The sequence below is a fragment of the Psychrobacillus sp. FSL K6-2836 genome, from assembly GCF_038003085.1.
GTDB lineage: Bacteria > Bacillota > Bacilli > Bacillales_A > Planococcaceae > Psychrobacillus.
The window spans coordinates 1-57,671 of record NZ_JBBOOM010000001.1 but is presented as its reverse complement, the minus strand read 5'-3'; the positions used below and the strand labels follow the sequence as shown (position 1 = coordinate 57,671).

60 protein-coding genes, 1 tRNA gene and 1 pseudogene (1 of these 62 running past the window's edge) are annotated in these 57,671 nt (G+C 34.9%); 31 read left to right on the top strand and 31 right to left on the bottom strand.

What is annotated here, in order from left to right; all coding sequences use genetic code 11:
• The 3 genes in view from MKY37_RS00310 to trpA are tightly spaced (each overlapping or abutting the next) and all read left to right on the top strand, a layout consistent with a single transcriptional unit that may run on beyond the window.
• Positions 1-262: the 3' portion of a phosphoribosylanthranilate isomerase gene (locus MKY37_RS00310; RefSeq protein WP_340772539.1), read on the top strand. The gene continues 356 nt to the left of window position 1, outside the view; only the last 262 of its 618 coding nucleotides appear in the window; the start codon falls outside the window, past its left edge; the stop codon is at positions 260-262.
• Positions 262-1,467 (top strand): tryptophan synthase subunit beta, encoded by a 1,206-nt coding sequence (trpB, locus tag MKY37_RS00305; RefSeq protein WP_340772537.1) that lies wholly within the window; start codon positions 262-264, stop codon positions 1,465-1,467. Before MKY37_RS00310 ends, trpB begins: the two co-directional genes overlap by 1 nt.
• Positions 1,460-2,245 (top strand): tryptophan synthase subunit alpha, encoded by a 786-nt coding sequence (gene trpA / locus MKY37_RS00300; protein WP_340772533.1) that lies wholly within the window; start codon positions 1,460-1,462, stop codon positions 2,243-2,245. The genes trpB and trpA overlap by 8 nt, the downstream gene beginning before the upstream one ends.
• 612 nt (positions 2,246-2,857) lie before the next feature.
• On the opposite strand, the gene MKY37_RS00295 is transcribed toward trpA, so the two are convergent.
• Positions 2,858-4,258, bottom strand: coding sequence for an MATE family efflux transporter (locus MKY37_RS00295; protein ID WP_340772532.1), 1,401 nt, complete (start codon positions 4,256-4,258; stop codon positions 2,858-2,860).
• Positions 4,259-4,274: 16 nt separating this feature from the next.
• A complete protein-coding gene (locus tag MKY37_RS00290; RefSeq protein WP_340779798.1) occupies positions 4,275-4,760 on the bottom strand; it encodes a GNAT family N-acetyltransferase in 486 nt (161 codons plus the stop codon).
• A gap of 101 nt (positions 4,761-4,861) precedes the next feature.
• Here MKY37_RS00290 and MKY37_RS00285 point away from each other — a divergent pair, with 101 nt between their 5' ends.
• Entirely contained in the window at positions 4,862-5,689 is an 828-nt protein-coding gene (locus MKY37_RS00285) for a MerR family transcriptional regulator (RefSeq protein WP_340772530.1), read from the top strand.
• Between the two features lie 319 nt (positions 5,690-6,008).
• Here MKY37_RS00285 and MKY37_RS00280 read toward each other — a convergent pair whose 3' ends face one another.
• Positions 6,009-7,430 carry a DHA2 family efflux MFS transporter permease subunit gene (locus tag MKY37_RS00280; RefSeq protein WP_340772528.1) on the bottom strand — a complete coding sequence of 474 codons (1,422 nt, stop codon included), beginning with the start codon at positions 7,428-7,430 and terminating at the stop codon, positions 6,009-6,011.
• Between the two features lie 66 nt (positions 7,431-7,496).
• The gene (locus MKY37_RS00275) at positions 7,497-8,066 is read right to left on the bottom strand and encodes a TetR/AcrR family transcriptional regulator (RefSeq protein ID WP_340772526.1); all 570 of its coding nucleotides are present in this window, start codon (positions 8,064-8,066) and stop codon (positions 7,497-7,499) included.
• A 177-nt stretch (positions 8,067-8,243) separates the two neighbouring features.
• Here MKY37_RS00275 and MKY37_RS00270 point away from each other — a divergent pair, with 177 nt between their 5' ends.
• Positions 8,244-9,116 carry a GNAT family N-acetyltransferase gene (locus MKY37_RS00270; RefSeq protein ID WP_340772524.1) on the top strand — a complete coding sequence of 291 codons (873 nt, stop codon included), beginning with the start codon at positions 8,244-8,246 and terminating at the stop codon, positions 9,114-9,116.
• A 7-nt stretch (positions 9,117-9,123) separates the two neighbouring features.
• Here the strand turns inward: MKY37_RS00270 and MKY37_RS00265 are convergent, their stop codons facing one another.
• Positions 9,124-9,342, bottom strand: a complete 219-nt coding sequence (locus tag MKY37_RS00265) for a hypothetical protein (RefSeq protein WP_340772522.1) — start codon at positions 9,340-9,342, stop codon at positions 9,124-9,126.
• Positions 9,343-9,414: 72 nt separating this feature from the next.
• Between MKY37_RS00265 and MKY37_RS00260 the strand changes: the two genes are divergently transcribed.
• The 14 genes from MKY37_RS00260 to MKY37_RS00195 all read left to right on the top strand — a co-directional run bounded on the left by MKY37_RS00260 (position 9,415) and on the right by MKY37_RS00195 (position 23,898).
• Entirely contained in the window at positions 9,415-9,900 is a 486-nt protein-coding gene (locus MKY37_RS00260; protein WP_340772520.1) for a tetratricopeptide repeat protein, read from the top strand.
• A 144-nt stretch (positions 9,901-10,044) separates the two neighbouring features.
• Positions 10,045-10,413 (top strand): cytochrome-c oxidase, encoded by a 369-nt coding sequence (locus MKY37_RS00255; RefSeq protein ID WP_340772518.1) that lies wholly within the window; start codon positions 10,045-10,047, stop codon positions 10,411-10,413.
• A 414-nt stretch (positions 10,414-10,827) separates the two neighbouring features.
• Complete coding sequence (locus MKY37_RS00250; RefSeq protein WP_340772516.1) at positions 10,828-11,622, top strand: DUF4097 family beta strand repeat-containing protein; 795 nt, start codon at positions 10,828-10,830, stop codon at positions 11,620-11,622.
• A 121-nt stretch (positions 11,623-11,743) separates the two neighbouring features.
• Positions 11,744-12,574 carry a YitT family protein gene (locus MKY37_RS00245; RefSeq protein WP_340772514.1) on the top strand — a complete coding sequence of 277 codons (831 nt, stop codon included), beginning with the start codon at positions 11,744-11,746 and terminating at the stop codon, positions 12,572-12,574.
• A gap of 148 nt (positions 12,575-12,722) precedes the next feature.
• The gene (locus tag MKY37_RS00240; protein WP_340772512.1) at positions 12,723-14,327 is read left to right on the top strand and encodes a spore germination protein; all 1,605 of its coding nucleotides are present in this window, start codon (positions 12,723-12,725) and stop codon (positions 14,325-14,327) included.
• 22 nt (positions 14,328-14,349) lie between these two features.
• Positions 14,350-15,537, top strand: coding sequence for a Ger(x)C family spore germination protein (locus MKY37_RS00235; protein WP_340772510.1), 1,188 nt, complete (start codon positions 14,350-14,352; stop codon positions 15,535-15,537).
• A gap of 6 nt (positions 15,538-15,543) precedes the next feature.
• Positions 15,544-15,777 carry a hypothetical protein gene (locus MKY37_RS00230; protein ID WP_340772508.1) on the top strand — a complete coding sequence of 78 codons (234 nt, stop codon included), beginning with the start codon at positions 15,544-15,546 and terminating at the stop codon, positions 15,775-15,777.
• A gap of 29 nt (positions 15,778-15,806) precedes the next feature.
• A complete protein-coding gene (locus tag MKY37_RS00225) occupies positions 15,807-16,919 on the top strand; it encodes a GerAB/ArcD/ProY family transporter (protein WP_340772505.1) in 1,113 nt (370 codons plus the stop codon).
• 121 nt (positions 16,920-17,040) lie between these two features.
• Positions 17,041-17,433 (top strand): GerAB/ArcD/ProY family transporter, encoded by a 393-nt coding sequence (locus tag MKY37_RS00220; RefSeq protein WP_340772500.1) that lies wholly within the window; start codon positions 17,041-17,043, stop codon positions 17,431-17,433.
• Between the two features lie 64 nt (positions 17,434-17,497).
• On the top strand, positions 17,498-18,886 hold the full coding sequence (locus MKY37_RS00215) for a sigma-54 interaction domain-containing protein (RefSeq protein ID WP_340772498.1): 1,389 nt from the start codon (positions 17,498-17,500) through the stop codon (positions 18,884-18,886).
• 174 nt (positions 18,887-19,060) lie between these two features.
• The gene (brnQ, locus tag MKY37_RS00210) at positions 19,061-20,383 is read left to right on the top strand and encodes a branched-chain amino acid transport system II carrier protein (RefSeq protein WP_340772497.1); all 1,323 of its coding nucleotides are present in this window, start codon (positions 19,061-19,063) and stop codon (positions 20,381-20,383) included.
• A 32-nt stretch (positions 20,384-20,415) separates the two neighbouring features.
• Positions 20,416-22,020, top strand: coding sequence for an amidohydrolase (locus MKY37_RS00205; RefSeq protein ID WP_340772496.1), 1,605 nt, complete (start codon positions 20,416-20,418; stop codon positions 22,018-22,020).
• Between the two features lie 555 nt (positions 22,021-22,575).
• Positions 22,576-23,532 carry a tyrosine-type recombinase/integrase gene (locus MKY37_RS00200; RefSeq protein WP_340772493.1) on the top strand — a complete coding sequence of 319 codons (957 nt, stop codon included), beginning with the start codon at positions 22,576-22,578 and terminating at the stop codon, positions 23,530-23,532.
• Between the two features lie 180 nt (positions 23,533-23,712).
• Positions 23,713-23,898, top strand: a complete 186-nt coding sequence (locus MKY37_RS00195) for a hypothetical protein (protein ID WP_340772491.1) — start codon at positions 23,713-23,715, stop codon at positions 23,896-23,898.
• A gap of 15 nt (positions 23,899-23,913) precedes the next feature.
• On the opposite strand, the gene MKY37_RS00190 is transcribed toward MKY37_RS00195, so the two are convergent.
• The 3 genes from MKY37_RS00190 to MKY37_RS00180 form a co-directional block, all read right to left on the bottom strand.
• A complete protein-coding gene (locus tag MKY37_RS00190) occupies positions 23,914-24,105 on the bottom strand; it encodes a hypothetical protein (RefSeq protein WP_340772490.1) in 192 nt (63 codons plus the stop codon).
• Between the two features lie 54 nt (positions 24,106-24,159).
• A complete protein-coding gene (locus tag MKY37_RS00185) occupies positions 24,160-25,104 on the bottom strand; it encodes a hypothetical protein (RefSeq protein ID WP_340772488.1) in 945 nt (314 codons plus the stop codon).
• A gap of 536 nt (positions 25,105-25,640) precedes the next feature.
• A complete protein-coding gene (locus MKY37_RS00180) occupies positions 25,641-27,386 on the bottom strand; it encodes a glycoside hydrolase family 13 protein (protein ID WP_340772486.1) in 1,746 nt (581 codons plus the stop codon).
• A 341-nt stretch (positions 27,387-27,727) separates the two neighbouring features.
• On the opposite strand from MKY37_RS00180, the gene MKY37_RS00175 reads away from it, so the two are divergent.
• Entirely contained in the window at positions 27,728-29,032 is a 1,305-nt protein-coding gene (locus MKY37_RS00175) for an extracellular solute-binding protein (protein WP_340772484.1), read from the top strand.
• A gap of 377 nt (positions 29,033-29,409) precedes the next feature.
• On the opposite strand, the gene MKY37_RS00170 is transcribed toward MKY37_RS00175, so the two are convergent.
• Positions 29,410-29,643, bottom strand: a complete 234-nt coding sequence (locus MKY37_RS00170; protein WP_340772483.1) for a hypothetical protein — start codon at positions 29,641-29,643, stop codon at positions 29,410-29,412.
• A 67-nt stretch (positions 29,644-29,710) separates the two neighbouring features.
• Here MKY37_RS00170 and MKY37_RS00165 point away from each other — a divergent pair, with 67 nt between their 5' ends.
• The 6 genes from MKY37_RS00165 to MKY37_RS00140 all read left to right on the top strand — a co-directional run bounded on the left by MKY37_RS00165 (position 29,711) and on the right by MKY37_RS00140 (position 36,852).
• The gene (locus tag MKY37_RS00165) at positions 29,711-30,991 is read left to right on the top strand and encodes a carbohydrate ABC transporter permease (RefSeq protein ID WP_340772481.1); all 1,281 of its coding nucleotides are present in this window, start codon (positions 29,711-29,713) and stop codon (positions 30,989-30,991) included.
• The gene (locus MKY37_RS00160) at positions 30,991-31,833 is read left to right on the top strand and encodes a sugar ABC transporter permease (protein WP_340772479.1); all 843 of its coding nucleotides are present in this window, start codon (positions 30,991-30,993) and stop codon (positions 31,831-31,833) included. The genes MKY37_RS00165 and MKY37_RS00160 overlap by 1 nt, the downstream gene beginning before the upstream one ends.
• 34 nt (positions 31,834-31,867) lie before the next feature.
• Entirely contained in the window at positions 31,868-33,403 is a 1,536-nt protein-coding gene (locus MKY37_RS00155; protein ID WP_340772477.1) for an alpha-amylase family glycosyl hydrolase, read from the top strand.
• Positions 33,404-33,482: 79 nt separating this feature from the next.
• Positions 33,483-35,147 carry a glycoside hydrolase family 13 protein gene (locus tag MKY37_RS00150; RefSeq protein WP_340772475.1) on the top strand — a complete coding sequence of 555 codons (1,665 nt, stop codon included), beginning with the start codon at positions 33,483-33,485 and terminating at the stop codon, positions 35,145-35,147.
• A 43-nt stretch (positions 35,148-35,190) separates the two neighbouring features.
• Entirely contained in the window at positions 35,191-36,222 is a 1,032-nt protein-coding gene (locus MKY37_RS00145; protein ID WP_340772474.1) for a LacI family DNA-binding transcriptional regulator, read from the top strand.
• Between the two features lie 87 nt (positions 36,223-36,309).
• A complete protein-coding gene (locus MKY37_RS00140) occupies positions 36,310-36,852 on the top strand; it encodes a GNAT family N-acetyltransferase (protein ID WP_340772472.1) in 543 nt (180 codons plus the stop codon).
• 45 nt (positions 36,853-36,897) lie between these two features.
• On the opposite strand, the gene MKY37_RS00135 is transcribed toward MKY37_RS00140, so the two are convergent.
• From MKY37_RS00135 to MKY37_RS00110, 6 genes are all read right to left on the bottom strand, one after another.
• Entirely contained in the window at positions 36,898-37,716 is an 819-nt protein-coding gene (locus tag MKY37_RS00135; RefSeq protein WP_340772470.1) for a GNAT family N-acetyltransferase, read from the bottom strand.
• A 107-nt stretch (positions 37,717-37,823) separates the two neighbouring features.
• Positions 37,824-38,075, bottom strand: coding sequence for a (4Fe-4S)-binding protein (locus MKY37_RS00130; RefSeq protein WP_340772469.1), 252 nt, complete (start codon positions 38,073-38,075; stop codon positions 37,824-37,826).
• Positions 38,076-38,093: 18 nt separating this feature from the next.
• Positions 38,094-39,764 carry a ribonuclease J gene (locus tag MKY37_RS00125; protein ID WP_340772468.1) on the bottom strand — a complete coding sequence of 557 codons (1,671 nt, stop codon included), beginning with the start codon at positions 39,762-39,764 and terminating at the stop codon, positions 38,094-38,096.
• Positions 39,765-39,948: 184 nt separating this feature from the next.
• Positions 39,949-40,020, bottom strand: a tRNA-Asn gene (locus MKY37_RS00120).
• Between the two features lie 84 nt (positions 40,021-40,104).
• The gene (locus MKY37_RS00115) at positions 40,105-40,524 is read right to left on the bottom strand and encodes a universal stress protein (RefSeq protein WP_340772467.1); all 420 of its coding nucleotides are present in this window, start codon (positions 40,522-40,524) and stop codon (positions 40,105-40,107) included.
• Between the two features lie 12 nt (positions 40,525-40,536).
• Positions 40,537-41,964 (bottom strand): SulP family inorganic anion transporter, encoded by a 1,428-nt coding sequence (locus MKY37_RS00110; RefSeq protein WP_340772465.1) that lies wholly within the window; start codon positions 41,962-41,964, stop codon positions 40,537-40,539.
• A 123-nt stretch (positions 41,965-42,087) separates the two neighbouring features.
• On the opposite strand from MKY37_RS00110, the gene MKY37_RS00105 reads away from it, so the two are divergent.
• Together MKY37_RS00105 and MKY37_RS00100 are read left to right on the top strand one after the other, a co-directional pair.
• A complete protein-coding gene (locus tag MKY37_RS00105) occupies positions 42,088-42,630 on the top strand; it encodes a helix-turn-helix domain-containing protein (protein ID WP_340772464.1) in 543 nt (180 codons plus the stop codon).
• An 89-nt stretch (positions 42,631-42,719) separates the two neighbouring features.
• Positions 42,720-43,097 carry an rRNA methyltransferase gene (locus MKY37_RS00100; RefSeq protein ID WP_340779797.1) on the top strand — a complete coding sequence of 126 codons (378 nt, stop codon included), beginning with the start codon at positions 42,720-42,722 and terminating at the stop codon, positions 43,095-43,097.
• Between the two features lie 479 nt (positions 43,098-43,576).
• Here the strand turns inward: MKY37_RS00100 and MKY37_RS00095 are convergent, their stop codons facing one another.
• From MKY37_RS00095 to MKY37_RS00030, 14 genes and pseudogenes are all read right to left on the bottom strand, one after another.
• Positions 43,577-43,981 (bottom strand): DUF4181 domain-containing protein, encoded by a 405-nt coding sequence (locus MKY37_RS00095; RefSeq protein ID WP_340772463.1) that lies wholly within the window; start codon positions 43,979-43,981, stop codon positions 43,577-43,579.
• Between the two features lie 266 nt (positions 43,982-44,247).
• On the bottom strand, positions 44,248-44,478 hold the full coding sequence (locus MKY37_RS00090) for an ATP-dependent Lon protease (RefSeq protein WP_340772462.1): 231 nt from the start codon (positions 44,476-44,478) through the stop codon (positions 44,248-44,250).
• A 226-nt stretch (positions 44,479-44,704) separates the two neighbouring features.
• Positions 44,705-45,370 (bottom strand): Type 1 glutamine amidotransferase-like domain-containing protein, encoded by a 666-nt coding sequence (locus MKY37_RS00085; RefSeq protein WP_340772460.1) that lies wholly within the window; start codon positions 45,368-45,370, stop codon positions 44,705-44,707.
• Between the two features lie 18 nt (positions 45,371-45,388).
• A complete protein-coding gene (locus MKY37_RS00080; RefSeq protein ID WP_340772458.1) occupies positions 45,389-45,730 on the bottom strand; it encodes a hypothetical protein in 342 nt (113 codons plus the stop codon).
• A gap of 340 nt (positions 45,731-46,070) precedes the next feature.
• Positions 46,071-46,448 carry a peptidylprolyl isomerase gene (locus tag MKY37_RS00075; RefSeq protein WP_340772456.1) on the bottom strand — a complete coding sequence of 126 codons (378 nt, stop codon included), beginning with the start codon at positions 46,446-46,448 and terminating at the stop codon, positions 46,071-46,073.
• A 390-nt stretch (positions 46,449-46,838) separates the two neighbouring features.
• Positions 46,839-47,087, bottom strand: coding sequence for a hypothetical protein (locus MKY37_RS00070; protein ID WP_340772454.1), 249 nt, complete (start codon positions 47,085-47,087; stop codon positions 46,839-46,841).
• A gap of 147 nt (positions 47,088-47,234) precedes the next feature.
• The gene (locus tag MKY37_RS00065) at positions 47,235-47,681 is read right to left on the bottom strand and encodes an RND transporter (protein WP_340772452.1); all 447 of its coding nucleotides are present in this window, start codon (positions 47,679-47,681) and stop codon (positions 47,235-47,237) included.
• A 229-nt stretch (positions 47,682-47,910) separates the two neighbouring features.
• Positions 47,911-48,390, bottom strand: coding sequence for a hypothetical protein (locus tag MKY37_RS00060; RefSeq protein ID WP_340772450.1), 480 nt, complete (start codon positions 48,388-48,390; stop codon positions 47,911-47,913).
• A gap of 182 nt (positions 48,391-48,572) precedes the next feature.
• Complete coding sequence (locus MKY37_RS00055; RefSeq protein WP_340772447.1) at positions 48,573-48,845, bottom strand: hypothetical protein; 273 nt, start codon at positions 48,843-48,845, stop codon at positions 48,573-48,575.
• 251 nt (positions 48,846-49,096) lie between these two features.
• A pseudogene (locus MKY37_RS00050) lies at positions 49,097-49,573 on the bottom strand (HAD family hydrolase); the annotation flags it as partial.
• A gap of 15 nt (positions 49,574-49,588) precedes the next feature.
• Positions 49,589-49,783, bottom strand: coding sequence for a hypothetical protein (locus tag MKY37_RS00045; RefSeq protein WP_340772445.1), 195 nt, complete (start codon positions 49,781-49,783; stop codon positions 49,589-49,591).
• Positions 49,784-50,029: 246 nt separating this feature from the next.
• The gene (locus tag MKY37_RS00040; RefSeq protein WP_340772443.1) at positions 50,030-50,479 is read right to left on the bottom strand and encodes a GNAT family N-acetyltransferase; all 450 of its coding nucleotides are present in this window, start codon (positions 50,477-50,479) and stop codon (positions 50,030-50,032) included.
• Between the two features lie 164 nt (positions 50,480-50,643).
• Entirely contained in the window at positions 50,644-51,432 is a 789-nt protein-coding gene (locus MKY37_RS00035; protein WP_340779794.1) for a lipid II flippase Amj family protein, read from the bottom strand.
• A gap of 482 nt (positions 51,433-51,914) precedes the next feature.
• Entirely contained in the window at positions 51,915-52,838 is a 924-nt protein-coding gene (locus MKY37_RS00030) for an alpha/beta hydrolase (RefSeq protein ID WP_340772441.1), read from the bottom strand.
• Between the two features lie 662 nt (positions 52,839-53,500).
• On the opposite strand from MKY37_RS00030, the gene MKY37_RS00025 reads away from it, so the two are divergent.
• From MKY37_RS00025 to MKY37_RS00015, 3 genes are all read left to right on the top strand, one after another.
• Positions 53,501-54,547, top strand: a complete 1,047-nt coding sequence (locus tag MKY37_RS00025) for an NADH:flavin oxidoreductase/NADH oxidase (protein ID WP_340772439.1) — start codon at positions 53,501-53,503, stop codon at positions 54,545-54,547.
• 47 nt (positions 54,548-54,594) lie between these two features.
• Positions 54,595-55,008: a MarR family winged helix-turn-helix transcriptional regulator gene (locus MKY37_RS00020; protein WP_340772437.1), complete on the top strand. Its 414-nt coding sequence runs from the start codon at positions 54,595-54,597 to the stop codon at positions 55,006-55,008.
• Positions 55,009-55,372: 364 nt separating this feature from the next.
• Positions 55,373-56,029 carry a CatB-related O-acetyltransferase gene (locus MKY37_RS00015; protein ID WP_340772435.1) on the top strand — a complete coding sequence of 219 codons (657 nt, stop codon included), beginning with the start codon at positions 55,373-55,375 and terminating at the stop codon, positions 56,027-56,029.
• Between the two features lie 247 nt (positions 56,030-56,276).
• Here MKY37_RS00015 and MKY37_RS00010 read toward each other — a convergent pair whose 3' ends face one another.
• Both MKY37_RS00010 and MKY37_RS00005 read right to left on the bottom strand, forming a co-directional pair.
• On the bottom strand, positions 56,277-56,684 hold the full coding sequence (locus MKY37_RS00010; RefSeq protein WP_340772434.1) for a DUF6843 domain-containing protein: 408 nt from the start codon (positions 56,682-56,684) through the stop codon (positions 56,277-56,279).
• 245 nt (positions 56,685-56,929) lie between these two features.
• The coding region (locus tag MKY37_RS00005; RefSeq protein WP_340772432.1) for an undecaprenyl-diphosphate phosphatase at positions 56,930-57,671 on the bottom strand (742 nt) is incomplete at its 5' end.

Here is a 57,671-nt window from a genome sequence, read left to right as displayed (position 1 = left end):
TTATTTGTTTGATGCTCCAGGTACAGATTATCAAGGCGGTAGTGGAAAAGTATTTGACTGGCAGCTGATGGAAGTTAATAATATTCCGATTGAAAAAATTATTCTAGCAGGTGGTTTGACCCCAAATAATGTAAAAGATGCTATTGAGCGAGTAAATCCTTATATGGTAGATGTATCGAGTGGAGTAGAACGAAATGGAATAAAAGATAAAGAATTGATTCAATCGTTTATTCGAGCTGCAAAAGATGGGAGTGTGGAATAATGATTAACATAAAAGAGGAACAACGAGCAGGCAGATATGGAAGATTTGGTGGTCAGTATGTCCCGGAGACGTTAATGACTGCTTTAATAGAGTTAGAGAATGCATATGAGCAAGCAATTGTAGATCCAACCTTCCTTGATGAAGTAAATTACTATTTAAAAGATTATGTTGGACGTGAAACACCATTATATTTTGCTGAAAGACTAACGAAAGAGCTTGGTGGAGCACAGATATATTTAAAGCGAGAAGATCTAAATCATACTGGTGCTCACAAGATTAATAATACAATTGGTCAAGCGCTGCTTGCTAAGCGTATGGGGAAAAAGAAAATCGTAGCGGAAACAGGGGCTGGACAGCATGGTGTTGCAACCGCAACTGTTTGTGCACTCTTTGACTTAGAGTGTGTTGTTTTCATGGGAAAAGAGGATGTGCGTAGACAGGAACTAAACGTGTTTCGTATGGAATTACTTGGTACAAAAGTTGTTTCCGTGGATCAGGGAGCAGGTACACTTAAAGATGCAGTAAATGAGGCACTTAGATATTGGGTTTCCAATGTAGAGGATACGCATTACATACTAGGTTCTGCGCTTGGTCCACATCCTTTCCCTAAAATTGTTCGCGATTTCCAACGGGTAATTGGAGTTGAAACAAGGCGCCAAATTGTAGAAAAGGCAGGGAAGTTACCAGATGCTGTAGTAGCTTGTGTTGGTGGAGGTAGCAATGCAATCGGTATGTTCCATCCATTTGTGGAGGACAAGAATGTTGCTTTATACGGTGTAGAGGCAGGGGGAAGTGGTATTTCTACTGGTCTTCACGCAGCAGCTGTTACTGGAGGAAAAGAAGGAGTTCTGCACGGTGCTTATATGTACATTTTGCAGGATGATAATGGTTTCATACAGGAAGCACATTCAATTTCAGCTGGTCTTGATTATCCTGGAGTAGGTCCCGAACATTCCTATTTACATGATATAGGTAGAGTTAAATATACTTCCGTAACAGACTTAGAAGCTTTAGAGGGTTTACAGCTATTATCAAAAAAAGAAGGGATAATACCGGCTCTTGAAAGTGCTCACGCTATTTATTTTGCTACAGAGCTGGCAAAAGAAATGTCTCAGGAGGAGATTTTAGTAATTTGTTTATCTGGCCGTGGGGATAAGGATGTCCAAACTGTTCGAGATGCGTTAGGGGTGAATGACAATGGCTAAAACAAAACTATTAAATGCTATTCAATCTGTAAATGCGGAAGGGGATAAAGTATTTGTCGCGTATATAATGGCTGGAGACGGAGGACTAGAGACATTAAAGTCTAAAATATTATTTCTTCAAACAGCAGGAGTTACTGCGATTGAACTAGGTATACCATTTTCTGATCCTGTCGCAGATGGACCTACCATTCAAAAAGCGGGTGAAAGAGCGCTTGCAAGCGGGATAACACTTCGATCGATTCTTCAGGAATTAGAAACTTTTTATAAAGAGGTAAAGGTCCCACTTGTACTAATGACGTATTATAATCCGCTACTCAGCTATGGATTAGAACAGTTTGCACAAGCATGTGAAAAATTAGGGATAGCGGGTTTAATCGTTCCAGACTTACCGATGGAAGAAAGTGAATTATTAAAGAGTTTGCTTGTAGAAACAGATGTCGCACTTGTCCCACTTGTTTCTCTAACTAGCCCACCGGAACGTATGGAAAAGATAGTTGCTGCTGGAGAAGGTTTCATCTATGCGGTAACAGTAAATGGAATTACGGGAGTAAGGGATAAATTTGATGACCAATTGGAGACTCATTTGAGACAATTGAAAGATATTAGTCCGGTTCCAGTCGTCGCTGGGTTTGGAATCTCAACTCCCGAACAAGTGCGATTGGTAAGTTCCTTAGCAGACGGTGTAATTGTAGGAAGCGCGATAGTCGAGGCGTTTCATCGAAATGAATTGGATAAAATACACGAGCTAATTGTGGTCTCTAAGAAGGTGCTTAACTAAGTTGGATTTATTGTTTTTTGTGTAGTTGTTTTTCCAACTATAAAAAAACGGGCAAAAACGACCGGTCCTTGAAGGTCAAACCAGTTTCTATTATTTTCGAAGGGCTTTGGACAGACTTTTATCTATATTACTAACCGGCTAATTTTTGAAAGGATGAGGCTGGGACAGAACCTCAAAACAGCATTTTTCTCTGTGAGAAAAATGCTGTTTTTTTTGCTGTGCACAAAATTGATTTCCATTCCAGGGACGCTTTCCACGGGCGTGGCCTGAGCCTGTAGTCTCAGGCGTCACGCTATTCCCGTAGGAGTCGCCCCTCCATTTCAATCAATTTTATTAAATATCCATTATTTAGTAAAGGTTTCTCCTTATCCAATAAAATTTCTACTTCTGTCCCAGCCTCATCCTTTTTTTCAGTAATCTTATTGCGTATACCAGTCCTCCGCACTACTATAACTTTTCGAAACAGATTAGTACTTTTTCGGATAACTAAAGAAATGATACTTTCCTATTAATAAAGTAAGCGCCAGAAGATACAATTTCTGGCGCTACTTTTTTTAGTGATCACTTACTATTTCCCGTATCTCCACTAACAAATAGGGAATTCTATTTTCTCTATCCTTCTTTTTTGATAGAATGGATGATCCCTATATTAACTTTGCCTACTTGCATGACTTTTGCAGATCTATCTTTGAACGGGGTTAATGCTTTTAAAGTATATCTTGCAATTACTAAGCCAATTGCTGTAATTCCTTCTGCAAGTGGGAAGGCAAGCCAAATGTAATCAGTGCCCATGTAAGTTGGTAATAACCATAAAAGTGGTAAGAATAGCACTATACTTCTGGTAATGATTATAATTGAAGAAAGTTTAATCTTCTTAATCGCTTGGTAATACTCGGCATATACTAAATTAAAACCTAAAAATAAATAGCCGATGAAAAACATAGAAATACCTTTCTCCGTGTAATTAAACACTTCTTCGGAGGTAACTCCGAATAACGAAACAATTACATCTCCGAACAACCAGCCCACTAGTAATATTAGAGCTCCGAATAAAATCCCCGTAATCACGCCTAATCTCAAAAATTGCTGTAAACGGTCATATAACTTCGCTCCATAGTGAAAGCTTACAATAGGTTGGAGGGCCGCACCAATGCCGATAAATAGCATGATAAAAACAGCATGTAAATAATTCACAACAGCATACGAAGTAACACCAACGGCTCCAACAAAATGCATAAACGTCACATTATAAGCAATAATTGTCATAGCAGCAGAACCTTCTACTATAAAACTTGGCAAGCCGATCTTCAATATTTCAGAAACCGTCTCCAGCTCAAATCTTAACTTAGTAAATTTCAACACACTCGTTTTTCGAGTAAAATGGAGCAATAATACGAGTAGTCCAATAGCGGTTGAAAGAACGGTTGCATAGGCAGCGCCTTCAACACCAAGTTCCATTACAAAAATAAACAAATAATTAAATACAATGTTTAGAAGTGAAGTAGTTCCAAGTCCAAGCATAGCAAGTTTTGGATTTCCATCATTGCGTATAAAAATACTTAATATATTTTCTACTACATAAATGACACCAAACACTAGGATAATATGAAGATAGTCTTGTACATAAGGAAAAATTTCATCACTTGCACCAAACAAATAAGCAATTTCTTTTTGCTTCCATAAACTTAGAATGACAAGTACCGCAACAATGATAACGGCTAGGAAAAGAGATTGTGTAAAGATTGAACGAGCTTTTTTACTATCATTTTCTCCAAGTGAAATGGAATATAGCGTTGCTCCCCCCATCCCGATCCAGAGGGAAATGGAAAGTAAAATAGAGAAAATAGGTACCGCTATATTTATACCAGCAAGTGCTTCAGGACCGATTCCATTACTAACAAAAATACCGTCGACTAAAATATTGACTGCCATTAGTAGCATTCCGAGTAAGGAAGGGATTAAATACATTATAAATAATTTTTTGGTTGGCGTGTTTCTTAATGTTTCATTCATGTTATTCACCTGTTGTTTATAGAGTAGAGTTATCTAGCTGTCCGTTTAAGTTTGTTATATTTTTCATCATAATTCTTTCATTTTTTAGATCGAATTCACCATTGAAACGAAATTCAAATTTTTGGTATAAGTGAATCGCTGCTCTATTTTCTTCAAAGACACTCAAATATATTTGTGTACATGAAAATTCAATAACTAGTTTCTGTATTAAAGCTTCCAGCATGATAGTTCCATAACCAAAACCTTGGTATCTGGAATCGATTAAAAAACGATCCAACCATACTCGGCCATTCTCCATTTCCTCAGGGAAAAACCCATACATGGCAAAGCCGATTAAACAATCGTCAGAATAAAGGCCAACTGGTTTATATATACTACATTCTTCTGCTTCTTCTAAACATTGTTCAGTTGTTTCTATAAAAGACGCTTGTAACTCCCTAACACTTAACTTTAATATATCTTGAACATTTTCTTGCGTTACGTCACGAATGGATATATTCATGACTATCAAATCCTTTCTTTTTAGTGCAAACATACACGCTAAATGGTATAGTTACATCCTAAAGTATCCGGTAACCATATAGTCAAGGGGGGAATAAGTAGATGAGCGAGAATTTACGTAAATATTTTACGACAGGCGAATTCGCAAAGTTATGTAATGTGAAAAAACAGACCTTATTTCACTATGATGAGATTGGACTTCTTTCACCAGAAATAAAAAATGAAAAAGGTTATCGTTATTACTCCTACCATCAATTTGACGTTTTTAATGTTATTGAACTTCTAAAAGAGGTAGACATGCCTTTAAAAGAAATTAAACTGTTTTTGAACAATAAGACGCCTGCTGAATTAATTGAGCTTTTAAAAGGGAAGTCATTGGAAATTCAAAAAAAGATAAATAATTTGAACCAAATACAAAAAATAATCGACACAAAGATAGCTCTAACGGAAAATGCACTAACCTTAGATTTTAAGCAAATTAGACTAGAGGAACAGGAAGAGGAGTTATTATTTTTAAGTGACTCTATTTTAGATTGTTCAGATCGGTCTTTTTTAAAATCTGTCTCCAATTTCATTGATTTTTTATACAAAAATGAACTCGATATTGGGTATCCAATTGGTGCGATTGTAAATAAGGAAAAGTTGATGGAAGAGGATTATGATAATTATTCTTATTTGTATACGAAAACAGAGGCAGACATGGAGAATGTTTCATTTTACACGAAACCAAAAGGATTATATGTTGTAGCTTACCATGTAGGGAATGATAAAAATATTTCGAAAACTTATAGAAGAATCATGAATTTTATGGATACACTTCATATAAAGCTTGGGAGCTATTCATACGAGGAATATATACTAGATGAAATCTCTGTAAGCGGTAATGATAACTATGTCACCCAAATCATGATAGAGGTGGAGATGATTTAAAGTGAGCAGTGATGGATTATATATTCATATATTTCATGCACCAAAACTGAAAGAAACTGACAATGTAGTTGTTTCTAGCGTGGTGGGAATTCTATGAATAATGCAGCATAGGATGCGGGGGTTGAAAACTACAAACTGGAGGATATGAGCAAAAATATCATGAAAAATTGAAGCATATCTGATAAAGAAATGGAACTCTTATTAGCATGTATTTGTGACAATAAAATTTGCCATGCGGATGAATAATATAAGAAAGCCTAAAACTAACCCCCATTTCTGAGCAAATAACTCATAGAAATGGGGGTTGTAATTTAGCTACTTATGCTTTTTTAATAAATAATGACATGACCAATCCTATGATTGCTAAGACTAAGCCAAATATAAAGGCATCTTGAACACCAGCAGTTAATGAAGCACTAACTGTTTCTGGATCCAATACATTTGTTGCATTCTTCAAATAAGCGTTCTGAGATGTTGACATAATTGTAATTGCAACAGCTGTTCCGATTGCACCTGATACTTGTTGTAATGTATTCATCAAGGCAGTTCCATCTGGATATAGATTTCTTGGAAGTTGGTTAAGTCCATTTGTCTGTGCTGGCATCATAACCATTGATACTCCAATAAATAGAACAGAGTGCATAATAATAACCATCAAAATAGAAGTATCCACAGTGATATTGGAAAGCATCCATAGCATGATAATCATGATGATGAATCCAGGTGAAACAAGGCCTCTTGGTCCATATTTGTCAAATATACGACCAGTCAATGGAGACATAAAACCATTTAAAACTCCACCTGGTAATAGTACAAGTCCTGCTGTAAATGCTGCTAAAGCAAGTCCTGTTTGCAAGTATAATGGCAAAAGAATCATTGAAGACAAGATCACCATAAAGGTGATAAATACACTTAATAATCCTAACGTAAACATTGGGAATTTTAGAACTCTTAAGTCAATCATTGGTGTTTCCATTTTAAATTGTCTCATAGAGAACAAAGCTAGTGCGAATAGACCGACAATGATTGTGGTAATAACTATGAAACTACCCCAACCCTTTTCTCCTGCACTACTAAAGCCATAGACAATTCCGCCAAAACCGATAGTTGATAAAATGATTGATAGGATATCTATTTTTGGTTTCGTTACAGTCGTTACATTTTGCACGAATTTTATACCAAACAACAAAGCAATTAGAAGGAAAGGTAAACAAATCCAAAAAATCCAATGCCAAGTAAGTTGCTCAAGAACTAAACCAGAAATCGTTGGACCAATCGCTGGTGCAAACATTATTACCAATCCCATAATTCCCATTGTGGCCCCTCTTTTATGAACGGGGAAAATGAGTAAAATAGTATTGAACATTAAAGGTAATAATAACCCTGTTCCTATCGCTTGTATAACCCGCGAAAGTAGCAGTATAGTAAAACTCGGTGCAAGTGCTGCTATAAGCGTTCCTACAATTGAAAATAGTAATGAAGCGATAAATAATTGTCTTGTAGTGAACCACTGCATGATGACCCCTGAGACGGGTACTAGTATCCCTAATGTTAATAGGTAACCAGTTGTTAGCCATTGAACTGAGGATGGACTAATATCAAATATTCCTATTAAATCTCCAAGTGCCATATTCAATGCGGTCTCACTAAATAATCCGACAAACCCAGCTATTAAAAAGGAGATTAAGATAGGGGTTGTTTTAAATACTGGTTTTTCTTGCTGTGAAGCTTTTTCAATCATGAACAAATTCCTCCAATTACTAACTACATAGACCTTACATATAATACATATTCTGATGAATTAAAATTAATCTTTCTTCAATAATAACGTAATTTGCTTTTTAGCTACTTCAAGCGGCTTATTACTTTTATTTGTTAAAGATAAAAGAATAGCACCTTCTATCATTAAATTTATAGTAATTCCTAAGTCCGTTGCTTGTTTCTCGTCATATCCGGATTGAAGTAATTTCATCCTATAAATAGCTTGCCATTCTTCAAAAGCAAGTTGACATGCCATTCGGATAGGCTCACTTGTGGAATGGGTTTCTCCAGCAATTGTTCCAATAGGGAAGCCTATGTTATCACTTTTTATAATGATACCGGATAAATGGTCCAGATGTGATTGTAATGCTAGAATAGGATCTTCCATATCATCAAACACCTCTTGAATTTCATCTATAACAATTGCCTTTGTATGATTAATAGCTGCAATGGCTAACTGCTCCTTACCCTGTGGAAAATAGTGATAAAGAGAGCCTTTTGGAATTCCACTTTCCTCTATAATGTCTTTAAGTCCCACTCCATAGTAGCCTCGTATCCGAAAAAGCCGGGACGCAGTTTCAATTAGAACATCTTTTGAATTATTTTTTGTAGACAATTTTAAATCACCTCATAAATTATACCAACCGGTCTATTAAATTAATATATAGAAATGAGCATGTTTTGTCAAAATATATTTATTAAAAGAGGGTCCTTTTTACCATATTTGTATATCTTTACAATTACATAGATGATAAAATATTTAGATACTTGTGGTTTGGAAAAGGAGTTTCATATGACAATCTATATAAGCCCCCCGAAAAATTTAGAAAATTTAGCTGTATTCTTAGAGGTTATAAACAAGGATGACCACTCTCATATTGGATATTGCGGAGAAAATAAGAAGGAAATTTACGATACGCTAACAAATGATTTTTCCGATTTGGACATAATGAAATCATTTGTAGTTGTCTTTGATGAAGACAATATAATAGGTGCACTGGGATTTGACGTGGATGAAGAAAACAAAAGTGCGGAAGTATGGGGACCATTTGTCAAAGAAGACCAAGACTATACCAAAATTGCAAATGATTTGTGGGAAGCGTTAGAGATCAGTATTCCTTGTAAACTAAACGAGTACTTGTTTTTTGTGAATGAAAAAAATACTTTAGCTAGTCAATTTATTGAAAATAAAAATGGAATAGAAAGTGGTCATCATCTTATATTAAGGGCAGAAAGAAATAATCTAACGAATGGACAAGATTTACTTATTAAAACGTATGAACCTGTTTTTCACAAATCATTTAGTGACCTTCATAATCTAGCTTTTCCAAATACGTATTATAGTAGTGAGCAGATTATTTCTCGAATTAGTAAAGACCACCAATTATTTATCATCCGAGACAACAATGTGATAAAGGGATACGTGTATGTGGAGGCCGTACCTCTTCACGGAGAAGGAGCAATTGAATATATTGCTGTTTCGCCTGAATATCGGGGACAAGGAATAGCAACGAAGTTAATGCAAGCGGCTCTTCATCATTTATTTTCATATGAAACAATAGATGAAATTACATTAAGTGTAGGGGCTAACAACAAAGCTGCAATTGCTCTTTATATGGCCTCGGGATTTCAATTAAAACATAGACTGGTTGCGTACAAAAAATAGAATAGAATTATACTGAACGAGGAGTTCGTTCTTCATAGTTCTTTTCATGCTTGGTATCTTTCAATACTTGGTTGTTATGCTTTTCCTCAGGATCTATTCCAGACATTGCATCATCGAAAGGTTGATAATTCACCTTTGGAAAACGTTTCTTCCTAATGATTTGGTAAGTTATACGAGCAAACAAGACAATGAAAAAAAGTCCATATAGAATACTAGCTATATCCATTTATAAACACTCCTTTCATCATAGTATTCGACATCAAATAACATATACCTTTTAAGAAAGGGGGCTTCTATTATGCAAAAAGAAATAGAGCAAGCTATTCTTTTCAGAAATAATGGAATGAAAAAAGAATCAAACGAGCTCCTGCTTCAATTAGTAGAAAAGTATCCGAATAACGCAAGTATCCACTATCAATGTGGATGGAGTTTTGACGTTTTAGGTGAAGAGACAGAAGCTATACCATTTTATGAAAAAGCGATAGAGCTCGGTCTTCCAAATAATGAATTGGAAGGGGCCATTATAGGATTGGGAAGTACATATAGGGCACTAGGTGAGTATGAAAAATCGAAGCAAGTGTTTAAACGAGGGATAGAATTGTTTCCGAATAATAAGGCTATTCAAGTGTTCTACGCGATTACTTTGTATAATCTTCGCGAACATTCAAATGCTACCGAGTTATTGTTGGATGTATTATTGGAAACGACTGATGATAAACAGATTCTTTCTTACGAAAAAGCATTAAAATTTTACTCTAAGCATCTTGATGAAGTTTGGAAATAAGGTAGATGATTACAGGTAATATTCATAAGCATTCCATACACTTTCTCCTAATCTAACAACCTCATCTATTGTATGGCGTAATAATTTTCTTCTTTGCATAGAATATAGAGCATTTATTATTCTATTATTCGAAGGGAGAAGAGAATGGGAGTACGGTTGATTCAAATTTCTGTTGTTTATTTTGCAATTGGGGTTAGTTTAGGAATGTACATGTCTATGGCTCATGATTATGCATTAACAGGTGTTCATGTACACATTAATCTGTTAGGTTGGGCTTCGTTTGCACTTGCTGGGATTGTTTATCATTTATTTCCTGCAATTTCTAAAAATATGTATGCAAAACTGCATTTTTGGAGTGCCAATATAGGTATTCCATTAATGATGATTTCACTAACTGTTTTAATATTGGCAGCAGCCGATCAAGCTACGATATTTGTTGCGATAGGCGGGGTGTTAGTAGTGTTTAGTGTAATCCTGTTCGCTATTAACGTTTTACAAAATGTGAGAGTATAATTTTCATATATGAGGAGACTGGGACAGTAGTAGATTTTTTATTGGATAAGGAGAAACCTTTACTAAATAATGGATATTTAATAAAATTGATTGAAATGGAGGGGCGACTCCTACGGGAATAGCGTGATGCCTGAGACTACAGGATCAGTCCACGGCCGTGGAAAGCGTCCCTGGAATGGAAATCAATTTTGTGCACAGCAAAAAAAACAGCATTTTTCTCACAGAGAAAAATGCTGTTTTGGGGTTCTGTCCCAGCCTCTTTGAATTACATACTTTAATGTACAAGTTAATCGGATTTACCCTAAATGATATACATCTTAAGCCTTAGAGAACTTCACATCTGAGGACTATAGGAATTGGTATTCATTTCTTTATAATGAAGTGTATAAGGTAAATAAATGGGAGGTTACAGCAGTGAGTATAAAAAAGGTTGGTATCATCGCGATTATTGTAATAGTTTTAGGAGCAGCTTTAAACGTTGGGATGAGTATAGCTGGTGGATTTGTCAAAAATACAGAAGAAATTGAGATTGTGGAAGAGTTCACGAGGATAGATATAACAGGGGATAACACAGCTATTGAAGTTGTTCGAACGTCTAGTTCTAACGGGAAAGTTGAATTTATAAGCAAAAAAAGCTCACGTAGTAAAATTCAGGCATATGTAAAAGGTGATACTTTATATGTAGATATGAAAAAGAAGCTCTTTAACGGATTCAATATTGGATTCAATGCTTCAGGTAACAAAATTGTCGTAACTGTTCCGGATGAAAAATACGAGGAGTTAACAACGCAAACAGACAATGGTCAAATTATCGCAAGCGATCTCCAATTTGAAACAGTAAATATTAAGTCAGATAATGGGAAAATCGTATTAGAAGATCTGGAAAGTAAGAAGGTCAATGTAAAAACAAATAACGGAAAAATAGATTTTCACAATGTTACTGGTGATATAGAAGCCAAATCTGATAATGGTCAAATTTCGATGGTGACGGATAACCTAGACCGATCCATATCCTTAGAAACAGATAATGGACTTATTAATATTCGTTCGACCAATGAACCAAAGAACGCAACTATATATGCCGATATAGATAATGGAAGAATTGATATTTTTGGATCTGCTAATGGAGAAACCATTTTCGGCAAAGGTGAGAATATAATCGATTTAACAACCGATAATGGGGTTATTTCGGTGAAAAAGGGAAATTAATAAAGAAATACAAGCAATATATTGACGATTACGTTAATCTTTGTTAAATTGTTTCTTATATCATTTGTGAAGAGAAAATTCTAGTAGAAGAAAAACTCGTCCTCAATGGGCGAGTTTTTTTATGGAAGAAAGGAGCAGTCACTTGGTAAAAAATCTAATTGTAATTGTGGGCTCCTTTGTAATTGCTTTTGCGTTTAATGCATTTTTAGTACCTCATGAAATTTTAAGCAGTGGAATAAGTGGTATAGCTATTTTGTTAGGTCTTATAACTCCTTTTGATACAGGCATACTTAACTTTGTTATGAATGTACCACTTTTAATATTAGGGTATTACAAGCTTGGAAAAGAAATTACGCTTAATACGCTTGTATGTGTTTTATCGTTATCCATATTTTTATACGTAATCCCTGCAGAGCCTATTTCAAATAATATATTGCTCTCGGCTATATTTGGAGGAGCTATTGGTGGACTTGGTATAGGTCTTATCATGAAATACTCTGGTACGTCTGGTGGGATGGATATAATAGCTATTATTATTTCTCGCATAAGTAATTTTAGTGTGGGTCTATTACTTACAGGGATGAACAGTGTAATCGTGCTAGTTTCTGGAACTGTATTTAACTGGGAAATAGCATTATACACCTTATTATCCATATATTTAACTGGTAAAGCGATTGACACCATTTATACCAATCATGAAAAACTAACGATGCAAATAATAACGACGGCAGCTGAACCAATTCGTCAGGAATTATTAGCAAGCATTTATCGTGGGGTGACTGTCACAGAAGGATATGGTGGCTACACGCTAGAAAAAAAGCATATTCTAATGATGGTCGTTACTAGATATGAAATGTTGCAAATAAAGCAAATTATTCATAAGCATGATGAAAAAGCATTTATCAATATATTTGAGACGGTTGAAGTCGTTGGTGAATTCGCAAAAAATTAAAGATTATTATAGTTTCGAACAACAAAGCCGATATTCCTATATTTAGGGATATCGGCTTTTTAATTGTTGATGAAAGGAATATTTTTGAATTTATTTGTACAAACTTAATAAGTACATATAAAACTTTTTTCAGCAAAGGAGGGATACGATGGGATTTTTTTATGAGAAAAAAAATAATCAGTTAAAACCCACAACTCCTTCCAAGAGTCCAACGAAGGAGTCTAATGAAAAACAAATACTAAAAACAAACCTTCAGGAAAATATAAAAACCGTAAAAGATACTCTAGGTGAAAGCACCGATATTATAATTCGAGAGATTCGAATTGGAAAAGAAGGAGTGCTTAAAGCTGGAATAATGTATACAGATGGTTTAAGCGATGCACCTTCTATACAACACTTCATTATGGAGTCTTTAATGTTGGAAATTAAAGATACTAATATAGAAAGCGAGCTTCGTCCTAGTCCTAACCTTATGAACACATTAAAAGATTTTGCCATGACCGTAGGAGAATTAAAAGACTTTACCCATTTTGATGAGTTATTTCTTTCCCTTTTATCAGGAGATGTCATTATTTTGATTGAAGGTTATTCGGAAGGACTAATCATTGGTAATAAACGTTGGGCTGAACGTGGAGTTACTGAAAGTACGACACAAACAGTAATAAGGGGTCCAAGGGAAGCATTCTCAGAGAATATACGTATAAATACTGCCTTAATACGGCGAAAAATAAAAGACCCACAACTTTGGATGGAAAGCAGAATAATAGGAAAACGCACGAAAACGAATATTGCCGTCATGTATATCAAAGGCATTGCAAATGACGATATAGTGGAAGAACTTCGTTTGCGACTAGATCGCATTGACATCGATGGAATACTTGAAAGTGGCAATATCGAGGAATTGATTCAGGATGCTCAAGCATCACCTTTTCCTACTGTATATCACTCGGAACGTCCTGATGTAGTAGCTGCAGATATTTTAGAAGGCAAAATAGCTATTTTAATCGATGGTACACCGTTTGTGTTAACCGTTCCTGCGTTATTTGTTCAGTTCTTTCAATCTTCTGAAGACTTTTATCAGCGTGCTGATCTTACCAGTCTTGTTCGAATCCTTCGATTTTTTTCATTCACAATCTCATTACTTGCTCCTGCTTTATTTATAGCGGCTACTACTTATCATCATGAGATGATACCGACTGCATTGCTTATTAATCTGGCTGCCCAACGAGAGGGCGTCCCATTCCCTGCATTTATTGAAGCACTTATAATGGAAATAACTTTTGAAATTTTACGTGAAGCGGGTTTAAGAATGCCAAGAGCTATCGGTTCAACCATGTCCATTGTAGGCGCGTTTGTTATTGGAACGGCAGCAGTAGAAGCAGGTATGATTTCCGCTGCCATGGTAATTGTTGTTTCGATAACAGCTATCGCTAGTTTTGTTTCTCCTTCCTACGACATGGCGATGTCTGTCAGAATTTTGCGATTTATATTTATGGGACTTGCTGCTTCGTTTGGTTTGTTTGGAGTTACAGTTGGTTTAATTGCGCTTATTTTGCATTTATGCAGTTTACGTTCTTTTGGCATTCCATATATGTTTCCAATTGCTCCGTTTAATCTTTCCGGTCAAAAGGATACATTTATTCGAGTTCCAATATGGAAAATGTTTACTCGTCTTCCTCTTATCAGTCAAAATAATATAAAGAGACAGCAAAATCCAACTGCTGCAAAATCGAGGCCGGAAAAAGAACAATGAGTGAAGTTAGGGGGATTAGTCAATGAAAAGAGGCATCTTCATATTACTGATTCTTAGCATCTTTCTCACAGGTTGTTGGAATCGAAGGGAATTAAATGAGCTAGGCATAACTCTAGCCGTAGGTATTGATAAATCAGATGGCGAATACATTGTTTCTGCCCAAATCGTTGTTCCTTCAGAAGTCTCCGCGAGCGGAGGTATGGGGAAAACACCGGTTACTCTCATTAAAGGGCGAGGAGAGACTGTGTATGAAGCCATTCGTAAAATGACTAAAGAAACGCCTAGAAAAATGTATCCTGGACATCTTCGAATGCTTGTTTTAAGTGAATCATTAGCCGAAGAAGGAATTGGAGATTCCTTAGATGTGTTATCAAGGGACTGGGAATTACGATCGGATTTCTATGTTGTTGTAGCTAAGGAATCTACAGCAGAAGAAATTTTGAATGTTCAAACTACATTAGAAAGCATACCAGCCAATAAAATGTTTAACACACTTAAAATATCAGAAGAAAACTGGGCAGCTACGGTAGGAGTCACCTTAGATCAGCTAATAAAAGATTTAAGAAGTGAAGGAAAAGAAGCGGTATTAACAGGGATTCTAACAACAGGACATAGGGAATCAGGATCAAGCAAACAGAATGTGGAAACAATCACTCCCTCTGTTACAATTCAATACGACGATTTAGCTATATTTAAAGCCGATAAACTAGTAGGGTGGTTAACAGAAGATGAGAGTAGAGGCTATAATGGCATTATAAATCATGTGAAAAATACTGTGTCATCCATATCTTGCCCAGAAGAAGGAAAAGCTTCAATGGAACTAACTAGTTTCAAAACAGATGTTAAAGGCAAAGTTATAAACGGAAGACCGGAAGTGGATGTCAATACTAAGGTTGAGGCAAATGTAGGTGCCTTGGAATGCTCAATTGATATTACTAAATCAGAATCAATTGAAGCACTTGAAAAAATTCTCGAAAAAGAAATGGAAAATACCATTAACAATTCTATTGACAGTGTACAAGAGAAATACGAGACAGACATATTTGGATTTGGGAATGCTATTCATCGATCAAATCCAAAAGAATGGAAAAAGATGAAAAAGGAGTGGGATCAATATTTTACTGAATTAACAGTAAATGTAGAGGTCAATGCAAAAATTGTGAAAACTGGTACAGTGGATAATTCTGTAGTAGAACTAAGAAAGGACTAATAAATTATGTTGAAAAGCGTAGGAATACTCTTAATAGCTGGCGTCATTCTATTTATTGAAGTTCCGTCCCTATTGGAAAAAAAGTATAAAAAAGAGTTGATTGTGTTTTCGATTCTTCTTGCTTTTGGAGTTGGGCTAGGTATTGCATATAGTTTTGGGAAATCTATTCCGAATCCAATTGATCTTCTAAATTTCATTTTCAAGCCATTACATGATGCGCTTACTCGTCAGGTGAATTAGAACAAAAAGTGAGGTGGAAATATTATAAGATGCAAAACGTTAAAATAAGTTCGCACCAATTTCTAGTTTTAGTTATCTTATTTACGATAGGTACGGGAATCTTAGTTGTACCATCAATTTTAGCTGCTGATTCGAAGCAAGATGCTTGGATTGCCGCAGTATTAGGTACGGGTATTGGACTTTTGATAATATGGCTATTTACGAAAATAGGTCTTTGGTTTCCTAACCAAACTTTTATCCAAATGAATGAAACACTTTTTGGAAAATGGTTAGGTAAAGCCTTTTCTTTCTTTTTTATATTCTTAAGTCTTCTATTTACTATTATTCTCTTGTATTATTCTGGTACATTCCTTACCACACACGTGTTACCAAATACGCCTATGGCAGCCACTAATATACTTATGGCGTTTATAATGGTAATGGCTGTTCGTCTTGGAATTGAAACCATTGCTCGTTCTGCAGAAATTTTAATAGGTATTTTCTTCCTACTATTTATTATTTTAGTGGTTTTTATTGCACCTGAAATCGAAATTATAAACATGCAGCCTGTATTTGAGGCAGACATTAAGAGCTTCGCTCATGGAACCTTATCATTGGTCGTTATTTCTTCCATCAATGCAGTGGCTTTATTAATGGTTTTTCCTGCCTTTATCAGCCAACCTAAATCTGCAAAGAAATCTTTTTTTATTGGAAATTTAATAGGCGGACTAGTCATTATTATCATTACACTTTTTTGTATTTTAGTTTTAGGCCATGATTTGACGGCCAGACAAATGTATCCAAGCTACGGACTAGCCAAAAAGATTAACATTGGAAATTTTGTGAACCGCATAGAAGTACTGATGGCTACGCTTTGGATTATTTGTCTCTTTTTTAAGATGGTTTTATATTTTTTTGCATCTGTCTTTGGGCTGGCGCAAATTTTAAATTTGAAAGATTATCGTCCCTTAACTTATCCGTTAGGGATGATTGTAGTTGTCCTATCGCTCGTCGTTTTTTCTAATGTTGTGGAGCAACAAACTTTTGATTCGACTATATCTATTTATTTTTCATTGTTGATAGGACTTCTTTTACCTCTTTTGATGGTAATTGTATATTCTGTACGAAAAAAACAATTGAAAAAATATACTGAAAATCCTTAAAAATATTTAGTTAATTCTATTCTGATTCCAATTGATCCTTAACTTTTATTTTTTAGACATTACATGATTCTCTAAGTCGATAGGTTAGTTCGTACTAATGGTGTTGTGGAGGTATGATAAGTTGCCAAACGATAAAATAAATTCGTACCAATTTCTAGTTTTAGTTATTTTATTTACTGTCGGTACGAGCATCTTAATTGTACCATCAGCTTTGGTTGCAGTAGCCAAGCAAGACGGTTGGATTGCCGCAATACTTGGTACAGGAATTGGGATAGTGATTGTATGGGTATTCACGAAAATCAGTCTTTGGTTTCCTAACATCACTTTTGTTCAATTGATTGAAACCCTTTTTGGAAAATGGATAGGTAAAGCCTTTTCTCTCATATTTGTATGCATGGTTTTTTTATATACTATTACTATTTTGTATCATTCCGGTACGTTTCTTACTACACATGTGATGCCAAATACACCAGTGGCAGCCACTAATATTCTTATGGCGAGTTGTATAATATAATGATTCATACAGCTTGGTTAATAATTATAAATTATACATCACTTTAATGAACTACTTGAAGCGTGTGAAAGAAAGGATCGATGAACACATGAATTTAAATGAACTCAAACATTTACCTGAGTATGATAATGTGTTAGTTGTTGATCAAAATGGTATTACAATTTTCTACGATTTAGCTGATTTACATATCTTGAAGCATATTGGTCTTAAACCAGAAGAGTTTTTAAGAAAAAGCGTTACATCCTTTTATAAAAACTTACCAATTGAAGAAAGTACGTTAATGACAGTTTTAAAAACCGGGGAACCTTTATGGAATATCAAACAACAACTTACATCCAATAATGGGTTTACATATATTTCGAAAAGTTCTACTTTTCCTCTTCATAATGGAACTTCTATCGTAGGAGCTATAGAATTTTCAAAGCATTACTATCAAAAAGAAAATATACAATTACTGGAACAGTTTGCTAGCCATAAAATGTATCGCAAAAATAATACCATTTATACAATCGACAATCTTGTTTCTCAAAGTAATGTGATGGAAGAAATAAAGAGTAAAATAAAAAAAGTTTCCAGTACTGATTCCACAATATTAATAAAAGGGGAAACCGGAACTGGAAAAGAAATTGTTGCACAGTCCATTCATAATTTAAGCAGTCGATATACTCAACCATTCGTCTCGATAAAATGTGGTGAAATTCCTACCAATTTCATAGAACAAATATTTTTCGGAACGGAGAACGATACATTAAATGCAGTACCAGGTATACTTGGTATTTTAGAACAAGCAAACGGTGGAACAATCTTTCTAGATGAAATTAGTGCATTGGATATCAAGCTCCAAGCTAAATTATTGAGAGTAATTGAAGACAAGCTCATTCGTCGTGTTGGTGGAATACAGGATATTCACTTGAATATACGGGTAATAGCTGCTACTAATGAAAATCCCGATAAACTTATGAGAGAAAAACTATTACGTGAAGACTTGTATTATCGATTATGTGTGTTTCAATTAGATTTACCACGATTATCTGACCGGAAAGAGGATATTACAGTACTTATTCATTATTTTATCGAATTTTATAATCGTCATATGCAAACTAAAATTGAAAAATTAGACGATCAAGTATTTTTAGCTTTTCAACAATATAGTTGGCCAGGTAATGTAAGGGAACTTAAGAATGCATTGGAAACTGCGTATAATAACGCAAGCTCTAATGTGATTAATCTAAATGATATTCCAGCGAAAATTAGAGATTACTCTAGTGTTTCGGAGAAAATAAACTTTTCTAAAAATAACTTTCATCTAAAAGACAAAGTGGAGGAATATGAAAAAAACTTAATTGTAATAGAGCTAAATAATACCGGAGGAAAACTTGCAGAAACCGCTAGAAGGTTAGGTATTTCAAAGCAATTATTAAAATATAAAATGAGCAAATACGAATTGAAGTAAAAATATTTTTACGAAAGGGGGTGAAAAATTTACCTCCTTTTTTTATTGGGCATTATTAATTAAGATAAAAGCAACTGTTAGAAAATTAAAATATTGATTTCTACATTTAGATGCATAGAATTTCATTTTTTGTAAGGGTTTTCAATGGGGACAAAAGAAAAGAGGGGAAAAGGAATGAACAAATCAATTCAACATAATCTGATAGTGGGATTTGCATTATTTGCAATATTTTTTGGTGCTGGTAATTTAATATTCCCACCGTCCATAGGAAATGTTTCGGGATCTGAATGGGTATCAGCATTAATTGGGTTTAGTATCACAGGTATAGTATTGCCGCTTTTAGCGGTAATTGCCATATTAAATGCGGGAGGTAAATTTGAAGATTTAACAAGACCGATTAGTCCATGGTTTTATAAAGTATTCAATTTGTTATTGATGGTTGGCATTGGAATGCTTGTAACTATTCCAAGGATGTCCGCAACAACACATGAATTAGGGGTACACCAGTTGTTTCCCAAGGTGCCATCTTTAGTCACTATTTTAGTCTTTTTTGCCATTTGTTTTTATTTTGCAATGGATAAATCAAATGTTATAGATAAAATTGGTAAATTTCTCACACCTGTATTAGTAATTATTCTTTTATTCATCGTTGGAAAAGGTATTTTTGATCCGATCGGCGTACCCGTTGTAACCGATACAAAGAATTCTTTCTCTAATGCTTTCATTAGTGCTTATCAAACTGGGGACGTAGTAACTGGAATCTTTTGTGCACCAATCTTTATAGCTGCAATAGCGGCTTTTGGCTATAAAGGTAAGCAAGCTCGTTCAATGGCATTAACAGGAACACTCATTGCTGGGTTAGGGTTACTTATTGTATATGGAGGATTATTATATCTCGGAGCTTCTGGAAGTGGTCTTTTTCAAACTGGAATTGAAGACACTACTTTAGTTTCCAGCTTAATAGAAATATCACTCGGTAATTTTGGTTCTATAGCTTTAGCCGTTGCGATTGCATTAGCGTGTTTAACTTCAGCTATAGGTGTAATTGCCGTAATCGCTGACTTCTTGAATGACTTAACGAAAAACAAACTAAGCTATCGTCTTTGGGTTGCTATTATATGTATTGTTGGTAGTGTAATAGGTTCCGCTGGGGTTGGAGCAATTGTCACTTATGCAATGCCAATCTTTACGGCTTTATATCCAGTGGCAATTGTTTTAGTAATTCTAGGTACTTTCCGCAAATTCGTTCCAAATTCGGGTTCTTATCAAGGAGCTATTTTATTAACGTTCATAGTTAGTCTGTTTGAAACAATCGGTTCAATAGGATTTACGATACCGTTTTTGACTGACATTATTATGAAACTACCTTTAAGTTCAGAAGGATTTAGTTGGTTAGTACCAGCAATTGTAGGTTTTATTGTTGGAAGTATTCTATATAAATTTTGGGGAAAAGAAAATAATATTTCTAATACCATTCATCCTATAGAGGTTGAATAATCTATTTAACAAGTATAAAGGAGAAAAGTATCATGGAAATGAACAAACGAATGTTTATTAATGGTAAAATTTTTACGTCTAATAAGGAAAAAAAATACGCGAATGCGATGATTATTCATAATGGAATTGTTGAGTGGATAGGTAACCAAGAGGAAATTCATGATTTTCAAGGAGCAGTAATTGATTTAAAAAATCGTCGGGTTCTACCTGGGATTATTGATGCTCATATGCATCCATTATTATTGGCGAATTTCTCAAAACAAATTGCATGTACCCCTCCGGTAGTATATTCAATAGTGGACATGATTCGTGAATTATTAACAATGGATAATGCAGATTGGATTGAAGGGTGGGGCTATGATGAAGGTAAGTTGGAAGAGGGACGTGCACCAAATAGACAGGATTTAGATCAGGTTTCTATAATCAAGCCAATTGTAGTTACCCGTACATGCGGACATATTATTTCTGTGAATAGTAAAGCACTTTCAATCGCTGGAATTAATAAAGACACACCTGACCCTGATGGAGGGAAAATCGACCGTGATACGAATGGCGAACCAACTGGTGTATTACGAGAAAGTGCTAGATTATTAGTATTAAATAAAATGCCGCAGCTTTCTATGGAAGAAAATGCTTCTCGACTTACTGCACTAACAAAATCTTTATATGCACATGGTATTACATCGATTACAGATCTTATGGCTAGCCATAAACCGATGGATTATATAGACATTTATACATTAGCAAGAGAAAAAGGTTTAACACATAATGTTGTTCTATACTATATGTGGCATGATTTAAAAATTAATCCTATTCTAAATGAGAAAAACACGGATCGTAAAAATCCTATTCATATTGGTGGAGTGAAGCTATTTGCAGATGGAAGTGTATCGGGAAGAACTGCTTGGGTTAATCCTTCGTTTCTTGGGGAAGAAGATAACCACGGTATTTCGACTACTTCAGAAAATGAACTATTAGAAGCGGCGGAGTATGCTAAACAAAATGGTGTGCAATTGGTGATCCATGCAATGGGTGAACAGGCAATCGATCTAATCGTAAACACATTTTATGGGAAAGAACCTTGGATTCACGATGGTCCGTCCATTCGAATAGAACATGCTGCTATGCCAACATTACAGGCAATAGAACGTTCTGCAGAAATGGGTATTGCATTTGTTCCACAACCAATTTTCTTATATGCTGAAATAGAAAGTTATTTAGCTAATTTAGGTTCTGATCGAACGAAAACAACCTATCCGGTTAAAACAATGTTAAATGCGGGTATTCCTGTAGCTTTTTCTTCTGACGCGCCTGCCACTGCCTGGGCAGATCCTGTCAATCCATTTGTTGGTATCAAATCTGCCGTTACTCGTGTTGCATATGATGGTACTAATACAGGTGATGCGGAAAAAATTGATGTAGAAACTGCAATTGAACTTTATACAAGAGGAGCTCAATACATTACGCGGATACCGAACGTTGGTCAGTTAATAGAAGGTTATCGTGCAGACTTTATAGTGCTAAACAAAGATATTTTTGAAGTTTCTCCTGAAGAAATTGACCAAATATCTGTTGAAGCAACTTTTATGAAAGGAGAATTGGTGTACTTAAAAGAAGGAGTTTCTTCTAAACAATAGATTCATCGAAATCTAATATTGTAGGTACAGTGTGCAAACTTACCGAAAGCAATAGTGATGAACTTCATTGTCAATAAAGTATAGTTGTGTTTCCACGTAATAGGATCGAATAATGTTCCAAAGTTATTCGGTCCTTTTGTGTATTCAAAATTTCATAGAAATATTTAGTAATTAACTAATTAGTACGCATATTAGGTTTAATGTATTGTTTGGTTATTATTCGAAATAACTATAGGTGTTGAAAGTTGTCTGTGTGGAAATTCCCGATTTACCTAACAGTAAATTATCATAGATTGTTGCATAAGTATAAGTCACCGACCCCCAAATGAGTACATAAAATCAATTTTCACCTCAGAAGCAAGTTTCGGACAATTACTCACAAAAGAAATTCTAAAAGGCTCTCAGAGTGAATTTGAAGCACCCTAATATTTGGAACTTAATATAGAGAAAACGAACTTTTTGATGGTATTTTTAAGGTAATATTCAATAAGGTTCCCAAATACATATTTGGGAACCTTATTTTGTGATAAAATGGGAGAAGAAGAGGTGGAAGCAATGCAAAGAGAATTACCGAAAATAGTAAAAGATTTTCTGGTCTATTTAACGACTATTAAGGGGAAATCTTTACGAACAAGAAAAGAGTATGAATATGACATCACTTTATTTTTAAGGTTTCTAATAGCGGTGGAAAATGATATGGATATAACTAAAATCGACAAAATCATTATTAAAGATGTAACGATTGATTTTATTAAAGAAATTTCACTGGAAGATATGTATTTGTTTTTGGAATACTGTGAAATGAAACGCAGTAATAGTGCTGCTTCGCGGGCAAGGAAAGCAGCGACGCTTAAATCCTTTTTTAAATACTTAAAGGGGAAAAGAAGAATGCTGGACGAAAATCCAGCGGATGAATTGGAAACGCCTAAAATCGGTAAGAAAAAGCCGATTTATATGGATCAAAAAGAGGCAGAAATATTTATAGCAGGTATTAAAAAAAGTAATCACTACTATAGAAATTATAGTATGATCATGTTTTTCTTAAATTTAGGTCTTCGTGTTTCGGAGCTATGCAGCTTAAATCTTACATCTGTCCAGGATAATGTATTGCATGTGATAGGTAAAGGGGATAAAGAACGTACCGTTTTCCTAAACAAAGCTTGTACAGTGTCACTACATAAATATATCGAAAAAGAACGCCAATACATACAAGGTGCAACTACAAATCAAGCGCTATTCCTGTCACAAAAAGGAACTAGATTAACACGACAAACAGTTGCAAAAATCATTAAACAAATCAACCAGGACTCCGGCTTAAACAAAGAAAAACTAACACCGCACAAGCTAAGGCATACATCTGCAACTATTATGTATAAGAGTGGTGCAGATATTAGAAGTTTACAGCATATTTTGGGTCATACTAGTGTATCTACTACACAGATTTATACACATGTGGAGGATAAAGAAATTGAACGAGTAATAGAAAATAATCCTTTCAACCAATTAGGTTGACATAATATAATTATGTAAACTAAATTCAATGGAATTGTTTAGTTTCACTTGTAGAAAAATTGCTGAAATAAGACGAAATATGAATAATTTTCTTGTTCATTTAAATAACTTTTTGAAGTAAGAGAATACACTACAATATACGCATACGATTTCGCTGATGGAAGAGAGGAGCAATATAATTTGAAAATATCAGAAATTTATAAAAGGTATTTAAATGGAGAAAAATTTAAAAGCATTAGTGATATAAACCTAGGAAAATTGCCAATAAAGCATGCAGCAGATTTGGTTGGATCTTCACCCATTATGCAAGAAATAGCAAAAAAACACTCCAAAAGTTTAAAGCACCAAAAAAAATACCCGCTTTGAAGAAGCGGGTTATTACTAATTATGTTTTTGAAAACAAGTCATTCGTCTTACTAATGGTTCTGATTTACTAAGGTAAATCGGTTTAACAATATCACCCGTAATTGTGTTAGCTTTTCTATTTTTTTTTCTTGCGCTAAAACGGCTTAATTTTTCTGCTGCACGCACTCTAACTTCATCTGTATTGATCGGATTTCTGGCACTTACCATATTCATGACTCCTTTTTTTCTAGGATATATGATTTTTTTAATACATAGTCAAGATCAGTAATTACCATCGTTCGTATCATCTTCAGTGTCTGTCAAAGCTACCATATACTCAATATTCTCCAGGTTTTTACTAATCGTTTTATGAAGCAGCTCAAATAAATACTTATCTAGTATATCAAAGGAATAGGAATAACTTTCTATTACCGTAATGTATTCATTATGGTTAAAAGGAAAGTAATACACAAGATAGCTTTTCTTCCACAAATTCTCTTCATTGATTTTGTTAAAAACCGCAGATTCCCCAGATTCTTTAGATTCCTCCACTAACTCATAGAATTTTTCAGGTGCGGCACCATTGTATATTTCATACGTAAAGACGCCATTGATGGGATGATTTTTGTATCCTAGTTGAGTTTCAGCTAGGAAATACTCCAGTACTTCTTTAAAGTCTATTGTAGATTGAGTCAAAAAATCTAATGTTCTTCCGGAGGCATCATCCCCAGTAAAATATGCCATAAGTTTTGCTTTAGTTCCACTGATCTCAACAGTTTCTATAGCAGCCTGTTCTATATTATCTACTTCAAATTCAAGATTTAAAAACTTGAATCTTTTTAAACGTTTAAAAGCAACAGGTACAGTAAGAAATAGAAGCAACCATATGAAAAGCAAAAAAAGGCCACGAAAAATGATTTGATTAAAATTGGATTCCACGAAAGGCTTAACTATTATTGAAAACGCCGTTTCTGCTGTATTAATTGTAGAACCACTATTGCTAGTGCTTTCAGTTTGTAAAAGAAAAGCCTGGGGATTATCTTTCCATGTATGGAAACCAATTAGTATAGATGCAACGATCATCCACGATATTATAAGCGTGATTCCTGCTGTATAAAAGTACGGAATTAAAAAATTTATCCATTGAAAGAACGTCCTTTTTTCTTTGTTCATATGGTGTAATTCTGTCAGCCCCTTGTCATTTAATATACTGGTACTTTTTTTCATCTATTACTAATAAAATATATGTATTGGTATTATGTTTGAGTCAATTTCATAATTACTTGTTTCATTTAAAAATACGAATGTTTATTTAATATCGAAATATATTATTCGTTTTTTTAAAAGCGATCCCGTTGATTGGAGTGGCAGGCGGCGACTCCAGCGGGAACAGCGCAGGCTGAAAGCCCGGCAGGAAAGACATTGGTCGAACTTTGTTTGACCAATGTCTTTGCGACGAGTTACAGCAGGAGCATATGTTTTCGTAGTGACGAGGAGATTGAAGCCGTGCCCGCGGAAAGCGTCCGCCTCAAGGGGAAATCAGCGTTGTTCGGATTTAACTATATAATATTCTTTATGAAACTGATTCGCTTGTTTTAATTTATAACTATTATTTATATATGGGCTATCGATTAGTGGTGAAATCATCAATATTTTTTGAGATGGATTTGATTAACAAATAAAAAACAATAATATTATTATGTAAACTAAATTGTATTTAAAATTTTTCTAGGCAAGTGTAAGTACTTGCCTAGATAGATTATTTATACGTTGTATTCAATGATTCCAAATCCATTTGGTTCTATGTTAACTTGATTACCTTCTATTACTATATTAGAACTATAAAGTATGTTATAATTCTCGCTCTTATCAAGCGAAAATTTTTGGTTACTGGAGATTGGATTAAGTAAGACTAAAATAGTTTTATTAGCGCTAAATTTCTTATAACCAAATATGCCATTTGCCTCAGTAGGGTGCAGGAATATTACAGAACCTTCATTAGCTAGCAGTTTTTCTTTTTTCCGAAGCGCATTTAGAGTCCGAATATGATTTTTAAGCTCTAGCTGATGATTTCCTTCGTCCCAGTCCATGCATTTTCTACAGCCAGGATCTTGGGTACCTGTAAGACCTATTTCGTCCCCATAATAAATGCAGGGAGTGCCCATAAAAGTTAGAAGTATAGTAAATACTTGCTTCGTTTTTTTTATATCGCCTTCGCATTCCGTAAGAATTCTTGGAGTATCGTGACTGCCTACAAGATTAAACGTATAATCAAACACAGTCTTTGGGTAACTATAGTAAACCTTACTCATATTCTCTACGAACTGCTTTGACGTAATACTATTGTTTGCTAAAAGGTTCAGTACATTTGTTTTAAACGGATAATTCATCACAGCATCAAACTGATCTCCTCTAAGCCACGGCATGGAATCATGCCATATTTCTCCAAGAATATATATATCAGGCTTTGCATTTTTTACTATTTTTCTAAACTCGCGCCAGAAAGGCTGATCTACTTCATTTGCAACATCTAGTCTCCATCCATCAATATCAAATTCCTCAATCCAATAGGTACCTACGTCAAGCAGATATTTCTTTACCGCTGAATTAGCAGTATTTAACTTTGGCATAGATTCTACAAATCCAAAAGCTTCATAGTTTGGCTTTTCTCCTCCAACAACCGGGAAATCATGGATGTGAAACCAATCCTTATAAGGTGAATTTTCTCCATTTTCTAGGACATCTTGAAAAGGCGGAAAGTAATAACCACTATGATTGAATACGGCATCAAGCATTACCTTAATACCTCGGTTATGACATTGTGCTATAAGTTCTTTTAAAGCATCTGTATCGCCAAATTGAGGATCCAATTCCATATAGTCAATCGTATCGTATTTATGATTCGAGTAAGCTTTAAAGACTGGAGTAAAATAGATGCCATTTACCCCTATGTCCGTTAGGTGGTCCAAATGTTCAGTAACACCGGCGAAATCACCACCAAAGAAATTATCTACTGCGGGAGGTTCGCTACCCCATGCTTTTACATTTTCGGGATTTATAGTAGGATCGGCATTCCCAAAACGCTCTGGAAATATTTGATACCAGACAGTATCCTTCACCCATTCTGGAGCTTGGAATTGTTCATTTTCGTGTAAATAAGGAAAGCAAAAATAATAATCACTATCTACTGGTATGCTGTCATAAAATCCTTTTTCAGTATAAATTATCTCCTCTGTTGATGAATTCAACTTAAAGCCATATCTTAGTCTATTAGTTGCTGCAAATACTTCGGTTTCCCAATAGTCAAATAATCCATCGTTTCCAACTAAATTCATGGGTAATTCCGAATACTGCCATTTTCCATTACTCCAAATATATGGATCACCCATTATTAATGAAACAGTTTTTACATCTTGTTGCTTTGTTTTAAGCCGTATTTGAAGCGTTTGATCGTTTAGTAGATAAGCAAAATTATCGGTCGATCGGTGAAAAATAGCTGTTTTTTCCATAATACATCTCCTAATTAAACAAATTTGTTTACGTAAATACTTAAGCAAAACATATCACAATCCATGGTGAAAGGGAGGTGTAAATATAATATTTAAAAAATTTACAAAAAATAGATTGTTTCCTTCTCAAATAAATGTATAATAAAACCATAAGTTGTGCAATCGCTTTCACAAAATTATTACTATTATTATTCTTGAAATCTCATATAAAGACCAATAGAAGACGGAAAAGAATATTTTTCAGTGAAATTTATGATAGCGCTTTCTTTTTCTTAATTGTGCAAACGGTTGTCCAACTTTGGGATGTAGTGTTCAAACAAAAATTTTGGAGGGGTTAAAAAATGAAAAAGTCATTAACTTTGTTATTCATGCTAATTATTACGGTTGTTTTACTTGTGGCATGTGGTCCAGATAGGGAGGAAACAGCTCCAGCGAACACGGATGAAAAAGAACCGGAAACAGAAACAGGAGCAGAAACAACGGATGAACCTGCAAAACCCGAAAAGCTTATTGTTTGGGAAGACACAGATAAATCTATCGCTCTAAAGCCTGCAATCGAGTCTTTTGAGGCAGAATACGGTATTAAAGTTGAATTTAAAGAATTAGGTATGGCAGATAAAATGCGTGAACAATTGCGCTTAGATGGTCCTTCGGGAACTGGTGCAGACGTTGTAACTTTACCTCATGATCAAATTGGTCAAGTTGTTACAGAAGGTTTGATTCAAGAAATTGAAGTAAGTGACGAAATACTTTCTACTTTTAGTGAATCTGCTGTAACAGCACAAAAGTATGATGGGAAGCTTTATGGATTACCAAAAGCTACAGAAACACCAGTCTTTATCTACAATAAGGCGTTAATGACTGAAGCACCTGAGACTATGGATGATGTATACGCGTTTTCAAAAGATTTCACTGATGGGAAAAAGTTCGGATTCCTAGCGTTATGGGATAACTTTTACTTTGCACATGGTGTTATTGGAGGTATGGGCGGTTACGTCTTCCAAGAAAATGATGGAGCACTTGACCGAGATGATATTGGTTTAAACAATGAAGGTGCTATCGCTGGAGCAGAATATATTCAAAAATGGTACGCAGAAAGTTTATTCCCTAAAGGAATTATTGGAGAAAGTGGCGGTTCAGCTAAAGATGGTCTATTCAATGAAGGAAAAGTCGCTTCTGTAATGGACGGTCCTTGGGCTTTCCAAAGTATGAAGGACGCTGGAATCGATATTGGGGTTACAGCAATGCCAACTCTTCCAAACGGAGAACAAATGAAAACATTTATGGGAGTAAAAGGATGGCATGTATCAGCCTTTACAGAACATGAATACTGGTCAACAAAATTAGTTGAATGGTTAACAAATGAAGAAAATGCAAAAATTCGTTTTGAATTAACGCAAGAAATTCCACCGGTTACAACATTGATTGAAGATCCAATTATTGCGGATAATGAAGGTGCAAAAGCAGTAGCACTTCAATCTCAATACGCAGTACCTATGCCTAATATTCCTGAAATGGGAGAAGTATGGGGTCCTGCAGCATCTGCACTTCAAACAATTGCTACTGGTAAAGCAGAACCGAAAGCAGCAATGGATGATGCAGTGAAAACGATTAAAACAAATATAGAAACTAATCATCCGAATTAACTAGAAAAGCAGTTTACACTTTTATTGCGACGACCTAGCAGAGTAGAGGCGGTACTGTAATCTAATTGCTAAGTACTGCTCATTTAATTGATTGAAGTGGAAGTTGGCGACTCCACCGGGATGAGTGAGACAGATGAGCCATCACAACGGAAGCGAAGCTACGGTGATGGCTCATCGTTCACCCCGCGGAAAGCGTCCACCTGAAACAGAAATCAGTGGTATCGTCAAATAATTTACAGTATTATTAAATACTTTCTTATCTTTTAAAAAAGTGCAAAGGCATGTTACCTGATAGGGAGCATGGCTTTGCTTCTATATTAGTATGAGAAACGTTTACTTCAGGAAAATTTGCATGAAAATATGAGAGTATTCTCCTTTCATCCCGCGTTTACGGGCAGGCCGATTAAAGTCACCACGTCATGTGGCAACAGCGGCACTAGTACTTCCTGTACGTCGTAATACTCCCACTTAAGGTTTGGCCAAAGCAACAAAGCATAAATGGGAGACAACTGCCCGTAAACGCACGAATGGATCGGGCCAACAGGATGTTGGTCACTCAGGCATTGCCGCACGATGCGGCGTTCTTTGTCTGAGTTCAGTTTTTCAATCATTGGGGGATGAAGAAAACCCCCAATGATTGAAGTTTCACTTTTTAGGAAGAAGGAGGCGACATTTACGATGAATAGTAATGTCACAACCAAACATAGAAAATATGCCGGGTTATTATCTATCATCCCAGGCATTGGGCAATTTTATAATAAACAGTTTATAAAAGGAATCATTTTCTTAGTATTAACTGTCGCATTCTTCAGTAGCTTTTCTCAAACGCTAAACTGGGGTTTCTGGGGACTGATTACGCTTGGAGAAATTCCAGTCCTTGATCATTCCATATTCTTATTGATCGATGGCATCATCGCATTGTTGGTAGCAATCATCGGTCTTGGAATTTATGCGTTTAATATTTATGATGCTTATAACAATGGAAAAAAACGAGATGAAGGATTCCTATTAAATAGTGTAAGGGAGCAATATCATAATCTATTGGATAACGGTTTTCCTTATCTAATGATTTCCCCTGGGTTTTTATTATTAATCTTCGTAGTTATTTTCCCAATTATCTTTGTAATCCTTCTATCATTTACAAACTATGATTTATATCATTCACCACCTGCAAAACTGGTAGATTGGGTTGGTATTCAAAACTATATTGATATATTCAAATTAGATCTTTGGAGATCCACATTTTTTGGTGTATTGGGTTGGACAATTGTTTGGACATTTGGGGCAACGACATTACAAGTTGCAATTGGAGTCTTTCTCGCAGTTGTGATCAATCAAAAGGATTTAAAAGGGAAAGCATTTTTCCGTACTATATTAATCTTACCTTGGGCAGTACCCGCATTTGTATCGATCTTAATATTTTCAGGTATGTTCAATGAATCATTTGGTGTCATCAATACGCAAATACTCAGTATGTTAGGCATCGATGCTATTCCTTGGATGACAGAAGAGATGTGGACTAGATTAGCGTTGATCTTAATACAATCATGGCTAGGTTTCCCATTTATATTTGCAATGACAACTGGAGTGCTTCAATCTATTCCAAATGAATTGTACGAGGCTGCAAATGTGGACGGCGCTTCTATCTTCCAGAAATTCCGAGGTATCACATTACCTATGGTGCTATATGCAACTGCTCCAATTCTTATTACGCAGTATACATTTAACTTCAATAATTTCAACGTCATCTTCCTGTTCAATGGAGGAGGTCCAGCTTTACCTGGGCAAAATGCTGGGGGAACAGATATATTAATCTCTTGGATTTATCAATTGACGATGACTTCTGGACAATATGGAAAAGCAGCAGCAATAACAATGCTCCTATCACTTATCGTTGTAGCAGTAGCATTATGGCAATTCAAACGAACTAATTCATTCAAAGAGGAGGATATGATGTAATGACTAATAAGACTGAAAAAATCATCAGACTGTCAGTTTCTTATCTTATTCTTCTAATTGCGGTGATAATAGTTATTTACCCATTGCTATGGGTTGTAGGTTCTTCTTTAAACCCTGGGCAAAGTCTTTCAGGTTCTACGATGTTTCCTAATAATCCTACATTTAAGCACTATACGAGCTTATTTGATACAGAAAACTCCAATTATGTTTTATGGTACTTAAATTCGATGAAAATTAGTTTAATCACAATGGTACTTGCGGTTATAAGTGTAGCGTTTACTGGGTATGCGTTCTCACGCTACCGATTTATCGGAAGAAAAAATGGTCTTCTAACCTTTCTAGTCCTGCAAATGATTCCAAACTTCGCTGCGCTTATTGCAATCTTTGTACTTGCCCAACGAACTGGACTATTAGACACGCATGCAGGACTAATAATTATTTATGTAGGCGGCCAGATACCGATGAATACGTGGCTGATGAAAGGATATTTGGATACAATTCCAAAAGAGTTGGATGAATCTGCACGTATGGACGGAGCAGGCCATTTACGAATTTTTTGGCAAATAATTATGCCATTATCTAAGCCAATCATAGCAGTGGTAGCCCTGTTTTCATTTATCGCTCCATTTGGTGATTTCATACTCGCTCGTATTATGCTACGCACGGAAGAAAAGTTTACAATGGGTGTCGGTTTATACGAATTAGTTTCCAAGCAGTTTGGTAATGAATTTACTACTTTCGCTGCGGGGTCGGTTTTGATAGCTATTCCGATTACAATTCTTTTCCTATCATTTCAAAAATATTTTATCTCTGGTCTTACAGCTGGGGGTACGAAAGGTTAATTACCTTAATGGAAAGAAGTGGGGAAGTTTGACCATGAAAAAAAGTGGAATGCTCTTTGTTTTAATATCGCTCTTAATTGCCACTGTAAGTCCACTGACAGCTCTCGCTAGTGAAGAACGAAAGATGCAGGATGAGGTTATTTATAGTATTATGGTGGACCGATTTAATAATGGAGATACGAGTAATGATTACGATGCTAATATAAACGATCCACTTGCGTATCATGGTGGGGACTTTAAAGGAATAACAGAGAAGCTTGCTTATATTAAAGAAATGGGTTTTACAGCTATTTGGTTGACACCCATTTTTGAAAATATGGAAAAAGGGTATCACGGCTATTGGATAAAGGATTTTTATGAAACGAATGAGTATTTTGGCTCGATGGAAGATTTCAAAACACTTGTAGAGGAAGCCCACAAACTGGATATAAAAGTGATTCTCGACTTTGTTGTTAACCATGTTGGACCAAATCACGAGTGGCTAAGTGATCCTACTAAAGAAGAGTGGTTTCATCAAAATAAGTCCATTTCCAATTGGAATAACCAACAAGAAGTGGAAACTGGTTGGTTATATGATCTTCCCGACTTAGATCAAGACAATCCAGAGGTTAGTAAGTATTTATTAGATGCTGCAAAATGGTGGATAGAAGAAACAGATATCGATGGATATAGACTGGACACGGTCAAACATGTTCCAAAGGAATTTTGGACCGAATTTTCAGCTGAAGTGAAATCAGTGAAAGAATCGTTCTTTTTGATAGGGGAGGTTTGGCATGATAACCCCAATATCATAGTTGGTTATCAGGATACAGGTATCGATGGTTTCATGGACTTTTCCCAAAATGGATCTCTAAGAACCGCTTTTGAAAAATCGGATCAATCACTTGGTTGGTTATTTTCAAATAATGAGCGAAACGATAAATTGTTTGAGCGTCCAGAACTGCTTGGTCAATTTATCGACAATCATGATATGCAACGGTTCACTAATTTGGCAATCCAGAATAATCAGGATCCAGTAGCAAGGTTAAAACTTGGTTTAACTTATATGTATTCTGCTCCAGGCATTCCAATCATCTACTATGGAACAGAAATCGCATTGGACGGAGGAAATGATCCAGATAATCGTCGAATGATGAATTTTGAGGAAGATGCTGAGCTGGTTGAATATATCACAAAACTAGGAGCAGTAAGACAGCAGCAGTTGCCACTGACTAGGGGTGATATGGAACTTTTAGGTGATGACACAGGATGGACTGTCTATAAAAGGACCTATGCTGATGAAACAGTAGTAATAGCAATCAACAATACCTCGGAAGCTCAAACCGTAGTACTGGATGAAGAGAAAGAAACAGGAAAAGAGTTACAAGGATTATTAGCTGGAGAATTAGTTAAACCAGATGAGGATGGGTATACGATTCATTTGGAAAGTGGCCAGTCCGAAATATATAAGCTAGTGGATCGACAGAATGATAATCGGTTAACTACAGGCATTTGGATGGTGAGCATCGTTTTGATGTTATTGATCCTTTTCATTTGGTTCAATCGAATAAAGCAAAAAAAGCTGAAATAGGTACCGATTAGATATGCTCGAACCAAATGTTTGTCAAAACCGACAAAAGAAAGATCTGCACGAGAGGAGTACTTCAATCATGAAAGAAAAATGGTGGAAAGAAGCTGTCAGTTATCAGGTATATCCAAGAAGTTTCATGGATAGCAATGGTGACGGAATCGGCGATTTACGAGGAATTATTACGAAATTAGATTACTTGAAGGACTTGGGTGTCGATGTTATATGGGTCAGCCCGTTCTATAAGTCTCCAAATGCAGATAATGGATATGATATTAGTGACTATCAGGGTATTTCGGAGCAGTTTGGGAACATAGACGATTTTGATGAGTTATTGGAAGAAATACACGCAAGAGGTATGAAACTGATTCTTGACCTGGTTATCAACCATACAAGCGATGAGCATCCTTGGTTTATCGAATCACGCTCTTCTAAAGAAAATGCTAAAAGGGATTGGTATATTTGGAAGGATAGTAAAGGAGATCAAGAACCAAATAACTGGGAAAGTATTTTCTCTGGGAGCGCATGGGAGCAAGATGAGCTGACGGATCAATACTATCTCCATTTATTTGCAACGAAACAGCCTGACTTGAATTGGGAAAATACAGAAGTTCGACAGGAACTTTTTAAAATGGTCAATTGGTGGCTTGATAAAGGAATCGATGGTTACCGAGTAGATGCAATCAGTCACATTAAAAAACGTGATGGATTACCGGATATGCCTAATCCCAATCATGAAAAATATGTTTCGTCATTTGAGATGCATACGAACCAGCCTGGTATACAAGAGTATTTAAAAGAGTTAAAGGTAGAGACTTTTGCTAAATACGATATTATGACAGTTGGTGAAGCAAATGGAGTAGGGATAGACGAGGCGGATGAGTGGGTTGGAGAAGAGAATGGAAAATTTGATATGATTTTTCAGTTTGAACATCTCGGGCTTTGGAACAAGGCACTCAATAACTCAGTAGATGTTATCGCTTTAAAGCAAGTTCTTACGAAATGGCAAAAAGGGCTGCACCAAAAAGGGTGGAATGCACTATTTCTTGAAAATCACGATCAGACTCGAAGCGTTTCGAGTTGGGGGAATGATAAAGAATATTGGAATGAGAGTGCTAAAATGCTAGCCGGGTGCTACTTCCTTATGCAAGGAACCCCGTTTATCTATCAGGGACAGGAAATTGGAATGACAAATGTTCAGTTTCCATCTATTCAAGATTACGATGACATTGGTATGAAGAACTTTTATGATTTAGAAATAGAAAATGGTAAACCACATGAACAGGTAATGGAAATCATTTGGCGTAATGGGCGTGATAATTCAAGAACCCCTATGCAGTGGGAGAATTCTTTAAACGCTGGATTTTCAGAAGGTGAGCCATGGATGAAGGTGAATCCAAATTATGTGACGATTAATGTCGCTGATCAACTAGAGGATAAAGACTCTATTTATCATTTCTATAAAAAAATGATTCAAGTAAGAAAAGAAAATCCTGTTTTTGTTTATGGAGAATATGATGTAGTACAAGAAGAGCATCCTGATGTGTATGTCTACACACGAGCACTAAATGATCAGTTTGCGATTGTTTTATGTAACTTTAGAGAATATAGTGCGGAGCTTACGTTAAAACATCTTCCACAACGCGGCACGGAACTAATATTATATAATTATAAAGATGCACCGGAGCAGCTATCAGAGACTATTTCTCTAAATCCATACGAAGTAAGAGTATACTTATATAAGTGAATTAAAGTGATTTAAGGAAATGAAAGAGAGTGAGGAATTTCTAATGGCGATAACAATCAAAGATGTGGCGAAACTGGCCAATGTTGCTCCTTCAACTGTTTCTCGGGTGATTGCAAATAGCCCCCGTATAAGTGAAAATACAAAGAAACGAGTAAGGGACGCGATGGATGAACTTAAATATCATCCTAATTTTATCGCCCGTAGCCTAGCGAGTCAATCGACTAAAGTGATAGGTCTAGTTTTACCTCACTCATCAGGCGTATTTTTTCAAAACCCATTCTTTTCAGAGGTCATACAGGGATTAAGCGAGGGTGTACACGATAATCACTATGCACTACAAATGACTAGTGGAAAAACAGAGTTCGATTCCTATGAAGGGGTCGTTCAAATGGTTCAAGGTGGTCGAGTAGATGGTATTATCCTCCTTTACTCCATGATTGATGACAAAATTATGGAGTATTTAACAAAAAGAAAATTTCCTTTTGTTGTAATTGGAAAACCGTATGATTTAGTTGATAAAATTACCCACGTTGATAACGACAATTACATGGCGGCAAAAGAAGCTACCGAATATATAATAGAACTTGGTCATAAAAAAATTGGTTTTATAGGGGGAAGTCCAAGTTTAACGGTTACATTAGATCGTCTAAATGGATATAAAGAAGCTCTGAGGTCATCTAATATAGATTTGGATGAGGATTATATTATTCATGAAGACTTTCTACGTGAGGGTGGACAGGAGGCTGTCAAAGCACTCCTAAGAAGACCTATTCCCCCAACAGCCCTACTTGTTACGGATGATTTGATGGCGGTTGGTGTAGTAAATTCACTCACCGAAATGCAAATTGATATTCCAACTAAAGTATCGATTGTTAGCTTTAATAATGCATTGTTTGCAGAGATGTCTAGACCACCACTTACTTCTATTGATATTAATATTAAAGAACTAGGTTACCAAGCAGCTAGTAGTTTAATCCAATTATTAAAAAATGAAAATGAACCCGTTAAACGTATTATAGTACCTCATAGATTAGTTGTAAGACAATCATGTGATGTGGCACCTATAAAACCATAGTTGGTACCAAATGTTGGAAGTACATACACACAAATAGTTATATAATATTATTATGTAAACTAAATGCAGCGAAAAAGGAGGATTTTTATGTTTTCATTCAAAATAAACGACAAAACTTACTTAAAAATGCTCGATTTACGGGACACTGAACATTTGTTCGCATTAACAATTCAATCTAAGGATACGTTAAGAGAGTGGCTCCCATTTATAGATTTTACGAGAACTTCTGACGACACGAAAAATTTCATCCAATCAACCATGAAGCAATTTAGTGATAATAACGGTTTTCAAGCTGGGATTTGGTACGATGGGAGCCTTGCTGGTGTAATTGGGTTCCATAAAATTGATTGGAATAACAAATCGACTAGCATAGGTTATTGGTTAGGGAATGATTATGTTGGATTAGGATTAATGACTAAATCAGTAGAAGCATTTGTGGAGTATGCATTAGTAGAATTACAATTAAACCGAGTAGAAATTCGTGCTGCTGTACAAAACAAAAAAAGTAGGGCTATTCCTGAAAGACTTGGTTTCAAGGAAGAAGGATGTGTTAGGCAGGCGGAGTGGCTATATGACCATTATGTCGATCATGTAGTTTATGGAATGTTAGCAAGTGATTGGAAAAAGTAAAATAAAACCCTGATGTAACAGATCTAAAGTTACATCAGGATTTTATTATTTATACAAGTAGTAGTCCTGAGCATGAACAATTTGAAATCCAATTGATTCATATAATTTTAAAGCATACGTATTTTCTGTTTCTACTTCTAAATGGACAGTATTACCTTGAGTTGAATATTTTTTAACTACATATTGCAGTACTTTACGTCCAATTCCTTTACCACGAAAGTGGGGAAGCATACAAAATCCGTATATCCAAGCTTCGTTATCTTCTACTTTTACTCTTATTTTACCTACAGATCCCTCTTGAACATCAATGATATACACGCTATTGTCTATTTCAGAGTCTACTCTGTTTTCTATTTCTAAAGCACTTTCTTCATCTAACCCAAAAGATTCGACATTCAACTGAATGCGTAATGGAAGGTCCTTTTGTTCAGCTACTCTTAAAGCGAAGCCCGTTACTTCTCCTAAATCCTTTTGTTCCCATTTCATTTGGTGCTCAGAGAAGCTATAAACTGCTTTATTAGCGTTCAAAAATGCTTTTGCTTCTTCGGAACCAGCGGGAGCATTCAACAAAATTTTATGAAAGTCCTGTAGTCTCGCAAGAGCTATAGCTTGTTCAAATAGCTTAGAGAAATGGTGTTTTCTACGTTCCCGTGGTTTGACCATGCCACAAATCTCCACCGTCGTACCGAAGGGGTATAAGCCTAGAAATGCGATCAGCTCACTCTGGTCATACAGTAGGAAATCATAATTATTGTCGGTACGGCTTTTTAACATATCCCAATTTAGCTTTAACTGAATATTGTCATGTGTTTCACATTCTTTTTGTAGTGCTTCGATGTCATTTAATTGTTTTGTAGTTAACATATATACTCCTTTATAAATTAATAATGTACTATATTAATATTATAACGAATTTCACTAAAATAATATGTTTTTTCAGAAAATAAAAAACCATTCACTAGAGAATTCCTCTAATGAACGGTTCTTTTATCAATAAATTTTAGTGCATCACTTGGACAATTATGAACAACCCTTTTGCCATCTTCTCTAAGTGCACCATCTGGATATATCCATGGCTTTTTGTTTACGTTAAAAACAGAAGGGAGGTATTTAATGCAGTTTGCAGCATGGGTGCATTTTACGGGATGAAAGTAGATGTCTATTTCTTCTCCGTAATATTGTTTATAACCTTGTTTTACTAAGTCTTTTTCTGTATCATCCACTGCTTTACCTCCTTTTACTTACACTTCAATAATTATAGGAAGTATCATAGGTTTTCTTTTCGTGCGACTGTATAAAAGCTTTTCCAGTGACTTTTTAATGTTTTGCTTCAAAACACGTTGGTTTCTATTTGTATCTCTTGTTTTTGACACAGTGGACCGAACATTTTGATTGACTTCATGAATAAGTCCCTCAGATTCAGGTCCATATACAAATCCACGCGAGATAGTATCAGGCCCTGAAATAATTTTGCCATTTGCTTTACTTAATGTAGTTACGATAACTAACATCCCATCTTCGGAAAGCAATTTTCGATCTCGTAAAATAATTTCTCCTACGTCCCCAATACCAAAACCATCCACAAACACATTGCCAGCTTCAATGCTTCTCGTTTGGATAGCCTTTTCATTTTCAACATCTACTACATCTCCGTTTTGAATGATAAATATATTTTTACGTTCTACGCCTACTGATTCTGCTAAAAGTTGATGATGGTGCAGCATTCGATATTCCCCGTGGATAGGGATGAAGTATTTTGGTTTCATCAATGTGAGCATAAGTTTTAGCTCTTCTTGACAAGCATGACCAGAAACATGCATTCCAGTTACATTTCCGGAACCATAAATAACGTGGGCACCTAACGTATATAAGTTGTCTATAATTCTGGTAATACTCTTTTCATTGCCAGGGATTGGTCCAGCAGCGAAAATCACTGTATCCTCAGGAAGGACCTCCACTTGACGGTAGCTTGAACTTGCTAAACGAGACAAAGCAGCCATCGGTTCTCCTTGACTTCCTGTGCATAATATCACAATGTTTTCAGGATTCATTGTATTTATTTCATTTTGATCAACAAGCATTCCTTCGGGAATATTTAAATATCCTCGGTCCATAGCAACGGATACTACATTGACCATACTTCTACCCAACAAAGCCAGTTTCCGATTTGTCTTGATAGCTGCATTCACTATTGTTTGTACCCGGTGTACATTGGAAGCAAACGTAGAGATGAAAATCTTTCTTGGTGCTTTTCTAAACGCTTCCTCTACATGCTCCGCAATTTTACGTTCGGAAGGAGTAAAGCCTGGTCTTTCTGCATTAGTACTTTCTGAAAGGAGCAATAACACGCCATTTTGGCCGAGCTCCGCCATCTTATGAATGTCTGGATTCTGTTCATCTACAGGTGTCATGTCAAATTTAAAATCTCCTGTATGTACAATTGTTCCTTGAGAAGTGTGAAAAGCAATTCCTAAACAATCTGGGATACTATGGCTTACACGGAAAAAGGATGTTCTTATTGTTCCGAGTCTTAACTTGGAGTCCGAGTCTATTAAAAATAGCTGTGTATTTCTTAATAATCCATGCTCCTTTAATTTGATTTCGATTAAACCTAACGTTAAGTTGGTTGCATATATCGGGACATTGAGTTGTTTAAGGAAATAGGGAATACCTCCAATATGATCTTCATGCCCATGTGTAATTATTAAAGCTCTTACTTTATCCTCGTTCTCCAATAAATAGGAAATGTCCTGAATGATTAAATCTATACCTAGTAAGGTTTCATCTGGAAATTTAGACCCACAGTCAATTACAACAATATCGTCATCCGATTGTATGACATACATATTTTTCCCAATTTCATTTATTCCACCTAAAGCAAAAATCGATACTTTATTATTTTCAGTACTCATTGTTATCCTCCCATTCAAAATAGCTATACTAAGTATTGCCTTTTATTTTGGTTTTATAAGGAGTTTATTAATTTACTTGATGGGAGGGAGGAAGTTAATAAATAGGTGCTATGATTCTTGATGAATAAAAAAGAATGGATGATCGTGAAACATCTCACGACCATCCATTCTTTTTAGTTATTTACTCCGGAGGTAGGACTCGAACCTACGACCAACCGGTTAACAGCCGATTGCTCTACCACTGAGCTACTCTGGAATAGAAGATGTCTTACAAAAGTTAATATGAACCAATTATCATTAAAGTATACATGGCATTTTCCAAAAACATAAAAACGAAAAATTATTTAACTATTAATGCGGGACATTGCACACGTTTCATCACTTTATGGCTAACACTTCCTAGTACCATTTCTTGTAATGCATTCAATCCTCGGCTTCCGATTACAAGTATGTCTACTTTCTGTTCATTTGCATAGCGTACAATTTCTGGTCCTGGTGCACCTTTTAGTATAGTTATCTTATAATTTAAATGCTCTTCAATTAATAATTGTTCAACATTTGCAACTTTCCGTCGTCGTTCGATTAATAAGGATTCAGAGGATCTGGAATGAAGAACATCTTGTCTAGATTTCTCAATATCCACAACCATCACTAACTCTAAAATTGAGTTGCCTGAGCATTTTGCTAATTTAATCGCTTCATTTGCAGCACGAACAGAGTTTTCTGAGCCATCAGCTGCTAAAAGAATATGTTGATACATGGCATGTCCTCCTTAATGTGAAGTAGATATACCTAATAATTTTTGATAAAGTGTTTCACTTGCAGGATTTAAACCTTTTACAGTAATTTTTTTGCCTTGTTCTTCTAGCTTAGTTACTACTTTAACGATAGCACCAACAGAGGATTCATCCCATAAATGGCTACTAGATAAATCTATTGTAATATGATCAGCAGTAGCTTGTTCGATTGTTTGGATAAAATGTTGAGTAGAAGCAAAGAAGAGTGGGCCTTCAATAATATATGTCCCATCCCGTTCAGTTATTTTTACCTTTGAAATAGAAGCAACAAAGAACAGTGCACTTAAAATAACTCCAACTACAACACCAATCGCTAAATTATCTGTATACACAACAATTGCAACGGTAACAATCATAACAATAGCATCCGCCCTAGGTGCCGTCACAGCGTATTTAAACGAGCCCCAATCGAATGTTCCAATAGATACCATGACCATAATCCCTACTAACACAGGCATCGGAATATCTACAACTAAATCCCCCAGGACAATGATTAAAAATATTAAGAACACACCCGCGACTAAAGTTGACAGACGGCCACGCCCACCAGATTTAACATTAATCATGGATTGTCCAATCATCGCACAGCCAGCCATGCCTCCAAAAAATCCTGTGATGAAATTGGCAATACCTTGCCCGCGAGCTTCACGGTTTTTATCCGATTTAGTATCGGTCATATCATCCACAATTTGTGAGGTTAGTAAAGATTCTAAAAGACCGACGACTGCTAGAGCAAGAGAATAAGGTAAAATTATTTGAAGCGTCTCTAAATTAAACGGTACATCAGGTAGAAAGAAGCTTGGTAAACTTTGCGTAATGGTACCTAAATCACCAATTGTTTTTAAATCTATACCAAAAGTAAAAGTAATTGCAGTTAAAATGATAATGGCAATTAGTGGAGCCGGTATTGCTTTAAAAAAGCGGGGGACTGTATACACGATTAATAAAGTAACAGCGACAAAAATATACGTAATGATTCCCTCCCCTAAAATATGAGGGACTTGGGCCATAAAGATTAAAATAGCCAATGCATTTACAAAGCCAATCATTACAGAATTAGGTATAAAGCGCATTAGCTTTGCAATTTTAAAGACGCCCAAGAGAATCTGTATAACACCAGTTAATATAGTTGCTGCTAGCAAATAGTTTAAGCCATAATCGGCTACTAAATTTACCATAACAAGCGCCATGGCCCCAGTAGCCGCTGAAATCATTGCAGGTCTACCACCTACAAAGGCGATAATAACAGCAATACAAAATGATGCGTAAAGACCCACCATTGGGTCAACACCTGCGATAATAGAAAAAGCAATGGCTTCCGGAATTAGTGCTAAAGCGACAACGATACCTGATAAAATATCGCCTCTAATATTTCCAAACCATTGTTGTTGTAATGTTTGCATAAAAGTTCTCCTTCGGATATAGTCAATAATGATGTCCCAAAAACCTTAGTTTTAGGACAATCTGTAATATCATAACATGTCTTTTCCTAAAAAGGAATGGTTTTGGGAATATGGGGGAGAAAAATGAAATACGGATACAAAAGACCATTAACAAATGATGAAGACTCGAGGTTTCAGCTAATAGATATACCAAATATAGAAACCTACACAGAGCATCATCCATATATGAAAAAAAGACACGAATTAGATGCTTTAGTTATGAAGCTCTCGAATGGTGATCAACTATATGTACAAAATTTTGTTGTATTGGCGGATTCTCTAACGCATTTTCAAGATTTATTACGTGTATTTGAAAGAGATCAAGTTACAGTAACATTTATTGATGAAAACATAAAAAGTACGGATATTTTATCGATGAAGTTAATAGAAGTTCTAGAGTTAATGACAGATCTTCAAACAAAAATCAAACGTCATCAATCAATTTTTGGTGTACGTGAGGCCCAAAAGCAGGGGAAAGTCATTGGACGTCCTAAAAAATCTGATGATAATTTAAATCGAGCATTTTATATGTATGAAACTAAAGAATATACACTTCAGCAAATTAAAGACGAAACAGGTATAAGCAAATCAACGCTATATCGCTATTTAGACCAGTTTAAGCAGTGACACATGGTTTCGGCTAAAGATATGTTTTAGAGTGGTAAAATAAGCAGATATAGCGTAAAAACATAGATCATTATAAAGGTGTGAAAAGAATGTGGAAAATAGTAAACGGAAAGTTAATACAAACAGTTGATGAAACTAGAACTGAGTATAAAACACGGATAAGTGCTAGTTTAATAAAGAAGCTCAAAACGCTGGCAAAAGAATCCAATTCGAATATTGGATATTTATTAGAAAACGGATTTGAGAATATTTTAAATGAAAGTACATTAATCTATGACAAGAAAAATAGACCAAAAGATCGCGTAGAATTTAGGACTACATGTGATAAGGACTTACTGGAGAGTTTAAGGTTACTAGCTAAAAGCAATAAGTTAAATCTAAATGATGTAATAGAAGCAAGTATTCCGTACATAGATCAGAATAATGTAAAACATGCAAATTGGAGATATAGAATAGAAAAGGAGTGAAGAAGTGTACAAAAACTTAATCACAAAATAGGGATGTGGTCATAATATATATTATACTAAGTATCGTTTCATTATAGAAGTATACTTATAATATTGAGATATTAGAGAAATTTTTGTACATGTGTACATGGACAAGAACATCCATACAACACTTTTCTTGGTTCGAGGAATTGATTTTGAGACAGAACATCCATACACTTCTATTTATACTGTTTTTTTTTATGATAAAATTTATAATCACTTCGTTCTTTTTCTCATCTTTTATCATCAAAATTATTCATTACAATACTTACTGTCCACTCTCAATAATTATTTGAAACAGCAAAACCATTTTTCAAATAATTATTGATCATCCTGTATATCCGTATTCTTTGTTGTAATTTCCGGTTAGCTCTCCTCCCTTACATAAATTACGAAAAATAGACCATCGAATGGTTTCGTATACCTAAGCATCCGTTAGTGCAACAAGATTGATATTCTCAATTCAAATAATCTAATAAGAAATTATACATTATAATGATGGCAATTAAATTTAAAACTGCTTCGCTAATAGTTAGAATATATTGTTTTTGGTTCTGCGAATATTTCCATTCAAAAAATGCCCTTATAGTGTAATCTAATACAAAGTAGAAAAACGATGCAATTATTATCAGGTATATCGAATAATCTTCAATAATGATTAAGATATTGATAACGAGAAATGCAATCATCGAAGTAATTCTGATAGCCCAATCAATTTTTCTATGCATTTCGTTTATGTGATTGTAAGAAAAAAAGGGTTTTTTTTCTTTCTCTATTTTTAATAATTTTCCCAAAAGTAACTTAACAGTTGTATTTAAAATATATAAAATCAATAAAAAAAATGCGAGTTTTATCCAAATCATACAATACCCCCTTATTTAAATAAGCTGCGGTGTTAGTTGAACAACTAACCTTACGAATAACTCCCTTGTTAAAGCAGATAATATGGGTAAAAATGAACGTGAAGAATCTAAAAAAGAGTGAACATTTGCCTTATCAAGTAACTTGATAAGGCTGATAATTTATATAATCAATTCTCATTGAACTAAACTGCAGTGTTAGTTCAATAATAAAAAAGGCTTCACTCCTACTTGAAGTAAAGCACCCTTTAGTTGAAAAACGACATACATCAATTTTCTGTTTCTTTTTCGTCTCTCTCTTTTATATATCTTTCGTACGCCTCTTTCCCCCGGTCAATGCTATTGACTGGTACTACTTGTTTATGGATCTCACGAATTAAAGTAAATGACCTGAAAATGACTCCGACAATAATTGCACATAAGATATAGATTCCAATACTACCGAAGATAACCAAGATACCTAAAAGACCAGCTAATAGAATGGATAATAATAACTTCACAACACTCCCCCTTAATCTACCTAACTGTACATAAAAAGCTATCTAACAACAATCTTTCACTAAAGTAACCGTGAGTTGAAGAAGAAAAATCAACACTCGCACAAATTGCAGTAGAACGGTCCGCACATCTATGATTTCCGGTCAATCCTATTTTACCTAGTTCTCCTTCACAAAATTTAAATAGAGGTTTTGCATAAAGAAATTAATTCAATTAAGCCATAGCCATTCACTGCAACTTGAGCGTCTCATCCAATTTTTGAATCTTTGAGTGGGAAATTAAAAAAACATTGCCAAAAACGTCGATTTTGTCCCCCTTTACACGTACAGCGCAATCTTTGTTCGACGCATAAATATCTATTTCTTCCGATAGGAGAGATAGTTCGCTTTGAACCAGAGCAATGTTATTTTCAAGATCAAAATGAGATAGCACGGAAAAATTGTCAAGACCGATTCCGTTGTAAACAGAGCTCATTACAACTTCATATCCAAAGTTTTTCGAGCATAACCATTTAGCGGACATATTGATTGCACCAGCGCTTGCTCCCATCACAACGGCGCAGCTTTTTTTTATCGAATCCGATAATTCATATTCCATCAAAAACCCATTTTGTTTAAGAGTATTCCCACCCAACAAGAAAATGACTGAAGCATTTTGAATTATTGTTTGGGCATCTTCCTTTTGTACGCGATAATTAATTAAATGATATTCATCAAACGTAATGCCAGCCTGGACAAGCCACGAGCGTTCAGTAGCACCATCATCTTCATAAATATTTGGATTTGAGCTAATCAAAACAAGCGATTTTCTATCAGTTATATCCTCCAGTAACACCCTGCCCAGATTCTCTGGAAATAAATTGTTAAACCAACCTAAATAATAGTGAATTTTCATAAGTCCCCCCGTTATACATTACTCCGCAACTGAAATGATGCCACCGTAACTTCTAAGCCATTCGTCCACTGCTATTCGAGAGTAATAATTGAGTCCTCCGATTTGTATGAAAGGTATTTGACTTTCCGTTACACCGTTCCAAGCAGGTGCTGGCCCTAATAATATAGAGTCTTTCACACTAATACCTAAATACGCTGCTAATTCCTCTTGATTAATTAATTGACTCGGTTCTTTCGGTACTTCTATTACTGATTGTGGTGTAGCTTCTTTTTCGCTTAATTCCTTTGCGATGATGCCACCGCTTACTAAGACACTAACCGCTAAAAAGCAAACAGATAATGCCAATAGATTATTCTTCAAACGTACCCCTTCTCCCTCTAAATATATGTATCCATACTTGATTTGTCTAAATATATTCTATTTTTAATATTACCATATGTTAGGATATTTCCTCGTTATTAATAAGTAGTTTAGATAAAAAAGCGTTGCACATAGCAACGCTTAGGAGACGAGAACTTAGTTCAGCCCACATTAACTAATTCTTCAGCTGTCATGAATCGTGAATCATTGAAGGCAAAGATTAGTTTGGGATATGTAATATCTTCTAGCAATTCATGTTCTTGAAGCACCCGTCAGTTGAAGTAGAGAAACAGATTTAAAGTGTTAATGTTAATAAATTGTCTATATACGCATATTTTATTCAATTAACACCTGTGGCGTTATCAAAAGGCATAGGTTGTCCATTAACTAGAACATTAATTGTGTCATATTCCTCCTCACCACGAGTCAGTTTAAATACGTACTGATTTAGCTCATTATTTTCCTGTTTTGCTTTATCTAACTTAATGTTTAATATGTTATCTTTCACTTCAAGTTCGGCTGTAACTATTCCTTTAGATTGAAAAAGAATATACGCAGTATTTTCACCCTCATTAATTAGTTGCAGTGTGTAATCGGAGTTAACCCCTACTTGTACCTTATTAGGGACACCTTGAATTTCACTAATACTCGATTCTGTTGAATTACAAGCTGCTAATATCAATGTTAAAAATAGCATTAAACAAATTAGTTTTTTCAATTTAATTTTCTCCCGTCTTATTTGTGGTCATAAGTTATTATTCAACAAATGTATTAAAAGCCCTTCCCTAGTATTTTTAAATACGATTCCGTTTCCTCGTATTTTGAGCTATTCTTTACATACTCATTGTTGAACTAAGCTGTTGCTTTAGTTCAGTTAGATACTTCCCTCTTTATTAGTAACTTATATATCCATTCACGTATCCATAAGACTGCGAGTGCAAAAAAGTAAATAAGAAAACTACTATTACTATTAATTATCCAATCTAATAAATAGCATCTTTAGAATACTCATTGTGTTTATTTCCACTTCTTATTCCTCTACTTTTCCATAACGTGAAACTGTTAAACTACTTTTTTCTTTATTAGCCCATTCATAACTTAATTCTTTTCAATTGTTTAACCTTACCAAAGTATTAAAGTAAAACGGATAAACTCCCGCATCTTGACGAAATACCTTTATTTCTTTGACATCTTCTTTAGAAATTGACTCAATTTCAGTTATATCAAACATGACAGCAACTAGTAGTTCCTCTCTATCTTCTCTCTCACCTAACCGATAGTTTTGATAATTAAAGTATATTATAACTCCTAAAAAAATTATTAAAGCAAAAACATTTATAAGCCATTTTTTCTTCATAGGATTTAACCTCACTTTGTGTTGTATTTTCAAATACTCGACACCTTCTAGGTCCTCGACAATTCTTGCTCCTAGAAAAAAACAACCCATGATCTTTAACTATGAACCAATTAGATAATATAATTGTTTTCGTGCACTTCTAAATAGTTATATTTTATTGGTCTTGCGACTTTCAAGGAACTTGAAAACTGAGTAAGATACTATTAAGATTACCCCAATTAGAAATGCAATCAAGAAACCAAATATACCTAGAAAACCGACCCATCCTATCGTGAATGTAAGGAAAAATAGTACATAACAAAAACCAGCTAATATTATTGCAATAGGTACGTTAAAAGGAAATAATCGTTTCCAACCCAAAGCTAAAAAAGAAGAAATTAAAAGTATAACAACTGAAATGATTGTGTGTAAAAAGCCCCAACGGAATTCCGCACGAGACTGTCCTTCATCACCAAAAGTAGTGTGTGTTGTATTATTTAAGTCATATAACGTAATTGCTGCTGTAACAACACCCAACAATACAATTATTGTAAAAGTTGCCCAATTTATCGTTTTTAAATAATTTTTACTTTTTATTTTACTAACCCCCCCCAATAAAAAAATTAATCTCCTAATTGCATTTCCATATTCTTGTTTTAAACCCCTTCTTCAAGTAACCTGCATCTATACTTTCATACGTTCGAAACGAAAAGAAGTTCCAATTATAAGTTAATTTTCCATTCGAATTAACAAAAATTGCTTATCTGCTTATTAAACCAAGGCACTCGATAGTGGAAGAAGAATTATCATTATTAGGTCTATTTTTACATTTCCTAAAACAGCCTCATTCAATAGAATTTGCCATTTTTAAAAAGTCCTTAATAGTATAGTCATTTCCCTCACCCATTAGAGAAGGTATCATTAAATCGATAACCAGATTCTCTTTACTATCATGCCACGAAAGAATTTTACCATCTCCTTGACCATCCCAATGGGCTTCTATTCCATTGTTTAACTCCACTGTTTCTTGAGTTGCTAAGGTAGGATTTTCTTTAACAAAAAGGTTGGTTACATGTAAAATATCTTTCTTACCTTTAAAAATAATATCGATTAACAAGGGTCCTTTCACGCTCACACTAGTCTGTAAAGGCGTTATTTGTACCTGATTCAATTCGAAAGGAATCGTTGAATATTTTGGTATTTTTATTTTTCTTAAGATATCTTCAGGAATTTCCTCTTGGTTAGTCTCCAATTTAGGATTACTACTCAATAAATCCTCCCAATTACTTTCCTTTGATTCTTCTGTTTTTGAACATCCAAACATCAAAGTGACGAATATTAGGCAACTAAAAAGCATGAATAACTTAGTTTTTATTAGAAACACCCTTTCATAACATAATTCTATTTTTTCACCTACCTACCGCTTTAGTTCAATAAAAAAAGCTTTACTCCCTCTTGAAGTAAAGCACCCTTTAGTACAGAATTACTGCATACCGAGTTCTATGATTACAATTCAAAGAAATAAAAAGAGCCCAATATACAGAAAAATGCCATTATCCATAAAGTCAAATAAGTAGGTTTCTTTAGTTCTCTATCTAATGTTGATAAAGATTGAATAACTTTGATAACTACAGCTGCAAAGAGAGCTGCCATTAATGCGCCTATTAAGGTAGGAATGTCGATTAGATATTCATCAATTATTCTAAACAGTATAACTGCAAACGCTACCGAAGCAGCAGAAAGAAAATGCTTTAAATTCATTTGAATATCCTTTCTCATTACAATTCCCTATAACAAGTACTTCTATTTTTTATAACTTAAGATACAAGGTTGGGTCTCATTTATATCGATACCTTTTCACATGCTCACTTTTTCTTTCATTCCTACTTTCATTTTCTTCGCAATCCCTAACATGACTAACCTATGATAATCGTTGGATAAGGTTTGGATCATCAATTGCATCAACAGCAAATACATTAAACTCACCATATGTCTCATAAGGTAACGATTCCATAATGCTAATAATAAGATTAAATTGTTGAGATTTTATTCTTGAAATTTATATGGATATTTGAAAAAAGCCGATGTTCTCTTAGTAATTCTAACAAATCCATATTATCCCTATCTAAGTGGAGACCTCTTATCCCAACTGTTTCGGCTCCTTCAATATTTTCAATTTTATCATCAATAAATATACTTTCTTCTTTTTTAGCTTGTGTATGATGAAGTGCGATATTAAAAATGGCTTCACCAGGTTTTTCTTCATTTACAATGGAAGATAGAATAATAGAATCGAAATATTTACGAATTCCTAATCTATCAAATATCCAATCCATACTTGGCATAGCATTTGAAATAACAGCCAACCGATAATCTTTACTTAATTCCTCCAGAACAGTTATTACCTCTGGAAACAACTCACAATGACTAGCGTAATGAGCAAAGAAAAGTAACTCATTTGTTAGTTTTATATCTCCAAGTTCTTCTGCAATAGTCCCATAATAACGCTTAAAATATTGTTCCTATTCATTCCAATTTGTTATAAAAGGTAATTCATTTTGCTTTGCTTTCATGATAGCGAAATCAATCTTCTGCATTGGATAACCTCTTTCCTTCAAGAGATTCCTGACTCTGTCATCTCCTTTTACAAAGGTTTCAAAAAGAACACCACCAGCATCAAAAAAAATTACTTTCACTTCATTAATTATTTGTTTCATTTTAAACCTCCTTCGTAATGGGATACTTTGTTTTATATTTTGTTAGTTACCATGTAGCAAAAAAAGCTACACCACAGAGGGTGAAAATTGTTTCAAAACAGGTATGGATTAGTATAGCTGGCGAAGGAGGTCGATGAACATTTGTTTGTATTACATCCTGAAAGTAAAATAGTGATAAAAATTAAACCAATTGTTATTGCTTTCTTCAATGTATTTCCCCTTCTTGAAGTAAAGTCCTCATTAGTTTTACTTTTTAATCATCGTCATAAACTCTGCAAAATCCGTGCTAAATTCGTCTTTCTTAATAAAACCAAGCTTTTCATATAGATGAATAGCTCTTTGATTGAACTTTGCCACAGTTAATCGAATTGGGCTATCTATATAGTTTTCTTCAATATAACGAAGAATAAAAGAACAAAATTCAAAACCATTACCTTTGCCCACAATTTTAGGGTTCATGCCTAATCCCATATCAATCGATTCATCTGAATAAACACCAATGTTTTTCCCAAAAGGAACTTGAGCATTCTCTCCAGTACAAAAAAATCCAAATAATTCTTTCTGATCATTAACAAGTACATAGTATGAACCATCGAGTCTTTCCTTCATTTCTTCATCTGTTATTTCATTATTGTAAAAATCGTAGGGTTTTTCATATTCCCAGCCAAGTGTATCTTTTGCTATTTCTTCATTCATATTTTCTATAAATCATTTCATATTCTACACCCCTTCTCATAAATCAATTCGATAATCTTAGGGGATAATCCTTCTTCAACTAAACTGCTGTGTTTGCTGAAGAAGAAAAAAGAACTGTCTAAGCAGCCCTATGTTCTATTACTATGATTTCAGACGAAATCAAACTACATAAGGAACTGCGTAAACCAAGCAATATACTTTGCACCTGGAATGAATAAGACCTGAGCTAAAAGTGTTCCTAACAATCTTGATGTAACCATCATAATAGAAGCATTTTTTAATGTGACATAGTTCCCTTTTTTGTTAATTACATCATCTGCTAAGATTGAAATTTTTGGGTCAATAAATACAATTAGTAAGATTGTAGCGATACCATTTATTAAACCGGATGCCATAACAGCAGTTGTTGCTCGTTCAGGTGCAAGCAAAGCTGCATATAGTGCAGATAAAACTCCTATAGTATAAATTGCTGTAATTAATATATTAATGCAAAATAATTTGATAGGTATATCTTGCCAACTCATATCTTTTAAATATGTATATCTAGGGAGATGAATATGCTTTTTTACACGTCTTAAATATGAAAATGTAAATCCTTTTTTCAATAACGCTGGAATCGAACCTCGTTCTTCTGCTAAATGAATGATTGCTCTCGAAAAAACAGCAATAAATGTTGGTAACAAAAGTAAACCTAATATTGTGCCTAATGTTGCAGAACCAATTAGAATTCGATACTGACTTTCGACATATTCTAGAGCATTTTCTTTTGGTGCATTATCAATCAAGCTTCCCGTAAAAGGTTGTTGCATCATATTTGCTAGCCTTGAAACCATTACCATCACATTAAATAGGGAAAGTGCCGATGCTAATAGCTTCACTCTTGCCCCCGATAAACGTACTGAATAAGCTAAGGTCTCAATTGAATGAATTATTAAGATAAATAATGCAATCATTACTAATTGCGTTGTGAAAAATTCCAAAGACATTACCTGCTCCACTTATATTTGTTTGAAATAGTTTCCCGACTTTTTGTCCCTATCTCTCATTTACTTTATATAAACGAAATAGAATTAGATATTGTTTCCTAAGTGTTTTATATAATTCAGCACTAGAACCTTTTTTAACTAACCTGCACCTCCAATTTTAGAGGTTTCCCAATGGTCCTTCCCTATATACCAAGATTCCAGCTCCACTTCTCAATGAAATTTCTCAGCAAATTGGCATTCCATCTGAAGACATTACAGGGAATGACTTATTAAAAGTAATATCTATGAATATTACTAGTCAAAATAATGATAATGTATCGCCCTATCTGAAATGAAAAATTTAGAAAGCCTCTACGTGTCTACCCTTATTAATATTAGCGAAATTAAAAACAAAGATGCTGCCTAAAATTTAGTTCAAGCATTCTTAATTTACAGTTGAAATACCGTACTTAGTTATTAATGATCTCAATAATTTTTTGTTGAGCATCTTTAGCTTCAGGGATTGGCATTACAACAAACACATGATTCATTTTTGGATAAACAAAAGTATTGTTCTCAATTCCTTGCTCTGTTAGTTTTTCTTCAAGTTTTATAGCATCTGGATATAAACCTTCGTGTGTTCCAATAAAGTGAGTGATTTTCCCAAGTCCTTTAAAGTTACCGTAGATAGGACTAATTAATGGGTCATCTATGTTCTTATCAGCTGCCCAAATCCTTGTAATCACTTCCATTCCTCCAACAGCCAACATTGGGTCCTTTTTTTCATATTCAGGTATAAGTGGATTATCAAGCCCCATATCAACACAGGCAGATAGCAAAATGATATCTTTTGGTTGTGGTATGTTATTCGTTTTTAAAAGATGTGCCAAACCAAGTGATATATTTCCACCTGCCGAATCCCCCATTATGGTCAATTGATTAGGACTTTCAACGGTTCCAAGAATTTCATTATATAGGTTTAAGAGTTTTGGGTAGGTGTGCTGATAACTAAAATTAGGTACTTTAGGATAAATAGGAGCAATAATTTTTGCATTTAATGACTGAGCCATTTTATCCATGAACCTCCAGTGAAAAATTAGTGGTTGATTAGTCCAAGCACCTCCATGAATATAGAGAATTACTTTTTGTTTCAAAGAATTTTGGTCATTTAATGTGAAAACCTTCATGTCCTCAATTACTTGCTCCTTAATATCGCTGGAAAATTTAGCATTCCCTATAGCGTAGGGCTTAATATTTTCGGTCCCCCTTTGTTTTACGAACTGTGAGGTGTTTTCAATAGTGGAAAACCCCTTTTTTGTATTACGCAAAGTTAAATATTTTTCAAAAAGATAACTTTGTAAAGAACGTTTTTTGCTGTAAATTTGTAAACTCATTTTTATATCCCCTTTCATAAACCTCTTTTTTTATTGATCATTCTGTTTAGTTTATGAAATAACGTAAATAGGTATTTTTCTCTTCTTCAGAAGTTTTTATCAAGTTTGAAAGCTTGTTCTGAATAGAACTTAGAATTTTAATCTTCTTTTCAAGTTGTTATTCACAACACCCTTTATAACACCGATCCAATTGTTAATTTACATATATTAACTTATTCTATACTATTTCAAAGTACTCCTTCTTCAACTAAACTGATTCATTAGTTCAATAAGAAAAAGTCTTTACTATGTTAACTACATCATCTTTTGTTTAACCTCGACGTAATACAACCATAGTTACATTCCTATTAATAATTTGGATAAAGACTGCCCGATATTCGAGGTGTAGACTAAATCCACGTCAATAACCTACAGCTAATTATATATCCTCAAATAAGTTACTCAACAATCTGGCCCGATTGTTGAACACAAGTTAAACATCACTGTTCAACTAACCTTCACCGAATGTTAAAGTGAGTATCAATTAGTTATAAAATACTATACTGCTCCTACTGTTTATTTAGAGAAAGGTTTCATTTCTTTTATTTTGCAATTGACTAGTAATTACATTATTATAAATACATGCATGTGCATGCATTTTATTTATAGGGGGTTAGTTATTTATGAAAACAATCGGAACACCATTCGAAGTGAAAGGCTTAACACTTAAAAACCGAACTATCATGGCACCAATGTGTCAATACTCAGTAGAGAAAGAAGATGGTATACCGAACGATTGGCACTTCGTTCACTATGTATCAAGAGCTGTTGGTGGCACTGGATTAATCATTATGGAAATGACAAGTGTAACACCTGAGGGAAGAATAACGAATCAAGATCTAGGTTTGTGGGATGATATCCAAATACCAGCATATCAGCGTATTGTATCTGAAGTTCATAAATATGGTGCCAAAATTGGCATCCAAATTGCTCACGCAGGAAGAAAAGCTGAGGATGCAGTTCAGCCAGTTGGACCTTCTAACATTGCAGGTAAGGCACTTCCTGAAGAAACGAAAAATGGTTCATTGAAGCAATCACATGCTTTAACAATTGATGAAATTCAGGAAATCATCAAGCAATTTAAAACAGCTACTAGAAGAGCAGTAGCTGCAGGCTTTGATACAATAGAGCTTCATGGCGCGCATGGTTACTTATTACATCAATTTATGTCTCCAAGTATTAATAATCGTACAGATGAATATGGTCAAGATCTCGCGAAATTTGGTGTAGAAGTAATTCATGCAGTCAAATCTGTCATGCCAGAAGATATGCCTTTAATCATGCGAATTTCTGCTATTGAATATATTGATGGTGGTTACGGATTAGACCATTCCTTACAAATAGCTGAGCAATTTAAAACAGCTGGTGTCGATATATTCCATGTATCAACTGGTGGCGAAGGCATTCCAGGTTCTTTAAAACCAGGCAATTATCCTGGCTATCAAGTACCTTTTGCTAGAGCCTTCAAAGAAAAATTTAAACTGCCAGTGATTGCAGTAGGTATGTTAAGTGATCCACAAGTAGCAGAGGCTACTTTATCTAATGGGGACGCCGATTTAATCGCCGTTGCAAGGGGGATATTGAATGATCCGTATTGGAGTTTACACGCGATCAAAGAGATTACACGCGAAGTTACCCCGCCAATTCAATATGCTCGAGGCATTCGATAACGATGATATGATACACTAGGCTTAGCATTTTTTGAAAGGCGATGGCAATGAATAATTCTGAACAATTAATCCATACATGGATGAACTTTTCCAAATTCCATAATCGAATTACACGCGCTCTTGATCATTTACTCCAACAAAAATATCAACTTGGATTAAATGAATTTTATTTATTAATATTTCTAAATGAAACAGAAGAAAAGCAGTTACGTTTATCAGAGCTTCAGAATATGGTAGGACTTAGTCAAAGCGCACTTTCTCGTTTAGTTTCAAGACTTGAGCAACACCATTTTCATGCAGTAGAACGAGCTAGTCTTGCAGAAGATAAACGTAGTGTTTATGCAGTACTGACTCCTAGTGGAGCGCAGCATATTGTTGACATCATGAAGGAAGTGAATATCGTTTTAGAACAATCGCTTTCTACTAAAGATATAAAAAATATAAAATTATTCGCAGAATAACTTTAATTGTCGAAAGGCATTATCAGAGTTTCCCCTATAAGGAGTCTCTTGATATGTCTTTTTTAATATTGATTTTCTCCTTGTTCAACTAAACTGCCCTGTTAGTTCAATAAGAAAAGTGCTTCACTCCTTCTTGAAGTAAAGCACCCGTTAGTTGAATATTCACCTTCTCATTTATTGCACATTATGGTTGAACTGTGCTGTAAGAATTGACGAACAGATGATGCATTTGTTATAATCTCCCCATCAAACAGGAAAAGGATGAGGACGATGGTTCGTCGTTTGAAACGGTTTAAGAATGTTGCTACGGCATTAAGCTTCTAAGTAAAAAATGATTTATACTACTTAGAAGCGAGGGAAAAAAATGAAACAACAACGATTTAAGCACTGGTCTGAAATTAAGTATTTAAAAGATATTGTCACCAACCCTATGATTGAAGTAGGGGAGTACTCCTACTATTCTGGTTATTACGATAATCAAAATTTTGAAGATGGGTGCGTTAGATACCTATGGGGAGATGAAAAATCAAGAAAGTTATTTAACCCCATCGAAGACTATGGTTGGCATTTAGATAAGTTGATTATTGGAAATTACGTATGCATTGCAAGTGGTGTAATTATTTTAATGGGCGGAAATAACAATCATCATCCTGAATGGATTACCGTGTATCCGTTTGTGGAACAAATTGAATCTTCTTACGAACCAAAAGGGAATACAATCATCGAAAATGATGCATGGATTGGCATGAATGCGATGATTATGCCTGGCGTGACCATTGGTGAAGGTGCCATTGTTGCGGCTGGATCAGTCGTTGCAAAAGATGTCCCACCATATACGATAGTAGGTGGCAACCCTGCTAAAGAGATAAAGAAACGCTTTACAGACAAAGAAATCGAAAAGTTGCAGGAAATGCGTTGGTTCGATTGGGAACGTGAAAAAATTGATCGAGCTAGTCATATCATGTCCAGTTCTTCTATTAACCAATTATATGACTTTTATAAAAGGGAAATTAAACCATAATCTTTCATTTTTATATTGTCTCTTTATTTAAAAACGAATAAGTTTAATAAGTCATAGTCCCTTCTTAATAGCTAATTAAGAAGGGACTATTTTTTAAAGTGAAAACTAATTACTGTGCAGATTGTGTCAAATGCGACATAAAAACTCCAATTTTCCTCCTCAACTAAACTGCCGGTTTTGTTCAATAAGAAAAAAAGCTTTACTTCTGCTTGAAGTAAAGCACCAGTTAGTTGAAGAAGAAGCAACGTTAATAACAATGTTCTTGATTTGGGTCGAACGTTCCCTTCATCCTTTCGGACAACGGATTGCCGTTCCCAGTGAGTCCGCTATTAAATTCCATCATATTTATTTCACTGACTGGTTTTCCATCTTTGTCTATATAAAAGGCTTTACTTTTGTGCCACCCTAAATCTGTAATAAACTTTGATGGTGATGAAGTTAGAATATTCCCGTTTTCAGGTACTGTTAATAGCAAGGAATCATCTATGATTTCTAGTTCTTTCTCTTTAGGTTGGTTAAAATATAGATTAAAACATCCTTTAAAACCTTCTGGTAAATGATAAACAACTGTTGTTTCATGGCTTGTTTTACTTATCCACCATATTAAGATTACTGTCAGAACTATACTAAGTAATAACCATTTTTTCTTCCCCATATCACTACCCCAATCACCGACTACTGACACTCTATATCGTTACTTTTAGAATTTTTCTTGTTCAACTAACCTGCCGATATAGTTCAATAAGAAAAAGGCTTTACCCCTTTTTGAAGTAAAGCACCTGTTAATTTAAGTATAACTTCTCAAAATGTGCTTCGTTATTCGTAATTGGAACTGTGATAGTATATTAAAGTATGGGACCCATTCGCTTTTAAATGATTACCATTATTTCGATAGATCCGTTAGAAGAAAATTAGAAGTAATGCTCCTGCGATGAAACAATAGTATGTAAAATAAACTAGCTTCCCATTTTTCATAATTCCCATAAACCACTTCATCGCAAAATAGGTCATTAAAAGTGTTGCAATAAATGCAGCTAAATACGGAATAGCTAAGTCTCCTTTATTCGGTTCATTCAGAAAATCAGAGAACCCTAGTATAACTCCTCCAAGACTCACGGGAATATATAACATAAATGAAAATCGAAGTGCCGTATCTTGTTTCATTCCAACAGCGATAGCTGAAATAATCGTTGCACCTGAACGACTAATCCCTGGCGTTAACGCGACAGCCTGCCCTAATCCCACAATGAAAGCATCTTTTATTGTAATATCACGCTCGTCTTTTTTACCTTTTAGATTGCGAATTAACCACAAGGCAATCCCGGTTACGAAGAGCATCACGGCAATCGTTGTCATACTAACATTTTCTGCTATATAGTCACTTAACACTATTCCAAGGACAGCTGCTGGAATAGTGCCAATAACGACAAAGAAAACAAAACGAAAATCACTCTTATAACGAAGATTTTTCGTTTTCAAATAAAGTTGTGAATTTACTGCAAGTCTTGTGATATCTTTTCTATAAATATAAAGTATTGCAAATAGTGAGGCTGTATTTGTTAATATGGCAAACGTAAATCCTTGTTCACCTAGCCCCAAAATCTCACTAGCAATCATTACGTGACCGCTAGATGACACTGGA

Coding starts and splice junctions, on each gene's coding strand:
- MKY37_RS00105 (WP_340772464.1), top strand. CDS start 42,088: ATGAAATACGGATACAAAAGACCATTAACAAATGATGAAGACTCGAGG.
- MKY37_RS00060 (WP_340772450.1), bottom strand. CDS start 48,390: ATGTTTGGATGTTCAAAAACAGAAGAATCAAAGGAAAGTAATTGGGAG.
- MKY37_RS00135 (WP_340772470.1), bottom strand. CDS start 37,716: ATGTTAACTACAAAACAATTAAATGACATCGAAGCACTACAAAAAGAA.
- trpA (WP_340772533.1), top strand. CDS start 1,460: ATGGCTAAAACAAAACTATTAAATGCTATTCAATCTGTAAATGCGGAA.
- MKY37_RS00025 (WP_340772439.1), top strand. CDS start 53,501: ATGAAAACAATCGGAACACCATTCGAAGTGAAAGGCTTAACACTTAAA.
- MKY37_RS00150 (WP_340772475.1), top strand. CDS start 33,483: ATGAAAGAAAAATGGTGGAAAGAAGCTGTCAGTTATCAGGTATATCCA.
- MKY37_RS00040 (WP_340772443.1), bottom strand. CDS start 50,479: ATGAATGAAGAAATAGCAAAAGATACACTTGGCTGGGAATATGAAAAA.
- MKY37_RS00115 (WP_340772467.1), bottom strand. CDS start 40,524: ATGTATCAACATATTCTTTTAGCAGCTGATGGCTCAGAAAACTCTGTT.
- MKY37_RS00235 (WP_340772510.1), top strand. CDS start 14,350: ATGAAAAGAGGCATCTTCATATTACTGATTCTTAGCATCTTTCTCACA.
- MKY37_RS00200 (WP_340772493.1), top strand. CDS start 22,576: ATGCAAAGAGAATTACCGAAAATAGTAAAAGATTTTCTGGTCTATTTA.
- MKY37_RS00055 (WP_340772447.1), bottom strand. CDS start 48,845: ATGAGAAAGGATATTCAAATGAATTTAAAGCATTTTCTTTCTGCTGCT.
- MKY37_RS00245 (WP_340772514.1), top strand. CDS start 11,744: ATGGAAGAAAGGAGCAGTCACTTGGTAAAAAATCTAATTGTAATTGTG.
- MKY37_RS00160 (WP_340772479.1), top strand. CDS start 30,991: ATGACTAATAAGACTGAAAAAATCATCAGACTGTCAGTTTCTTATCTT.
- MKY37_RS00225 (WP_340772505.1), top strand. CDS start 15,807: ATGCAAAACGTTAAAATAAGTTCGCACCAATTTCTAGTTTTAGTTATC.
- MKY37_RS00035 (WP_340779794.1), bottom strand. CDS start 51,432: ATGATTGCATTATTTATCTTAATAATTCATTCAATTGAGACCTTAGCT.
- MKY37_RS00180 (WP_340772486.1), bottom strand. CDS start 27,386: ATGGAAAAAACAGCTATTTTTCACCGATCGACCGATAATTTTGCTTAT.
- MKY37_RS00095 (WP_340772463.1), bottom strand. CDS start 43,981: ATGATTTGGATAAAACTCGCATTTTTTTTATTGATTTTATATATTTTA.
- MKY37_RS00155 (WP_340772477.1), top strand. CDS start 31,868: ATGAAAAAAAGTGGAATGCTCTTTGTTTTAATATCGCTCTTAATTGCC.
- MKY37_RS00280 (WP_340772528.1), bottom strand. CDS start 7,430: ATGATTGAAAAAGCTTCACAGCAAGAAAAACCAGTATTTAAAACAACC.
- MKY37_RS00240 (WP_340772512.1), top strand. CDS start 12,723: ATGGGATTTTTTTATGAGAAAAAAAATAATCAGTTAAAACCCACAACT.
- MKY37_RS00140 (WP_340772472.1), top strand. CDS start 36,310: ATGTTTTCATTCAAAATAAACGACAAAACTTACTTAAAAATGCTCGAT.
- MKY37_RS00270 (WP_340772524.1), top strand. CDS start 8,244: ATGACAATCTATATAAGCCCCCCGAAAAATTTAGAAAATTTAGCTGTA.
- MKY37_RS00175 (WP_340772484.1), top strand. CDS start 27,728: ATGAAAAAGTCATTAACTTTGTTATTCATGCTAATTATTACGGTTGTT.
- MKY37_RS00260 (WP_340772520.1), top strand. CDS start 9,415: ATGCAAAAAGAAATAGAGCAAGCTATTCTTTTCAGAAATAATGGAATG.
- MKY37_RS00015 (WP_340772435.1), top strand. CDS start 55,373: ATGAAACAACAACGATTTAAGCACTGGTCTGAAATTAAGTATTTAAAA.
- MKY37_RS00020 (WP_340772437.1), top strand. CDS start 54,595: ATGAATAATTCTGAACAATTAATCCATACATGGATGAACTTTTCCAAA.
- MKY37_RS00165 (WP_340772481.1), top strand. CDS start 29,711: ATGAATAGTAATGTCACAACCAAACATAGAAAATATGCCGGGTTATTA.
- MKY37_RS00070 (WP_340772454.1), bottom strand. CDS start 47,087: ATGAAGAAAAAATGGCTTATAAATGTTTTTGCTTTAATAATTTTTTTA.
- MKY37_RS00185 (WP_340772488.1), bottom strand. CDS start 25,104: ATGAAAAAAAGTACCAGTATATTAAATGACAAGGGGCTGACAGAATTA.
- MKY37_RS00170 (WP_340772483.1), bottom strand. CDS start 29,643: ATGATTGAAAAACTGAACTCAGACAAAGAACGCCGCATCGTGCGGCAA.
- MKY37_RS00045 (WP_340772445.1), bottom strand. CDS start 49,783: ATGAAACAAATAATTAATGAAGTGAAAGTAATTTTTTTTGATGCTGGT.
- MKY37_RS00100 (WP_340779797.1), top strand. CDS start 42,720: ATGTGGAAAATAGTAAACGGAAAGTTAATACAAACAGTTGATGAAACT.
- trpB (WP_340772537.1), top strand. CDS start 262: ATGATTAACATAAAAGAGGAACAACGAGCAGGCAGATATGGAAGATTT.
- MKY37_RS00295 (WP_340772532.1), bottom strand. CDS start 4,258: ATGAATGAAACATTAAGAAACACGCCAACCAAAAAATTATTTATAATG.
- MKY37_RS00190 (WP_340772490.1), bottom strand. CDS start 24,105: ATGGTAAGTGCCAGAAATCCGATCAATACAGATGAAGTTAGAGTGCGT.
- MKY37_RS00010 (WP_340772434.1), bottom strand. CDS start 56,684: ATGGGGAAGAAAAAATGGTTATTACTTAGTATAGTTCTGACAGTAATC.
- MKY37_RS00145 (WP_340772474.1), top strand. CDS start 35,191: ATGGCGATAACAATCAAAGATGTGGCGAAACTGGCCAATGTTGCTCCT.
- MKY37_RS00230 (WP_340772508.1), top strand. CDS start 15,544: ATGTTGAAAAGCGTAGGAATACTCTTAATAGCTGGCGTCATTCTATTT.
- MKY37_RS00110 (WP_340772465.1), bottom strand. CDS start 41,964: ATGCAAACATTACAACAACAATGGTTTGGAAATATTAGAGGCGATATT.
- MKY37_RS00255 (WP_340772518.1), top strand. CDS start 10,045: ATGGGAGTACGGTTGATTCAAATTTCTGTTGTTTATTTTGCAATTGGG.
- MKY37_RS00290 (WP_340779798.1), bottom strand. CDS start 4,760: ATGAATATATCCATTCGTGACGTAACGCAAGAAAATGTTCAAGATATA.
- MKY37_RS00285 (WP_340772530.1), top strand. CDS start 4,862: ATGAGCGAGAATTTACGTAAATATTTTACGACAGGCGAATTCGCAAAG.
- MKY37_RS00265 (WP_340772522.1), bottom strand. CDS start 9,342: ATGGATATAGCTAGTATTCTATATGGACTTTTTTTCATTGTCTTGTTT.
- brnQ (WP_340772497.1), top strand. CDS start 19,061: ATGAACAAATCAATTCAACATAATCTGATAGTGGGATTTGCATTATTT.
- MKY37_RS00030 (WP_340772441.1), bottom strand. CDS start 52,838: ATGAGTTTACAAATTTACAGCAAAAAACGTTCTTTACAAAGTTATCTT.
- MKY37_RS00205 (WP_340772496.1), top strand. CDS start 20,416: ATGGAAATGAACAAACGAATGTTTATTAATGGTAAAATTTTTACGTCT.
- MKY37_RS00125 (WP_340772468.1), bottom strand. CDS start 39,764: ATGAGTACTGAAAATAATAAAGTATCGATTTTTGCTTTAGGTGGAATA.
- MKY37_RS00085 (WP_340772460.1), bottom strand. CDS start 45,370: ATGAAAATTCACTATTATTTAGGTTGGTTTAACAATTTATTTCCAGAG.